Genomic DNA, 53,132 nt, shown 5'->3' with positions numbered 1-53,132 from the left:
GGCCGACTTCACATTTTCAGGCGTTACCGGTAACATGTTACCGGTAACGTGATAGATTAGAACCCATCAACAGCTGGTTTTTTGAAAAGTGGGACAGAGGTCAAATTATGGCGGGTAAGTGCATTATCGTGATGGGTGTATGTGGCAGCGGCAAATCAAGCGTTGGTATGAAAGTAGCCGAGGCGCTAAATGCCAAGTTCATTGATGGCGATGATCTGCACCCCAAAGCCAACATCCAGAAGATGGCTGGCGGCAATCCCCTCAACGATGAGGATCGTGCCCCCTGGCTGGAGCGGATCCGCGATGCCGCCTACAGTCTCGAACAGAAGAACGAGACCGGCATCATTGTCTGTTCCGCCCTCAAAAAGCAGTACCGCGACCAGATCCGTGAAGGTAACGAGTCGGTCAGCTTTATCTTCCTCGATGGCAGCCAGCCGCTGATCCTCGAGCGGATGCGGGCCCGCAAAGGCCATTTCATGCGGGAAACCATGGTACAAAGTCAGTTCGATACTCTGGAGCGCCCCGAGGGCGAAGCCGGTGTATTCCACATTGATATTGACGGCACCTTCGAACAGGTGGTTGATCGCGCCGTCACTGCATTGGAGCAAGCCCAATGATTCATCAGGTAATTTCCGACGTCACTGCTCGCATCCGCGAGCGCAGTGCCGCCCGTCGTCAGGCTTTTCTGGCCCGTATCCAGCGTCAGGCCGAGCAGGGCAAGACCCGCGCCGCGCTGGCCTGTGGCAACCTGGCTCACGCCGTAGCAGCCTGTAGCAGTGACGAGAAGGGTCGCATTCTCGACATGACCCGTGCCAACGTCGGCATCGTCACCGCCTACAACGACATGCTGAGTGCCCATCAGCCCTATCAGGGCTATCCGGACCAGATCAAGGCCGCGCTGGCCGAGCTGGGCCACAGCGCTCAGGTCGCCGGTGGTGTGCCCGCCATGTGCGATGGGGTGACTCAGGGTCAGCCGGGGATGGACATGTCCCTCTTCTCCCGCGACCTCATCGCTCAGGCGACCGCGCTGTCGCTCTCTCACAACACCTTCGACGCCACCCTGCTGCTCGGCATCTGCGACAAGATTGCGCCGGGCCAGATCATGGGGGCGCTCTCCCACGCCCACCTGCCCACCGCCTTCGTACCGGCTGGCCCGATGGCGAGCGGCATCAGCAACGATGAGAAGGTGAAGGTGCGTCAGCAGTACGCGGCCGGTGAAGTGGGTCGCGCTGCCCTGCTGGAGATGGAGTGTGGTGCCTACCATGCGGCAGGTACCTGCACCTTCTACGGCACTGCCAACACCAACCAGCTGGTGTTCGAAGCCATGGGCCTGATGTTGCCGGGCTCTGCTTTCGTGCATCCGCACAGCGAACTGCGCCGTGCCCTCACCGACGAGGCAGCCCGCCGCATCAGCGCCATGATCCCGGGATCCCCGGCGTATCGCCCGCTCAGCACAGTGCTGGACGAGCGATCGCTGGTCAACGGTCTGGTGGCCCTGCTCGCTTCCGGCGGCAGCACCAACCACAGCATTCACATGGTGGCGCTGGCCCGCGCGGCCGGTCTGGTACTGACCTGGGATGACATCAGCGATCTCTCCGATGTGGTGCCGCTGCTGGTGCGCATGTACCCAAACGGCCCAGCCGATGTGAACGCCTTCGAACAGGCGGGCGGTGTGCCCGGGATGATGCGCCGTCTGGCCGAAGATGGGCTGATCCACATGGATGCCACCCCGGTGTTTGGCGAGATGCAGGATTACCTCAGCCGCCCGGCGCTGGTCGATGGCAAGTTGCTGTGGCAGCCGGTGGGCGAAAGCAGCGACGCGAGCGTGCTCTCTCTCTCTGGCTGCGTGTTCCAGGCCACCGGTGGCACCAAGCTGCTGGCGGGCAATCTGGGCCGTGCCGTGGTCAAGGTCTCTGCTGTCGCCCCCGAATATCGGGTGATTGAAGCCCCAGCGCGGGTCTTCTCCTCCCAGCATGCGGTGGAAGCCGCCTATCAGGCGGGCGAGCTCAATCAGGACGCCGTTATCGTGGTGCGCCACAACGGCCCGGCCGCCAACGGCATGCCGGAGCTGCACAAGCTGATGCCGGTGCTCGGCAACCTGCAGAAGGCGGGTCACAAGGTGGCGCTGGTCACCGATGGCCGTCTCTCCGGCGCCTCCGGCAAGATCCCGGCTGCCATTCACATCACACCGGAAGCGCTGCACGGCGGGGCCATCGGCCTGCTGCAAGATGGCGATCTGCTGCGAGTGGATGCAGTGAGCGGTCGCCTCGACTGCCTGACCGATTTGAGTGGCCGCACCCAGGCCGAGATTGACCTCACTCTGGAACAAGAGGGGTGGGGTCGGGAACTGTTTAGCGTGATGCGTCGCGCAGTATCGAGCGCCGAGTGTGGCGCCACCATTTTTGATTAAGAGCTGACTAAGGAAGAGCTATGCAGAACTGGAAAGTGACCCCTGCCGAAGTGTTTGCCGCCTCTCCGCTGGTGCCCGTGATGGTTATCAACGAGCTGGATCAGGCCCTGCCGATGGCCAAGGCGCTGCTCGACGGCGGCATCTCCGTCTTCGAAATCACCCTGCGCACTCCGGTAGCCCTCGACGCCATCGCCCTCATCGCCAAGGCGATGCCAGATGCCATGGTCGGTGCCGGTACCGTGCTCAACTGCGCGCAGTTTGATGCTGCCGTGGCAGCCGGTGCCCGCTTCGTCATCTCCCCGGGGATGACTCCTGCGCTGCTGGCCCACGCGGCCAACAGCACAGCGCCGCTGATCCCGGGCGTTGCTACGCCGTCTGAAGTGATGCAGGCGCTGGAAGCAGGCTACGACCACCTGAAGTTCTTCCCGGCCGAAGCGAACGGCGGCACCAAGGCGCTCTCCGCCATTGCGGCCCCGCTGCCCCAGGTGAAGTTCTGCCCTACCGGCGGTATCGGTCCGCACAACGTCGCCGACTATCTGGCGCTCAAGTGCGTTGCCACCGTCGGCGGCTCTTGGATGCTGCCGGCCGATGCGGTCAAGAGCGGCAACTGGGAAGAGGTGACTCGCCTCTCCCGCGCTGCGGTTGAAATGGTTAAACGCTAAGCGTTATCCGTTCAGAAAAATCAAACAGGCCACCCTCGGGTGGCCTGTTCTGTTATCGGCTAAGGGCGGTCATACGGGGGCGCAGCGGTAGTGCGCCGTGACACCAACCGGTGCAGGAAGGGGTTAGCCCAAGCTTTCTCCCAGATAGAGGGAGAAGCCGATATCTTTGCGTGTCTCGGTCTGTGGCTGGCCGCTGAGACGGGCCAGCAGCATGGTGGCTGCCTCCATGCCGATCGCTTCCCGCGGGGTGGCAATACTGGCCAGCTTGGGGGTCATGGCATGGCCGATATCGAGGGCATTGCTACCCGCGATGGCGATTTGCTGGGGTACCGGGATCCACTTGGCCTGGCACTGCAGCAGGGCGCCGACCGCCAGATCATCGTTGGTGCAGAACAGGCCGTCGAGGTCGGGATAGCGCACCAGCGCCTGATCGAGTAGCTCGCCGCCGAGGGTAAAGGTGGAGGACTGCTCGGTCAGCAGGTGCTGGCCAGTAAGGCCGAAGTCAGTCATCGCCTGATAATACCCCTCCATCCGCAGCTGGGTTCGCACGTCGAGCCGGGCCCCAAGATAGACCACCTGACGCCTGCCTCGGCGCAGCATCTCTGATACCATGGCCCGGGCGGCGGCCCGGTGATCCATGCCGACCACCATGTCGATGGGATTGGGTGGCAGATCCATGGTTTCGACCACCGGAATGCCGGCGGTGGCGATCATCTTGCGGGTGCGCTCGGTGTGTTGGCTGTCGGAGAGGATCAGGCCATCAACATGATAGGAGAGCAGCGACGCGATCTGCTCCTCCTCCCGTTCCGGGCTGTAACTGTAGTGCGCTAGCAGGGTCTGGTAACCGGCTGGCCGGGTGACCGATTCGATGCCGTGGATCACCGCCGAGAAGACCTGGTTGGAGAGGGAGGGGATCAGGATACCGATCGCCTTGCTGGTGGCGTTGGAGAGAATATCCGGCGCCCGGTTGGGGATATAGCCCAGCTCTTCCACCACCGCCGCGATCCGCTCGCGGGTACCTTCCGCCACGGTCTGCGGGTCGCGCAGATAGCGGCTGACAGTCATCTTGGTCACGCCAGTCTGGTCGGCGATATCTTGCAGGGTGGGGCGGCGCTTGCGGGTGGTGTTCATCGGGGTGTCCAGCATGGATGTTACATGTAACATTACCGTTTTCGGCCGACAAAGTCAGCATATGAAACCGTAGTAAGAGGAGTTTTCGATGATCAGAGGCAAGCAGTTCGTGGATGTCCGGTTCGAGCAGCAGGATGTGGAGGGGGAGCAGTTCTCGGAGTGCCGCTTTATCGGCTGCAACTTCTCCTGGCTGGATCTGAGCGATAGCCGCTTCATCGATTGCAGCTTCTACGATCGGGAGAGCGAGCGGGGCTGCCTGTTGCAGGGCTGCGACCTGCGCGAGACCAGCTTTCTGCGTTGCGATCTCACCATGGCCGATTGCAGCCGCAGTCAGTGTCTGGGGCTGGAGATGCGCGACTGCCAGGCGGTCGGCATCAACTTCGGCCACGCCAGCTTTGCCAATCAGATCACCGCCAAAAGCTACTTCTGTGAGGCCCATCTGACCGGCAATAACTTCAGTTATGCCAGTTTCGAGGGTTGTCTGCTGGAGAAGTGCGAACTGACCGGTAACCGCTGGCAGGGGGCCAACCTGTTCGGTGCCTCGCTGGCGGGTTCAGACCTTAGCGGCTGCGAATTTGGCCAGATAGAGTGGACCAGCTTCAAGCTGCAGGGCTGCGATCTGCGCCAGTGCGATCTGCCGGGGCTGGATCTGCGGCGGGTCGATCTGCATGGGGTGCAGATCAACGAGGATCAGCAGCAGATGTTGCTGGAGCAGATCGGCCTGGTCGTCTTCCCCTGAGTGGAGCAAAAATAGGTAATTTTTCATCAAAGTGGCACCGAGACCAGCGGGCTGCCCCTCCTCAAACGGCAAAAAGCCTGCGTGATGCAGGCTTTTTTGATGTGCGTGTGGGTCGGGTTAACTCAACCCTTGGCCAGCCACTTGGTCGGGTTGATTGCCTCGCCCTGATGGCGAATCTCGAAGTAGAGGCCGGGTCGGTCCTGGCCACCACTGTCACCGACCAGTGCCACCGGTTCACCCTGTTCCACATTCTGACCCACTTGGCGTAGCAGCGACTGATTGTGACCATAGAGGCTCATATAGCCCTTACCGTGGTCGATCACCAGCAGCATACCGAAGCCATCCAGCCAATCGGCGTACACCACCTGACCGGCTGCCACCGCCTTGACCTGGGTTCCTTCACTGGCACCGATCAAAGTGCCCTTCCACTTGAGCTGGGCGGTGCGTGGTGAACCGTAGGAGATAAGGATCGGCCCCTGTACCGGCCAGCGCAGGCTGCCATTGGTGCTAAGGCCACCGTAGCCGCCACTGCTTGGCTTGGTGCTCCGCGCGGCGGCTTGCTGCTCAGCCACCCGACTCTGTTGCTTGGCGACTTTCTGCTGCTCAGCAGCGAGCCGTTGCTGCTCGCCGACCTTCTGCTGTTGCGCCGCGATCCGCTGTTGTTCGGCAATTCGCTTCTGTTCGGCGGCCAGACGTTGCGCCTCGAGACGGCGCTGGCGCTCTTGCTCTGCCTTTAACTTGGCCAGCCGTTCCCGCTCGGCCCGTTCACGGCGCTCCTGCTCTTCGCGCTTGCGGCGCAGCTCTTCCAGCCGGGCTTTCAGCGCTTTCTCCGCCTTGACCAGCTTGGTGAGCTTTTGCTCATCATCCTGTACCGATTGCTGCAGCTGGTTACGCACCTTGGCCCGGCTCTGCTGGCTGGCCAGCAGGGTCTGGTGGTGTTCTTGCTGCTCGCCGAGCAGAGATTGCAGCCTGGTTTCGGTCTCTTTGGTGGCCCGCTGGTTTTTCGCCAGCTTGTCGTGGGTGGCGCGCAGGGCGTCAATGGCCTCAATGCGGGCCTTGTTGAGGTAGTCGTAGTAGTCGAGGGAGCGGCTCAGTTTGGCCGGGTCCTGCTGGTTGAGCAGCAGTTTGAGGTAGTCGTGGTTGCCCGCCAGAAAGGCGCTTTCCGCCTGCTTGGCCAGCAATTGCTTCTGATGTTTGGCTTGTTGTTCCAGCCCCAGCTTGTCTTTTTGCAGGGTCGCCAGCTTCTGCTGGTTCTGCTGCAGTTGCTGCTTGGTCTGGTTGAGCTTGGCGGCGGCCGTCGAGATAGCCTGCTCGTCAGCTTTGAGTTGGGTATTGAGTTTGGCAAGCTCCTCTTTGCTGAGCTTGATGGTCTGCTGTTGCTCTTTGATCTGGGACTGCATCGCACCCAGCTGCTGATTGGCGGCAACAGCCTGACTGGCGCCAAACGACAGACAAAAAAACAGCGCGCCGGCCAACAGGCCGACGCGACTGGTTTTCTGTGAAATAACTTCGCATCCCCGCATGGGGACGGATTATTTCAGAATCATCAGGGGCTTACCAGTCATTTCCGGCGGCACCGGCAGACCCATCAGGGTCAGCATGGTGGGGGCCAGATCCGACAGTTTGCCACCTTCAGCTACCTCGGCTTTGCGGCCGACATAGATAAGCGGAACGGGCAGACTGGTGTGGGCGGTGTGGGCCTGACCGGTCTCTTCATCCTGCATCTTCTCGGCGTTGCCGTGGTCGGCGGTGATCAGGCACTCGCCACCCACTTCGCGCAGGGCTTCGGTGACGCGGCCAACACAGTGGTCAACGGCTTCACAGGCTTTGACGGCGGCATCGAACACACCGGTGTGGCCGACCATGTCGCCATTGGGGTAGTTACAGATGATGACGTCGTACTTGCCGCTCTTGATGGCTGCAACCAGCTTGTCGGTCAGCTCTTCGGAGCTCATTTCCGGCTGCAGGTCGTAGGTAGCCACTTTCGGGCTGGCGACGATCTCGCGATCTTCGCCAGTGAAGCAGGACTCTTCGCCACCGTTGAAGAAGAAGGTGACGTGAGCGTACTTCTCGGTTTCGGAGATGCGCAGCTGGGTCTTGCCCTGCTTGGCCAGCCACTCACCCAGGGTGTTGACCAGGGCAGTCGGCGGGTAAGCGCAGGCAGTTTTGATGTCGGCCGCGTATTCGGTCAGCATCACGAAGTTCAGCTTTGGCTCAACCGCACGGGCGAAACCGGTGAAGTCGGCATCCACGAAGGCGCGGGTGATTTCACGGGCGCGGTCGGCACGGAAGTTCATGAAAATCAGCGCATCGCCGTCTTCCATCGGCGCAGCTTCGCCGATACGGGTGGCTTTGACGAATTCGTCGTTCTCGTCACGGGCATAGCCGGCAGCCAGCGCTTCAGTGGCGCTGTTGGCGGTGAACTCACCCTTGCCCTGAGTCATCAGGTCATAGGCTTGCTGCACGCGATCCCAGCGGTTGTCACGATCCATGGCGAAGTAACGGCCGATCATGGAGGCGAAACGGCCCTTGCCCAGCTTGGCGAACAGGGCGTCGAACAGCTCGATGGAGGATTGGGCAGAGCGTGGCGGAACGTCACGGCCATCCAGGAAGGCGTGCAGGTAGATCTTCTCGGCGCCACGCTTGGCGGCCATTTCGATCATGCCCATGATGTGCTCTTCGTGGCTGTGTACGCCACCCGGAGACATCAGGCCCATGATGTGAACGGCTTTGCCGTTGGTCACGGCAGCGTCAACAGCCTTGGCCAGCTCGACATTCTGGAAGAAATCGCCGTCCTGAATGTCTTTGGAGATGCGGGTCAGCTCCTGATAGACGATGCGACCGGCGCCGATGTTGACGTGGCCCACTTCGGAGTTACCCATCTGGCCATCCGGCAGACCGACATCCAGGCCGGAGCCGGAGATCAGGGTGCTGGTGTAGTCACGGGCCAGACGATCGAGGTTGGGAGTCTTGGCGGCAGCGACGGCGTTGTGCTCTTGCTTGGTGCTATAGCCCCAACCGTCCATGATGACCAGAACCAAAGGTTTCTTAGCTGTTGACATAAGACTATGTCCTCTCGGATTGGAAAAAATGCGGGAAATGAAACTAGCGTAATATTACTACATCTGCCGAAATAGTCACCTGATAGCCAAGGGGCGCTCCCGAGCCCCCGTAAGCCACGCCCTTCCTGCCATGCTCACTGTCTGCTGATGATGGGAGCCTGCTCGCGCTTTGCCGCCAAGATGGCTGATCTTATCAATACCCCCATGTATACTCGGGCCCTTGTCTTGGTCCCTGGATAGTAGAAGATGCAAGAGTATTTGGATTTTGCGACCCGTAACCCGCTGCTGACCGCAGCCTGGTTGGGTCTGGCTGGCACCCTGGTTTACACCACTGTGCGTGCCCGTTTTTCTCCGGTAAAAACCGTCAATAACCACACAGCCACTCTGCTGATCAACCGTGAGAATGCCACTGTAGTGGATATTCGCAGTCAGGAAGAGTACGCCAAGGGCCATCTGGCCGGTGCCCAGCATCTGCCGCTGACCCAGATCCAGGGCAATAACCTGGGCCCGGTTGAAAAGCATAAAGATGCCCCCATCATAGTGGTGTGCGAGTCGGGCATGACTGCGGGCGGCGCGGGTCGTCAGCTGAGCAAGGCCGGTTTCAAGCAGGTATATGTGCTCAGCGGTGGTATGGCTCAATGGCGTGCAGACAATCTGCCGGTAACCAAAAAGCGCTGATTGATTTAAGGGCCTGTGCCCACTTATCCCTATATAAAGGAATCAAACGAAATGGCTGACGAGATCAACAACCAGGAAGTACAACCGGAATTCAACATCCAGCGTGTCTACACCAAGGATGTCTCTTTCGAAGCGCCGAACACCCCGCACATCTTCCAGAAAGAGTGGCAGCCGGACGTCAAGCTGGACATGGATACCAAGACCAACATCCTGGCTGACAACGTGTACGAGGTTGTCCTGACCCTGACCGTGACCTGCAAACTGGAAACTGAAACTGCCTTCCTGTGCGAAGTTCAGCAAGCCGGTATCTTCACCATCGGTAACCTGCCAGAGCCGCAGCTGGCTCACTGCCTGGCCGCTTTCTGCCCGAATATCCTGTTCCCGTACGCCCGCGAAGCCGTGGCCAACATGGTGAGCAAAGGTTCCTTCCCGCAGCTGAACCTGGCACCGGTTAACTTCGATGCTCTGTTTGCCCAGCACATGGCGCAAGCACAGGCCCAGCAGGCGACTGCGGAAGCCTGATAATGGCTGACCAGATCGCTATCTCGGTCTTGGGGGCGGGGTCTTATGGCTCCGCCCTTGCCATTTCTCTGGCGCGCAACGGTCATCCGACCCTGCTGTGGGGTCACGATCCTGCTCATGTCGCCGTGCTGGAACAAGATCGCTGCAACAAGGCATTTTTGCCTGATGTCCCTTTTCCCGCCGATCTGCAGCTGACTGCGGATCTGCAATATGCAGTGCAAGCTGCCCCTGTGCTGCTACTGGTGGTGCCGAGCCACGTGTTTGGTCAGGTATTGGCTCAGATCAAACCTTTCTTGCGTCCCGATACCCGTATCGCCTGGGCCACCAAGGGGTTGGAGCCGGACAGTGGCCGCCTGCTGCAGGATGTGGCGCGTGAGGTGCTGGGAGACGAGATGCCGCTGGCGGCGATCTCCGGTCCCACCTTCGCCAAGGAGCTGGCTGCCGGTCTGCCGACGGCTATCTCGGTTGCTTCGACTCACGACGACTTTGCCGATGACCTATCCCGACTGCTGCACTGTGGCCGTTCGTTCCGGGTCTATACCAGCCCGGACTTCGTCGGTTTGCAACTGGGTGGCGCGGTGAAGAACGTCATCGCCATCGGCGCTGGTCTCTCCGACGGGCTCGGTTTTGGCGCCAATGCCAGAACTGCGCTGATCACCCGGGGGCTGGTCGAGATGCAGCGCCTGGGGGCCGCCCTCGGTGCCGATGCCAAAACCTTTATGGGGATGGCGGGGCTCGGGGATCTGGTGCTCACCTGTACCGATAACCAGTCGCGCAACCGCCGCTTCGGGCTGGCCCTCGGGGCTGGCAAGGATGTGGATACCGCCATGACCGAGATCGGTCAGGTGGTGGAGGGGTATCGCAACACCAAGGAGGTCCACCTGTTGGCGGCCCGCTGCGGTGTGGAGATGCCCATTTGCGAGCAGATCTTCAAGGTGCTCTACGAGGGTAAGAACCCGAAAGAGGCGGCCATCGCCCTGTTGTCGCGAGACAAGAAGGACGAGTAGTCGCAGGTGTTGTGCCATACAACAGGCCCGCGCCAGAGGATGTAATGCCAGTCAGTGACGCTGACTGGCATTGTTTTTATGGGCCGCTAGCGCCATCACTCAGCGGGATTGGCGTCACGCGGCGGTGCAATTTTGTATCCCTTTAGATGGGGGGTGCGAGCCGCCACCAGGGTATCAAGATGGCGTTGCATGTTTGCGTGACAAGGTGCAAGCGGGCTGCCTGACCTGATTGTTGAGTGCGAGTTTAGCGTGCCTGCGCCAGGGTACGTACCACGGCGGCGTGGGCCTGACGGGTGCGGCTGATATGGCGCGGTGCAACCAGTACCACGTCGTTGCCGGCGACGGCGCCCATGATCTCGGGATTGGCGTTGCGATCGAGCAGGCGGGCCACCACGGTGGCGGCGCCCGGGGTGGTGAGGATCAGCACCATCTGCTGGTTGTGTACTACGTCGCGCACCATGTCGTGGATCGAGCGGGTGCTGCCTGCGGGCTCCAGTTGGTCGTCCACCAAGGTGTAGACCTTCTTGCCGTTGGCATTTTGGGCCTTGGCGACGCCGAGGCGGCGCAGCAGGCGGGAGATGGTGGACTGGCTGATGTCGGCAAAACCACGCTCTGACAGCTGGTGGCGGATCTCTTCCTGGGTGCTGTAGCAGTGCTGGCCGATGATCTGGCGACAGGCATCCAGCTGGGCCAGATCGGGCTCTTGGGCAACGGGACGACTGAGAGTTTTGACCACGACGAATTCCTTTGACGCTGATCGGAGGTAAACGCGCGATATCTGCCATAGCTGTCTGTTACCAGCCAAAAACACTGATAATCCATCTATATGCAGAGAATGAACGGGCATTACCATCTTGGGATGGCAAATTATAGCTGACTGGAAATTCGGTGATGTGACAGGGTTCAAAAATGGGCCCCGCAGGGCCCAATCAGATATCAGTAACGCTCGCTGACGATGTCCTGGGTGAAGGACTTCTCGCAATATCTGCACTTCATCCGCACTACGCCTTTCACCTCGCGTACCCGGAAGTAGCTGTCCACTGGCTCGTTGTGGGAGATGCAGTTGGAGTTGGGGCAGTGGAACACTCCGGCGATGAACTCCGGCAGCTCCAGCTGGTGCTTCTTCACCACATTGAAGTCTTCAATGATGTTGACGGTCGCTTTCGGGGCGAACAGCGCCAGCTGGTTGGCCTGTTGCTCGGTCAGGCGGGTGTTCTCGATCTTGATGAGATCCTTCTTGCCGAGCGCGCCGGATTTCAGGTTGAAGCCGACGGTGATCCGCTCCTGGGTTTCGACCAGCTGGAACAGCTTGAGGATCTTGATGCCCTGGCCAGCGGGGATGTGATCGATGACGGAGCCGTGACGGATGGCTTCGACTTGCAGTTGGTTCTTGTCAGACATGATATTCCCCTAAGCTCAGACAGTTTCGTTCAGTACCAGTGCCAGCAGCGCCTGGCGTGCATAGACCCCGTTCTCCGCCTGCTGGAAGTAGCAAGCGTGGGGGGTCTTGTCGACCGCCACATCGATCTCGTCGACGCGGGGCAGGGGATGCAGGATCTTCATGGTGGGCTTGGCCCCTTCCAGAGTGGCCAGCTCCAGCACGAACTTGGCGGCCATGTGCTTGTATTCGGTCTCGTCGAAGCGCTCTTTCTGGACGCGGGTCATGTAGAGGATGTCCAGCTCCGGCATCACCTCCTCCATGGTCTGGTGGACGCTGAACGGGATGCCCTTCTCTTCCAGCTCTTCGCAGATGTAGTCCGGCATCGCCAGCGCTTCCGGGGAGATGAAGAAGAAGCGGCAGTTGAACAGGCTGAGGGCCTGAGCCAGCGAGTGCACGGTGCGGCCATATTTCAGGTCACCGACGAAGGCGACGTTGAGGTTGTCCAGACGACCCTGGGTCTCATGGATGGTGAACAGGTCGAGCAGAGTCTGGCTCGGATGCTGGTTGGAGCCGTCACCGCCGTTGATCACCGGCACGCGGGAGAACTCGGAGGCTAGACGGGCCGCGCCCTCTTGCGGATGGCGCATCACCACCGCATCCGAGTAGGAGCCGATGATCTTGATGGAGTCAGCCAGCGTCTCGCCTTTCTTGGCACTGGTGTTGCCACCGTCGGCGAAGCCGATGATGTTGCCGCCGAGGCGCTGTACCGCGGTCTCGAACGAGAGGCGGGTGCGGGTGGAGGCTTCGAAGAAGCAGCTGGCAACCAGCTTGTCTTTCAACAGGCGGGTGTCAGGTTCAGCCTTCAACCGTTGTGCGGTTGAGACTACCAGTTCCATTTCTGACCGGGTCAGGTCCGAAATGGAGATGACATGTTTCTTATAGAGTGGATTGGTCATCGTCTGCATTCCCTTTGACATCATTGGAGGTTTTTCGGGCACAAAAAAAAGCCCCTGAAACAGGGGCTTTTTTTAAAAATAACTGGGGATCTTTGGGGTGGGAACTGGAAACAACGGGGCCGCTCTGGTGCGCACCACCCGTCTGCAAGGCTGTTTTCTGAATCAAAAACTGCATCGTCTCGTCCCGACCTTTTTTAAACCGGACAGATTATAGGGCTGCTTTTTTAATTGTCAAAATTTTATTTCTGATGCCAATTTCAGCATGAAAAACGTTTAAGTGGCGGGAACAGGACGGCAAATCCACACCATGTGCGTCTCTTGCAGCGATTCCCCATCGCGGGCCATGGCGCGCAAATAACCGAGTCTGTGGTGCCCTTCCAGCAGGCAGTAGGGTTGCGGCAGTGGTTGCCCGTTCGGGTAACTGCTCCCATCGGCTGGCGCCAGCACGATGACAGGTTCGGGCCAGCTGCCTTCGCTCAGCATCTTCTCCCCGAGCCAGGAGCGGCGCACATAGCGGTTGCTGCGCAGCATCTCGCCCCAGCGCTCGATCACCTCCATATGGCGGGAGCCCACCTGATCCACCAGTTGCGCGGTGGGCCAGCTTTCGCAGCTGAACTGATGGCTGGCGAGATCGATAAAGCTCCAGTTGGACTCAAAACCGCGCCAATGACGGTAAATCCACTGAGAGAGCACATTTTCCGGAATAAAGGGCACCAGCGGCGCGACCCGTTCAAGATAGGTGGGCAGGGACTCTGTCTTGCGCTCATCCCTGAAGTTGAGGGGCGCCAGTTGTTGGAGCAATCGGTAATTGAGCATAAGTGGCCTCCTGGTACCTGATTTCACCCTACCCCCATTTATGTCCCATTCCTACCCCGGTAGGGCTGCAAATACAGCAAGTTATCCTGGTTTGCTGCACAAATAGCCGCAGCCTGTTCGGGAATTGTTCAATCACACTAAAAGAGTAAAAAAAGCCTTTACCTTTGACCCTCACTTTGTATAATTCGCCTCGTTTGTTGCAGGGGCGTAGTTCCAATTGGTAGAACAGCGGTCTCCAAAACCGATGGTTGCGGGTTCGAGTCCTGCCGCCCCTGCCATTTTTAGAAAGGCCAGCTCATTGAGCTGGCCTTTCGCATTTCTGGCATTTCCCTCCTGCGTTGTTGCCCCTCTTTGTTATTGATCATTTTCCCTGGCCCCAGTGGTGCGCGGGTGTATTGCCTTTGCCCTTCGATCTGATTACTCCGGCACTGATTCGGCACTGAATAGCATGGAATAGTGATCTCCCTACAGCTAGTAGCGGTTCCTGTTGTTGATAGATGTAAAAATATACAGATTCACTAAAGTCTGTTCATATTGCGGCCGATAGCCTTCAATACATCAGGGTTTTCCCTGCCTGACACAACAACAAGGATTCGTCGTCATGACCCTCTCTCTGCGCGGCAAGCTGCTGGCCACCAGTCTTGGCGTGGTGCTGCTGATGGCATCACTGCTCGGCATCGTTGCCTTTCACACCCTCAAATCCCGCACCATGAGCGCCATCCAGAGCGAGGCGGTCAACTATGGTCATGCTTACTCGGTGGCAATCGGCGACTGGATGGCGGATCGCAAGAACACGGTCCACGCGCTGGTCAACCTGATCAGCGACAATCCGCAAGCCGAGCTGGTGCCACACCTGAAGCAGGCCTACACCTCCGGCAGCTTTGGTCTTACCTATTTTGGTTCCGCCCAGGGGGTGATGACCCGGCAGGACCCTTCCCTCAACACCGGCAACTATGACCCGCGGGAACGCCCCTGGTATCAGGATGCGGTGAAGGCGGGTCAGCTGATCGTCACCGCCCCCTATGTCAGCGTTACCATGCAGAAGCTGGTGGTCACCCTCTCCGAGCCGGTGCGCCATCAGGGCGAGCTGGTCGGTGCTGTGGGGGCCAATCTGGCGCTCGACAAACTGATCGACGAAGTATTGGCGATGCAGGTGCAGGGTGAGGGCTACGCCATGCTGCTCGACAGCAGCGGCCTCATCGTCGGCCATCCGCAGAAGGATCTGGCGCTCAAGCCCATCGCCGAGCTGGCACCGGGACTCTCTGCCGCCACCTTCCAGCAGTGGGGCCGCGAGAACAGCGAGCTGCACGCCGCTACCATCGACGGGCGGGATGTGCTGCTGGCGGTACAACCGGTAGCGGGCACCGACTGGCTGCTGGCCATGGTGATGTATCGCGATGTGCTGGAGGCGCCGCTCAGCAACCTGCTGTGGCAGCTGGTGGGGCTGACGCTGGTGCTGATGCTGGTGTTCAGCGCCCTGCTCACCGCCACCTTCAAATATCTGTTCGCCGATCTCGGTCGGGTGGCGCATGCCCTGCATGACATCGCCCACGGCGAGGGGGATCTCACCGTTCACATCAATACCCACAGCAAGGATGAGGTGGGTCAGCTGGCCCAGAACTTCAACCAGTTCGTGGCGCGGCTGCACGGCATCGTCAGCCGGTTGCGGGATGTGACCGTCGAACTGGCGGCCCAGTCCCGTGCCCAGGCAGCCGGGGCGCATGCCCGCAGTCAGCGGGTGCGTCAGCAGCAGGACGAGATCGTGATGGTGGCGACCGCGGTGACCGAGATGGCCTCCGCCACCCAGGAGATCGCCGGCAACGCCGAGTTTGCCGCCACCACCGCCACCGATGCGGTCGCACTGGCGGTCGCCGGTCAATCCCAGGTTGGCCAGAGTCAGCGCAGCATTACCGGTCTGGCGGACGAAGTGGCCGATGCCAGTCAGGTGATCAACGAGCTCGACAGCCATGCCCAGAAGATCAGCGGCATTCTGGCCACCATCAGCGGCATCGCCGAGCAGACCAACCTGCTGGCGCTCAACGCTGCCATCGAGGCGGCCCGGGCCGGTGAGCAGGGCCGTGGTTTTGCGGTGGTGGCGGACGAGGTGCGGGTGCTGTCGCGCCGCACTCACGACTCCACCGACGAGATCCAGCAGATGATCGAGACCCTGCAGCAGACGACCCGTCGCGCCGTGGGCGGTATGGAGACCAGCCGTCAGCTGGCGGGTACCAGCGTGGAGGATGCGGAAGCCGCCAACCAGAGCCTTGGCCGGATCAACGAGGCGATCGGTTCCATCAGCGACATGGCGACCCAGATTGCGGCGGCGGCGGAGGAGCAGACCTCGGTGACCGGCGAGATCAGCCGCAATACCGAGAATATCCGCCACGTCTCGCAAGAGCTGGCCGAACAGGCGGGCAATGAGGCGGCGCAGGCGGCCGAACTCAAGTCGCTGACCGAGCGACTGGAGCAGGAGATCGGCCGCTTCCGGCTCTGATCCTCAGCCACTCCCGCAACAGAAAGGGCAGCCCGCGGGCTGCCCTTTGTTTATTGCCGGTGGCCGTCAGGCGGCGCTCTCCAGCTGCGCCAGATGGAAGGCGCGCCAGTTGCCGTCGGGCAGGTAGTGTTTGCCCTGCAGCCACTGGGGATCGTGCTGCACCACGTAGCGGTAGTGGTAGGCCAGCTGCTGGCCGATATAGCGCCCTTGCTGCGGGTCGAAGATCTCCACCTCGACCAGTTGGCGCAGATATTCGCTCTGGGGATCATCCTCGCCGTGGCAGTTCTCCATCTCGTCGAGCGCCGCGATGGCGGCGGGGAAGTCGTCCAGCACAAACAGCTCGCCATAGACCCAGTCATCCCCCTGCAGCAGGGCCGGATAGCCTTTGTGCTGCAGGTGATAGAGGGCGCCGCGCACCCGGGCGCGCCGCGGCGGCTGGCTCACATGAGCGGCCAGATAGCGCCGGTAGTTGAAGAGCCCGTCCATCAGACTGCCGTAGACGAACAGCGGGCGTGGCTGGCCGAGGCTCATGAGATCTCGCCGCCCACGACCTTGAGGTCGCCATCCTGCTGCAGCACCACCGCCTCGATGGCCAGCGCCAGCGCACGGGTGATATCGCTCATGGCGAGGCAGGGCTGGTTCACCTTGTCCGCCACCTGTTCGGTGATGTAGGGGACGTGGATAAAGCCGCCGCGCACCGCCGGGAACTGCTGTTCAATCAGGTAGTGCAGCTGATACATGATGTGGTTGCAGACGAAGGTGCCCGCGGTGTTGGAGACCGCTGCCGGAATGCCGTTCTCCTTGATGCGCTGCACCATCCCCTTGATGGGCAGGCGGGAGAAGTAGGCCGGAGCACCATCGGCCTGAATCACTTCATCGATTGGCTGCTGCTGTTCGTTGTCGGGGATGCGGGCGTCATCGAGGTTGATGGCGACCCGCTCCGGGGTAATGGCGAAGCGGCCGCCCGCCTGACCGACGTTGATCACCACATCCGGCTGGTGCTGGTGCATCAGCTCCGCCAGCAGGGTGGCCGACTTGCCGAATACGGTGGGGATCTGGGCCTTGATCACGGTGGCGTCCAGAATGGTGTCGGGCAGGCGCTTCACCGCCTCCCACGCCGGGTTGATGGGCTCGCCGCCGAAGGGGTCAAAACCGGTAATCAGAACTTTCATCATGGTCTCCCGAATTCTCAAAATGCCCAGTAGTACATGAGGGCGATATGGATCAGCACCAGGGTCAGTGCCATCGGCACCTGCACCTTGATCACCTTGTTGAGATCTTTCATCTCCAGCAGGGCGGCGGGCAGGGCGTTGAAGTTGGCGGCCATGGGGGTCATCAGGGTGCCGCAGAAACCGGCAGTCATGGCCAGCGCACCGGCGATCACCGGATCACCCCCTTGCGCGACCACGAAGGGAATGCCGATCCCGGCGGTGATGACGGTGAAGGCGGCGTAGGCGTTGCCCATGATCATGGTGAAGACCATCATCCCGAGGCAGTAGGCCACTACCCCGATGAAGGGGCTGCCCATAGGTACCACGGTAGAGATCCCCTGCGAGATAACGTCACCGACCCCGGACTTGTTGAAGATCACTCCGAGGGCCGCCAGCAATTGCGGCAGGATGCCGGTGATGCCCACTTGCTGGATCATCCGGTCGGAGTCACCCACCACGGTGGAGGGGGTGGCGCGAGTCAGCAGTACCGTGATGACGAAGGCAATCACCGCCGCCAGGCCGATACCGACCTGACCGCCAAGGGGCGTGAACTGGGCGATCACCACCGCCAGCAGCGCCAGCAGCACGCAGGGCAGGAAGATCCGGTTGCCGATGCGGTTGGCGTGGGTTTGGGACTCTTCCTCGCTCGCTTGCTCCAGCTTGCCGATCTTCATCTGCTTGAGCAGGGTGATGACCCCCATGGCGAGGATCAGTATCCCGTTGATCATGCTGGGGATATAGCTGCCGAAGGCGAACAGCACCCCGAGGATGGTCCAGAACAGCGCGGTGCCGACTCGAGCCGGATGGTTGCCATCACGCAGGACGCGCCAGGCGCTGCTAAAGAGGATGACGCCGATCAGCACATAGAAGAATTCGAGCATATTGGGAATGAGGGTAGCCATTACTGTTGACCTCCCTTGCTGTTGCTCACGGCATATTTTTTGGCCATCTGACGGTCGTACCACATATTGGAGGCGGCGACCATAAACAGGGTGATGATGGCAATTGGCATGGAGGCCTTGGCAATATCGACGGCGGAGACGTTATATCCCAGCGAGTCGAAAGTGCCGACAATCAGCAATACCCCGGCGGAGGCGACGAAGGTATTTTGGGCAAAGAAGTTGCCGTAGTTTTCGGTGGCCGAAACCCGCGCCTTGATATATTCCTCGTCCTCTTCGCTTAATTTGCCGTGCACCTTGCTGGCGGCTGCCTGGGTCATAGGGTTAACCAGCGGACGAATAAACTGGGTGTGACCCTGCACTCGCACCGAGAAGAGACCGGCCAGCTCGCGGATAAACATATAGAGGGTCATGAACTTGCCCGGGGTGAGCTTTTTGATCCGCTCGATCAGGGTTACCGCCTGCTGCTTGAGGCCGTAGCGTTCGCAGATGCCGATCATCGGCAGGGTCAGCAGAAACAGCGTCACCATGCGGTTGGAGATAAAGGCTTCACCCAGCAGGGAGAGGCATTCAGTAAAGGAGAGGCCGGAGACCAGGGCGGTCGTGACGGCGGCGACCAGCACGACGGCCAGGGTATCGAGCCTGAAGTAAAAACCCAGCAAGATAATGAGTATGCCGCTCAGTTTAATCCATTCCAAATTGACCACCTCTCTCTATATTTGAATATTTATGTGTATTTTTTAAGTTGTTAGCTATTTATCATCGAACGAAAGTGATGGCAACAATAAATCATTAAAATCGGAGCCGTTTGGATTCTTATTTATCTGCTTGGTGGTTTGTTGTGCAGATTTAAAGGGTGAGGAGAATATAAAAGGCTCATGTTAGACCCTTTCTGCAACACCATTTGGCGGTGCGGGGAATATATTTTGGCTGGCTGTGAAAATAGTGGCTATGCCGATATCTGGTGTTGCCTTTTTATTTTCATCAATAGATATCTGTTAATAATCTGGCGATATGTTGGTGTGCTGTCATATAGAAGTTGTGAATCTGGTGATGAATCGGTGCGCGCTATCGCCATTAATCTGAGCGGGCCGAAGGGGGCGGTTTGCAGCAAGGATGGGGAAAAATCGGGGGCGGCGTTGAAAAAAGCGGGGAGCCAGCAGGGCTCCCCGTTCGGCTTCACGGGGTCTGCTTGACCCAAATCAGTTGGTCGGTGGCAAAGCCCAGCGCTTTGGCTTTGGCTACCAGCGCATCCACCTTCGCTTTGGGCGGATTGGGTGAGCGGGAGAGGATCCAGAGGTAGTCGTGGTTGTAGCTGGTCACCAGCGAGAGCTGGTAGTCAGGGCCGAGGTCGATGACGTTGTAGCCGCCGTAGAAGGGGCCGAAGAAGCTCACCTTGAGCCGCGCCTCGTCCGGGTTGCCGACGAAGTAGGCCTTGCCCTCCGCTTCGCGCCAGCTGCCATCGCTCTGCTTGCCGCGGTTGAGCACCTTGACGCCGCCATCGTCGCGCAGGCTGTAGGTGGCACTCACCTGCTCCAGCCCCCGCTCGAAGCTGTGGTCGAGGCGGGCAATTTCGTACCAGGTGCCGAGATAGCGATCGAGCTGGAAGCCGGTGACGGGGCGGATGCCGTCGGCAATCCCGGTACAGGCCGTCAGTAGCAAAACGGTGAACAGGCAAAGCAGTGAACGCATGGGTAATCCCTCTCTTGTTATCCCTCGATGATGCGCAGCTGGCCATCCCGGAAGCGGGAGGCCTGATCCGTCGGCGTGCTGCCGAAGAAGCGCTTGTACTCCCGGCTGAACTGGGAGTTGCTCTCGTAACCGACTCTGGCCGCCGCGGTGCCCGCCTTGATGCCGTCGTGCAGCATCATCATTCGCGCCTTGTGCAGCCTAAACGACTTGATGTACTGCAGTGGCGAGGTGGCGGTGACCGCCTTGAAGTGGTGGTGAAAGGCGGAGACGCTCATGTTCACCTCTCGCGCCAGCTCCTCCATGGTGAGGTTGTCGGCATAACGGGACTCTATCATACGCAGCACCCGGGCGATCTGGCCCACATGGTTGTGGCGATTGGCGAGCGCCTGCAAGGCGGGGCCACCCCCCTCGGTGAGGGCGTGAAAAAGCATTTCCCGCACCGTCTGCGGCCCCAGCACCTTGGCGTGCAGCGGGTTGTCCATCAGATCGATCAGCCGCTCGGCGGCGCAAAACATCGCCTCCGACAGGGGCACCGAGAGGACGCCGCTCTTCTGCGGGGCGGGAGCGGGCAGGGCGTCTCCCAGCTCCAGCAGCAGCTCTTGCAGGGTGACCATGTTGATCTCGATGGTAAAACCGATAAGCGGCTGCTCGGGGGAGGCAAAGCACTCGCACTCGCAGGGCAGTGGCAGGGTCATCAGCAGGTAGTGATTGGGGTCGTAGCGAAACACCTGATCCGCCAGATAACCCACCTTGTGCCCCTGCAGGATCACTATCATCCGTGGCTGGTAGAGCACCGGGGTTCGGCCGTGGTACTCGGTGGTATAGATGAAATTCACCTGCTCCACCGGGGAGGGGGTGATGCCGGGGACGGTGACGTGGCGGGTCACTCTGGCGGCGAGGTCGCTGTAACGGTTTTGCATGAGCGCTCTTTGATTCGACTGTTCCGGTTTTCGCTGCTTTGTAGAAATAGGCAAGAATCAAGCAGGATGTTGTCTTGATGGTAGGGTGGTTCTGGAGAAAAATGCAATCACGATTTCGCGGCCTGGCCGCCCTGACTATCAGAAGAAGGCAATGTCGATGAACAACTTTACGCTCCATACCCCGACCAAAATCCTGTTTGGCCAAGGGCAGATCGCCCAGTTGCGCGAGCAGCTCCCCAGCGACGCCCGCGTCATGATCACCTACGGCGGCGGCAGCGTGGTACGCAGCGGCCTGCTGGAGCAGATCCGCAGTGAACTGGCTGGCATGACCCTGTTTGAATTTGGCGGCATCGAACCCAACCCGGCCTACGAGACCCTGATGGGCGCCGTTGAGCTGGCCCGTGCCGAGCGGGTCGACTTCCTGCTCGCCGTCGGTGGTGGCTCAGTGCTCGATGGCACCAAGTTTATCGCCGCTGCCGCGCACTACGATCTGGCCAAGGAGCCCTGGCACATTCTCGAGACCGTCGGCAGCGAAGTGCGCTCCGCCATTGCGCTGGGTTCAGTGCTGACCCTGCCGGCGACCGGTTCCGAAATGAACATGGGGGCAGTCATCACCCGTCGCAGCAGTGGCGACAAGGTGCACTTCTTCTCGCCGTTCGTGATGCCGCGCTTTGCTGTGCTGGATCCGGTGCTCACCTACACCCTGCCCGAGCGTCAGGTGGCGAACGGGGTGGTGGATGCTTTCGTTCATACCGTGGAGCAGTACCTCACCTATCCGGTCAACGCCAAGGTGCAGGATCGCTTCGCCGAAGGCTTGTTGCTGACCCTGATCGAAGAGGGCCCCAAGGCGCTGGCCGAGCCACACAACTACGAGGTGCGCGCCAACATCATGTGGAGCGCCACCATGGCGCTGAACGGCCTGATCGGTGCCGGTGTGCCCCAGGATTGGGCCACCCACATGCTGGGTCACGAGCTGACCGCCCTGCATGGCCTCGACCATGCCCAGACCCTAGCGGCGGTACTGCCCGCCCTGCTGCAGGCCAAGCGCAAACAGAAGCATGCCAAGCTGCTGCAATACGCAGAGCGGGTGTGGGGTCTGCGCAGTGGCAGCGAAGCGGAGCGCATCGACGATGCCATCGCCGCGACCCGCGACTTCTTCGAGCGGATGGGGGTCAAGACCCGCTTGCGTGACTACGGTCTCAACGATCTGGGTATCGATACCCTGATTGGCAAGCTGGGGGAGCACGGCATGACCCGTCTGGGCGAGCACAGTGATATCGATCTGGTGCAGAGTCAGCATATTTATCAAGCGGCCTGGTAAGGGCCGCCAATCGGCGCCACACGGGCGAAACGATTGAATTGTCGGGGCTGTTTCCCGCCATCTGGCGGTGAGATGGTCCCGTTTTTGTTGATAAAATGTTACTTCTGGCCGTTTCGATGCGATTAGTGAGACAAAAGCGAATTTCGTAAGAACAAAAAACGCTAAGATAGAGGGCCGGTAAAACATTTTTTTTGACTGGTTGGATCACTTTTTTCAGCCGTTTTTACTGGTATAAGCCTCTAATTTGGTTTGTTTTTTTTAATCGTAGCCAGGGATGGGCTGAATTCTGTACCAGTGCCGTCAGGACTGCGGTTGTAATAAAACTCCAAAATTTGATACTAATCACCTTCGCGCCTGAAAAGCGGGGGGCCTGACCATGACAGGAGGTTGAGGTAAAGCCTACTGATTTTCATAACAAAGAGCCCTGGACCTGCACTTTGGTCATGTCTTGTTTCATCAGAAGTGAGACACTGGGAAGCGATTGTTTATTAACCATCAGGGAATAGTCATGCAGATTGGAATACCGAGAGAGAGTCTCGCCGGTGAGACCCGGGTCGCAGCGACCCCGGCTACCGTCGAGCAGCTGAAAAAGCTCGGCTTCGAGGTCGCCATCGAGTCCGGCGCAGGCCAGTTGGCCAGCTTCGATGATGCCGCCTTCGAGGCTGCCGGTGCCAGCGTGGTGCCGAGCGTCTGGCAAGCCGACCTTATCTTCAAGGTCAATGCTCCGACCGATGCCGAGATCGCACAAATTAAAGATGGTGCCACTCTGGTGAGCTTCATCTGGCCTGCCCAGAACCCTGAGCTGGTCAAGAAGCTGTCCGAGCGCAACATCAATGTGATGGCGATGGATATGGTGCCGCGGATCTCCCGTGCCCAGTCCCTCGATGCCCTCTCCTCCATGGCCAACATCGGTGGCTATCGCGCCGTGGTGGAAGCTGCGCACCAGTTCGGTCGCTTCTTCACCGGTCAAATCACCGCAGCCGGTAAAGTACCGCCTGCCAAGGTACTGGTGATCGGTGCCGGTGTCGCCGGTCTGGCCGCCATCGGTACTGCCGGTTCCCTCGGCGCCATCGTGCGTGCGTTTGATACCCGTCTGGAAGTGGCCGAGCAGATCGAATCCATGGGTGGGGAGTTCCTCAAGCTGGACTTCGGTGGTGAAGACGGCGCATCCAGCGATGGTTATGCCAAGGTGATGTCCGATGAGTTCATCGCAGCCGAGATGGCGCTGTTTGCCCAGCAGGCCAAAGAGGTGGACATCATCATCACTACCGCCCTGATCCCTGGTCGTCCAGCTCCCAAGCTGATCACCAAGGAGATGGTCGATAGCATGAAGCCGGGTTCCGTCATCGTGGATCTGGCTGCAGCAACCGGCGGCAACTGTGAATACACCAAGCCGACCGAGCTGTTCGTCACCCCCAACGGCGTCAAGGTGATCGGTTACACCGATCTGCCGGGTCGTCTGCCAGCCCAATCCTCCCAGCTCTACGGTACCAACCTGGTCAACCTGATGAAGCTGATGTGCAAGGAGAAGGACGGCAACGTAGCCATCGACTTCGAAGACGTGGTTCAGCGCAACATGACGGTGATCCAGGCCGGTGAAGTGACCTTCCCGCCGCCCGCCATCTCCGTCTCTGCCGCACCGCAGAAACCTGTGGCAGCCCCGATCAAGAAGGCCGAAGCGAAGCAATCCTCCAACAAGAAGTTTGTGTTTGGCGCCCTCGGCATCGCGGCCTTTGGCTGGATCGCCTCGGTGGCACCTGCCGCGTTCCTCTCTCACTTCACCGTATTTATCCTGGCCTGTGTGGTCGGTTACTACGTGGTGTGGAACGTCTCCCACTCCCTGCATACGCCGCTGATGTCGGTCACCAATGCCATCTCCGGCATTATCGTGGTCGGTGCCCTGTTGCAAATTGGTCAGGGTTCTACGCTCGTCACTGCGCTCTCGTTTGTCGCTGTGCTGATTGCCAGTATCAACATCTTTGGTGGCTTTACCGTCACCCAGCGCATGCTGAAGATGTTCCGTAAGGATTAAGGGGGTTTAACGTGTCTCAAGGACTGGTAACAGCATCCTATATCGTTGCCGCCGTGCTCTTCATCCTCAGTCTCGCGGGACTGTCGAAGCAAGAAACGGCCAAGCATGGCAACTTGTTCGGTATCGCGGGTATGGCTATCGCCCTGCTCGCCACCGTATTCAACCCGGAGACCAGTGGCGTGCACTGGATCATCCTGGCCATGGTGATCGGCGGTGCCATCGGCGTGCGTCTGGCACTCAAGGTCGAAATGACCGAGATGCCCGAGCTGGTGGCCGTGCTGCACAGCTTCGTCGGTATGGCGGCAGTGCTGGTGGGCGTCAACAGCTTCATCGATCTGCACCCCTCTGCCCCTGCTGAAGTGGTGGTTTCCGTCGGTTCCAATCTGGATGCGACACTGGCAGCTGCCCGTGCGGCGTTCGAGCAGGCGGCCAGCGTCGCCCAGGTCGAGCACCTTACCGGCGCCATGCTGAACATCCACCTGGTCGAGATCTTCCTGGGCGTCTTCATCGGTGCCGTGACCTTCACCGGTTCCGTAGTGGCCTTTGGCAAACTGCGCGGTCTGATCTCCTCCAAGCCGCTGATGCTGCCGCACCGCCACAAGCTGAACCTGCTGGCGGTAGTCGCCTCTCTGGCGCTGATGGTCTACTTCGTCAACGCAGGCGGTTCTACCTTCGCCCTGCTGGTGATGACCCTGATCGCCTTCGCCTTCGGCTGGCATCTGGTTGCTTCCATCGGTGGCGCCGACATGCCGGTGGTGGTCTCCATGCTCAACTCCTACTCCGGTTGGGCGGCGGCGGCGGCAGGCTTCATGCTCTCCAACGACCTGCTGATTGTGGTAGGTGCGCTGGTAGGTTCCTCCGGTGCCATCCTCTCTTACATCATGTGTAAGGCGATGAACCGCTCCTTTATCTCCGTGATCGCCGGTGGCTTCGGCTCCGATGGTGTGGCCTCCACGGCTGATCAGGAGATGGGCGAATACCGCGAAACCAGCGCCGAGGAAGTGGCTGACCTGCTGAAGAACTCCAGCACAGTCATCATCACCCCGGGCTACGGCATGGCGGTGGCGCAGGCTCAGTATCCGGTGGCTGAAATCACCCAGAAGCTGCGTGATCGCGGCATCAAGGTGCGTTTCGGTATCCATCCGGTTGCCGGTCGTCTGCCCGGCCACATGAACGTGCTGCTGGCGGAAGCGAAAGTCCCGTATGACATCGTGCTGGAAATGGACGAGATCAACGACGACTTCGTCGATACCGATACCGTGCTGGTGATCGGTGCCAACGACACAGTTAACCCGGCTGCGATGGAAGATCCGGGCAGCCCGATCGCCGGCATGCCGGTGCTGGAAGTGTGGAAAGCGCAGAACGTCATCGGCTTCAAGCGCTCCATGAACACTGGCTATGCCGGGGTCCAGAACCCGCTGTTCTTCAAGGAGAACACCCAGATGCTGTTTGGCGATGCCAAGGCCAGTGTCGAGGCGATCCTCAAGGCGCTGTAAGCACCCGTCAGGTTCGCACCTCAAACAGGCTTCGGCCTTGATGCCAGTCAGTTAACGCTGACTGGCATTTTTTATGGGCCCTTGGTTAACTGGTGTGGTGATCTGCCAGCTTCATGGCTTGGTGAGAAGCGTATTCAGGGGGGAACGAATTAGTAGGGGGCTAATATCGAGCACCAGTAGCGCTCATAACGTCGTCTCAGGCGGGCGCAATGGGCATTAAAAAATCCGGCACCAATTGATTGGTGCCGGATTTTTTACAGCAAACAAACGTTGCTCATATGCCCGTTGGCCTCAGCCTCTGGATGGTGGGGCCGAGCAAACGGGGCTGATCAATAGTAGGAGTGGTCGCCGCGTTGATGCTCGGTCGCGTCTTTTACGCCGTTGAGCTCGCCCGGGAATTTTTCCAGCAGCTGCTTCTCGATCCCTTCTTTGAGGGTGTAATCGACCATGGAGCAACCGTTGCAGCCGCCGCCAAACTGCAGAATAGCCAGTTTGTCATCGGTCAGTTCGACCAGGGTGACCTTGCCACCGTGACCGGCCAACATGGGGTTGACCTCGGACATCAGCACATATTCGATACGCTCGATCAGTGGTGCATCATCGGCCACTTTACGCATCTTGGCGTTGGGGGCTTTCAGGGTCAGCTGGGAGCCCATCTGATCGGTGACGAAGTCGATGGTGGCATCGATCAAATAGGGGGCGCTCAAGGTATCGACCATGCAGTCGAAACCGCTGAAGGGCAGGGTTTGATCTTCCGGATCCATTGCATCGGGTGGGCAATAAGATACGCCACACTCGGCATTCTGGGTTCCCGGATTGACCACAAACACCCGGATGTTGGTGCCATCAGGCTGTTTTTCCAGAAGTTTACGGAAATGGGCCTGGGCGGCGTCGGAAATGCTGATCATCACTATCCTCATAAACCTGAGTGTACGACTAGGGTATTCATAATAACGCGGTTATGAATGCTTGGGTAGCCATGGCGATGGCTAGTTGCGGTGCCTGAGCGTGCGGCAAATGGCCCACACTTCTACCGTTGTGATGCCGCTCTCATGGAGCACGCGGGTAAGCTGGCCTGCGGTGGCTCCAGTGGTCACCACATCATCGAGCAGCGCGACGTGGCGGTACTGGTGAGGCTGGATACTGAATGCCCCGCGCAGATTGCGCCGCCGTTGCCCGGCGCTGAGAGTTGTTTGCTGCGGGGTCGCCTTGATGCGCTGCAGCAGGGTGTTGTCGCAGGGGATGCCGGTGAGCTCGCCAAGGGTTTGCGCGATCTCCTCCGCTTGATTGAAACCCCGTCGCCATTTTCGCCACCAGTGCAGGGGAACAGGAACGATCGCCTCCGGCGGATTGCTGCTATCCAGATGATCGGCCAGCAGGCGGGCAAGCAATGGCGCCAGCAGGATCTGGCCAGAATATTTGAGCCGGGGGATCAGCATGGGATAGGGGGTCTGGTAGTCGCCGATCACTTGCAACCGCTCCCAAGGGGGAGGCCTGCGCTGGCAGCGGCCACAGACAGATATGCTCTCTTCTATATAGTCAGCCAGCGGTGCGGCGCAGAGGCGGCATTTGGGTTGGGGCTGGCGCAACGCCTGCTGACACCAGCTGCAGAGCAAGGGCTCGCGGTCGCAAGCTTGATGGCAAAGCAGACAGCTCCCTTGCCAGTCGCCATGGTTGCCGAGCAGCGGGCTTGCTTTAGCGAGCAGTCGCTTTAACATGCTGACCCCAAGAGTATGAACAGGGATCTTGAGTCTAGATGAGCATATCGGTAGAGCAGTTTGGCCAGGGGCCCGATCTGGTGTTGTTGCACGGATGGGGCATGAACGGCGCGGTGTGGCATGGAATTGCCCAACAGTTGGCGGCTCACTATCGGGTTCATCTGGTGGACTTGCCCGGCTTTGGCAACAGCCCGCTGGCAGACGAGGTGGATTACAGCCTGCCCTGGCTTGCCGAGCAGGTGGCCGCGATCTTGCCGGATAAGTGCCATCTGCTTGGCTGGTCCCTCGGTGGCTTGGTGGCAAGCCAGCTGGCGCTGACCCATCCCGAACGGCTGCACTCCCTGATCACCCTGGCCAGCTCCCCCTGTTTCATGGCTCGCGACGAGTGGCCGGGGATTGCCCCCAAGGTGCTGACCGGCTTTAACCAGATGCTGGCGGGGGATTTTCGCCAGACCATAGAGCGTTTTCTGGCGATCCAGGCGATGGGTAGTGAGCATGCCAGGGATGATATCCGCCAGTTGCGCCACTGGCTGGCCGAACGTCCGGCCCCGCAGTTTGCTGCCCTCGACGCCGGGCTGAGACTGCTGGCCGACATTGACCTGCGGCAACCGTTACAAGGTCTGGATCTGCCCTGGTTGCGGATCTATGGCCGACTGGATTCATTGGTACCCAAGGCAGCGATTCCCCTGCTGGACGATCTCTACCCTGCCAGCCACAGCGTGACCCTCAACAAAGCCTCACACGCGCCCTTTATTTCCCACCCTGACAAATTCATTGAAATCGTTAGAGATTTTGTTGGCTAAAAAATAGCCTGCAGGCTTCATAAATCCTCTGGTCTGGCGGATAATTAAGCTGTGACCAGAGGAGTAACATCATGCGTATTGATTCAGCCTTCAACAGTGGGGTACAGGGATTTCAGCGAGCCGAGCAGATTGCCGACAAGGCATCCAATCAGATCGCCCGCCTCAACACCCCCAGCGGGGATCAGGTGCAAGTGACCGATGAGCTCGTCAATCTCAAGGTGGCCGAGCAGCAGGCGGGGGCTTCCGCCAAAGTAGTGCAGACTGCCAGCGATGTGATGGGAACCCTGATCGACATCCGGGTGTGAGATGAACATCAATGTCAGCCTGCCCCCCCTTATCCCTACGCAGCTGCAACCCCAGGTGGAAGCGGCCAGGACGGATAATCGCCGGGCAGAGCTGATCCCGCAGGCCCGTTCGGGTCAAGCATCCAGTGCCGAATCTGAAGTCGGCTCCCAGAAAGAGAAATCCAAAGCCAGTCAGGCGGCCAACAGTAATCCGGCGACCCAAGGTAGCCGTGATGGCAACCAGCCTGCGGTGCAAAACCCCCTGGATTACCGTTTTGTCGAGGCGACCGGCGAAGAGGGGCAGCGCAAGCAGCAAGATCCCAAACAGCAGGAACAGCAACAGCGGCAAGAGCAGCAGGTTCAGGATCTGGTTGATCGGGACAAGGAGGTGCGCACTCACGAGCAGGCTCACCAGTCGGCAGGCGGCGAGCATGCCAGCTCTCCAACCTACCAGTTTACTCAAGGCCCGGATGGCAAGCGTTACGCGACTGGCGGTGAAGTTCAGATCGATACCAGTGCCGTGCCCGGTGACCCCGCCGCTACCATCGCCAAGATGCAGCAGATCCGCGCTGCGGCGCTGGCGCCTGCCGAGCCCTCCGCTCAAGACCTGTCGGTCGCGCGCAGTGCCGCTGCGAGTGAAGCCAAGGCGCGCAAAGAGTTGATGGCCGAGCAGAGCGCGAAATCGGGTGGCGTGTTGAGTGCCTATATGGACAAGCGCAACAGCGTCATCGCGGGCCACTATCAACAGGCCGTCAGTCCGGCCGCTACCAAGTCCCTCAGCCTGCATATCTGAGTCTGTCTCGCCAAACTTTCATCGAGTGGTAAGTGTTTTGCAACTAACCTGAAGATCAGGCCCATCACTATTTCACAGGAGCTGTCATGCATTTCGATGAAGTCAAAGCGGAAGATTTCACCACCTTCTCCCGTGTGCCGCCACCTCACCTGCAGATGGAGCAATTTCTGATGCAGCTTGGAGGAGGGGGAACCGAAGGAACCCATTTCAAGAAAAAAGTGATGCTGGCGGCTGGTTGGAGCCACACCGGCGTCGTCTCTTATGGCAAGTATCCGCAGGAGGCCTGCAAGGCATTCAATCGGCTGCGGGGAGTGTTGGCACAGCATGGCGAGCCCGAGAGCATTCTTGCTGCCCTTGCGCAATGAGCCGGATTTTTGCGGTTAAAAAAGCCCCTCGCGGGGCTTTTTCATTGCAGGGGGGTTATTTCCTGGTCTTGGAAAGGGCAGCGGCGAAGGCGTCGCCCATGGCGCCGCCGACGGGTGAGCTTGGGCGCGATTCAGGCTTGGGTCTGTTGTTGGAGGCATCCGACGTGCGCGATTGCGCCGGTTTGCGAGCAGGCTGCCCCGCTTTTTCGTCGAGCCGCATGGTCAGGCTGATCCGCTTGCGCGGGGCATCCACCTCCAGCACCTTGACCCGCACTATGTCGCCCGCCTTGACCACCTCGCGGGGATCCTTGATGAAACGGTCGGTCAGGGATGAGATGTGCACCAGCCCATCCTGATGGACACCGATATCGACGAAGGCGCCGAAGTTGGTGACGTTGGTGACCACCCCTTCCAGCACCATTTCGGGCACCAGGTCGCTGATCTTCTCCACCCCTTCCTTGAAGGTAGCGGTTTTGAACTCGGGACGGGGATCGCGCCCCGGCTTGTCCAGCTCGCCGATGATATCGGTCACTGTGGGTATGCCGAACTGCGCATCTGTGTAGTCGGCAGGCTTGAGACTGCGCAGCAAACCGCTATTGCCGAGCAAGCTGTCCACGGTTTGTGCCAGCTTGGCGAGGATCCGCTCCACCACCGGATAGGACTCCGGGTGAACCGCCGAGCTGTCGAGGGGGTTGCTGCCGTCGCGGATCCGCATAAAACCAGCGCACTGCTCGAATGCCTTGGGGCCGAGCCGGCTCACTTTGAGTAACTGCTGACGACTCTTGAAGGCGCCGTGTTCATCCCGATAGGCGACGATGTTCTGGGCGAGAGTCTGGGAGAGGCCGGAAACCCGGTTGAGCAGGGCGACCGAGGCAGTGTTCACATCCACACCGACCGCGTTTACGCAATCTTCGACTACCGCATCCAGTCGGCGGGCCAGCTGGCTCTGGCCGACGTCGTGCTGATACTGGCCGACCCCGATACTTTTGGGGTCGATTTTGACCAGCTCGGCCAGCGGGTCCTGCAGGCGGCGGGCGATAGAGACGGCACCGCGGATCGACACGTCGAGATCCGGGAACTCCTGAGAGGCAAGCTCCGAGGCGGAGTAGACCGAGGCCCCCGCTTCGCTCACCACTATCTTCTGCGCCTTGGCGGCGGGGTAGCGTTCAAACAGATCGCTGACCAGTCGGTCGGTCTCCCGCGAGGCGGTGCCGTTGCCGATGCTGATCAGCTCGACCTTGTGTTTCTGGCACAGCTCGCTCAGGGTCTTGAGGCTCTGATCAATCTGGCGTTTCGGTTCGAACGGATAGATGGTTGCGTGATCGACCAGTTTGCCGGTGGCATCCACCACCGCCACCTTGACCCCGGTGCGGATGCCCGGATCCAGTCCCATGGTACAGCGCATGCCGGCCGGGGCGGCCATCAGCAGATCCTTGAGGTTCATGGCAAACACCTTGATTGCCTCATCCTCTGCCGATTCGCGGATGCGGCCGACCAGTTCGGTCTCCATCTGCAGGGAGAGCTTGATCTTCCATGTCCAGCTAACCACCCCTTGCAGCCACTTGTCGGCCGGGCGATTGTGCAGATTGAGCTTGAGGTGGTGGGCGATGATCCCTTCGCAGGGGCTGGCGCTTGTCTCCTCGCCCGTCACCAGCGCCAGATTGAGGATCCCCTCGTTACGTCCGCGCAGCATGGCCAGTACCCGGTGAGAGGGCGCCTTGTGCAGCGGCTCGTCATGTTCGAAGTAGTCTTTGAATTTGGCCCCTTCCTGCTCCTTGCCGGTCACCACACGGGCCCGCAGGGTGGCGTGCTGCCACAGGTAGTCGCGCAGCTTTTCCAGCAGATCGGCCTGCTCGGCGAAGCGTTCCATCAGGATGTAGCGGGCGCCGTCGAGAGCGGCCTTGCTGTCGTTAATCCCCTGTTCGGCATTGATGAAGCCAATGGCAGCTTGCTCGGGATCCTGCATTGGGTCGGTGAACAGCAGGTTGGCCAGCGGCTCCAGCCCGGCCTCAATGGCCATTTGCCCCTTGGTGCGGCGCTTGGGCTTGTAGGGGAGGTAGAGATCTTCCAGCCGGGTCTTGCTGTCGGCACCGTTCAATTCGCGGGCCAGCTCGGGGGTCAGCTTGCCCTGCTCCTCGATGGAGCGAATGATCACCTTGCGGCGATCTTCCAGTTCACGCAGATAGCCGAGGCGGCTTTCCAGAGTGCGCAGCTGGCTGTCGTCCAGACCGCCGGTCACCTCTTTACGGTAACGGGCGATAAAAGGCACGGTCGAGCCTTCATCCAGCAGGCGCACAGCGGCCTGCACCTGCTCCGGACGAGCATTGAGCTCACCGGCAATCTGATGTTCTATTACGTGGCTTTGCATCGAAGATCTCTTGGTCGGGTCCTGGTCAACGGATTGGCGCGGGGCGATATCGCCGTACAGGGGGTCTGTCCTGGCGGAACTCAAGGTACCACCAGGCCACTGCCGCGCGTGCCGGTTGGCGCCACAAGGCGCCGAGTGTGAGCACTATATGGGGTCGGGCTGCGGGATGCCAGTCCCGACAGAGGGTGCTGTTTCCATCCCGAATCGGCGGCTCGGCTTGTAGGTCGCCCGCCAGCAGGGGAGTGTGCGGTGGCGTGAAGGTGCCTTATTTGGGGTAGCTGATCTCGTTGATATACCAGCAGGCGTCACCAACTGGCGTAGGCACCACGGCCTCATCTCCGACCTCTTTCTTGAGCAGGGCGCGGGCCATAGGGGAGTCGATGGAGATGTAATCCTTGCGCTCGAAGATCTCGTCATAGCCAACGATGCGAAAGCGCTTGGTCTCACCTTCGTCGTTCTCCACCTCGACCCAGGCACCGAAGAACACCTTGCCCTCCTGGGCAGGGGCATAGTCGACGATCCCCAGCTCTTCGAGGCATTTGCGCAGGTAGCGCACCCGCCGGTCGATCTCCCGCAGCCGTTTCTTGTTGTACTGGTAGTCGGCATTTTCGCTGCGATCTCCCAGGCTGGCGGCCCATGCCACCTTCTTGGTGACCTCGGGGCGCTCCTGACGCCACAGAAAATCGAGTTCATCTTTGAGCTTGTTGTAGCCTTCGCGGGTGATCAGCTTTGTCTTCATGGGATCTGTGACCTGGTCAAAGGGGGAGGGGGAGCTAACTGCCCGAGAATATTAGCTTTTGCACTCTTGCTGTCGAGGTAAATCGTGGGGGCTTGGCTGGCTCCATCCTGGGGTGGGCTGGCAAGGGGGCGACTTGATACCCGTCACGCTCTCGGGATGGGTAATAACCGGTAACATATTTATGCTTTGCTCCGGCTATATCCCCCCCTAGTATTGGGGGCAGCGAAAGAATTCAAGAGGCAAAGCAATGAGTCAGCAGCAATACAAGGTCCTGGTGGTGGACGATGACCTGAAATTACGTTCCCTGTTGGAGCGCTATCTCACCGAGCAGGGCTTCGTGGTGCGCGGAGTGGCCAATGGCGAACAGGCTGACCGCTTGCTGACCCGAGAAAACTTCAGTCTGATGGTGCTCGACCTGATGCTGCCGGGAGAGGATGGGCTCTCCATCTGCCGCCGTCTGCGGGAAGCGGGCAACCAGATCCCGGTGCTGATGCTCACCGCCAAGGGGGATGAAGTAGATCGCATCGTCGGGCTTGAGATGGGGGCTGACGACTATCTGCCCAAGCCGTTCAATCCCCGCGAACTGCTGGCGCGGATCCGTGCCGTGTTGCGTCGCCATACCGTCGAGCTGCCGGGGGCCCCCTCTGCTGCAGAGAAGGTGGTCAACTTCGGTGCCTTTCAGCTCAATCTGGCGACCCGCGAGTTAAGCCGGGATGGTGAGCCAATGGCGCTGACCAGTGGCGAGTTTGCGGTGCTGAAAGTGCTGGTTAGCCATCCGCGCGAGCCCCTCTCTCGCGACAAGCTGATGAATCTGGCTCGTGGCCGCGAGTACACCGCCACCGAACGCAGTATTGATGTGCAAGTATCCCGCTTGCGCCGCTTGCTGGAACAAGATCCCACCCAGCCTCGTTATTTGCAGACTGTCTGGGGTTTGGGCTATGTGTTTGTCCCAGACGGTGACAGGACATGAAAAAAATCGGCAGCATGTTTTCGCGCATGCTCTGGTTTCTGGCCGCCGTGCTGGTGGTCTATCAGGCCGTCTCCTACGTCACATTTTACAATTATCTACTGGCCCCGACAGTCAAACAGATCAGTCATCTGCTGGCCAATCAGGTCAAGCTGATCTTGCCGCTCAACAGTGAGCAGTTGGCGTTGAGTGAAGATGCCGAGGCGCTGGTCTATGTGACGACCGGTACCGACATCTATACCCAGAGCGAAGCAATCCAGCATGGATTCAACAATGCCAAGCCTTACCCCTATCTGGAAGAGAATATCAGCCGTGAACTGGGGGGCGACGCCAAGGTACGGGTCGAGATCCAGGATCACTACATCATCTGGATCCAGCCGCCCCAGGCCAGCAAAATCTGGGTGCGGATCCCGCTGACCGAGATTGAAGATGACGATATCGAACCTCTCATCATCTATCTGAGCGTGTTGCTGGTGATCACCCTGTTTGCGGCCTGGCGTTTTGCCCGGCAACTGGTGCGCCCGCTTGAGGATCTCGAGGCGGGTGCGGTTGCGGTGGCCAAAGGACATTTCCCGGATGCGCTGGGTGAACTGGGTTCGCGGGAAGTGCGTCGCCTGACCCGCACCTTCAACCATATGTCGCACTCCATCAAGAGCCTGATCGAAGAGCGTAACCTGATGATGGCCGGGGTATCTCACGATTTGCGTACGCCGCTGACCCGCATTCGGTTAGCGATCGAGATGATGTCGTCCGGTGACGAGTACCTCAAAGAGAGCATTAACTCCGATATCGATGAGTCCAACGCCATTATCGATCAGTTTATCGACTACATCCGTCCGGATGAAGGGCAGGATTTGCTGCCGATCGACCTGACTCAGTTGATCCACGATACCCTGTTGATCCACTCAGAGCAGGGGCTGGAGGTTGACTTGATGTTGCCGCAAGATGCTGTGCTGGTTGCCTGCAATCCGGTCAGTATGCGGCGGGTATTGAGTAACCTTGCCAGCAACTCACTGCGCTATGGGGCGAGCCGTTTGCATGCCGAGTTGAAAGATGATGGGCACTGGGTTCGTTTGCGATTGTCCGATGATGGCCCCGGTATTCCGGAGCAGGACTATTCCCGAGTGCTCAAGCCTTTCACTCAGGGGAATGTGGCGCGCACCGAGGGGGGCAGTGGTCTGGGATTGGCCATCGTGGCCAAGATAGTCGCTCAGCACCACGGCACCATCAGGTTGGGCAATGCTGAACTTGGGGGCTTGCTGGTAGATATACGGTTGCCGAAAAATCAGCCGCAGGAGTGGATGGATTAATGGATTAACAGAAGGGCGTATCGGTGGATACGCCCTTCTGCATTATCAGACCACTTTCTCCGGTGTGGCGGTGGCAGCCTTGCGATAGCGCTTGCCATATCTCAGCTGCTGGATCAGCAGTGCTGCCACAATCAATCCCAGCCCAATGGGGGTGGCGGGATCGATTGCCTCGCCAACCAGCAGGTTGAGCAGTACCAGTGAGGCGAATGGTGAAATGAAGATAAGGTTGCTGATAGGGGCGGTGTTGGTGGCATGGCGCATCGCCATCAGCCACAGCACAAAGCCAAATCCCATCTCGATGATCCCGACATAAATGGCCCCCAACCATCCTTGCCAGGCGGTCAGCTGGAAGTCAGCCAGTAGCCAGGTGGCGAGCACGATAAAGGGGAGGCTAATAATGAAACCGAGCAGCAGGCTGACGATGGGATCTCCCTGATTGCGGGTGTTGAGGATCCAGTAGCTGGCCCAGATCAGGGTCGAGAGCAACACCAGCGCCACCCCCAATGGATTGTCAAAATGCAGGCCAAAGACGTCACCCTTGGTGGCGATCACCAACGCGCCGAAATAGCCCAGCACGATGGCAACGCCATCGCGGCGGCGCAGGGTCTGGCCGAGGAACGGCACCGATAGCAGGGTGAGGGTGATGGCCCAGGTGTAGCTAAGGGTCTGCGCCTGCTGGGCAGGCAGCAGATCATAGGCTTTGAACAGCAGCAGGTAATAGAGGAAGGGGTTCATCACCCCCAGCATCAGATAATAGAACGGGCGGCTGCGCAGATAACTGCACAGCAGCGGCAGTTTACCCTGCTTGAGCACGATTCCCCCCAGCAGCAGGGTGGAGGTCAGCGCCGCAACCAGTAGCAGTTGCACCGGCGCAAAATAGGTGAGGGAAATTTTGAAGGCGGTGGCCACCGTTGACCACAGGGCCACCGCGCAGAGCGCGTACTGGTAGGCTTTCTTTTGATCTTTGATCATCGTTGTTATGTCATAAACGGAAGAAAGTCGCAGTCTATCAGTCTGGCGATGAGCTTGTCGTGACGCCGGACATGCCTTGATGGGATTACCTTGATGTGAAGGTAATGGCAGGCACCCTGACAGAGATCCATCTGCCACATAAAATTGTGCACAATATGTGCGCGCTCCCTTGCGTAAATTTGAAAAATCCGTATACTATCCCCCGCTTACCCATGAGGTAAGCCAGACGATATGTCTGCTGCTGAGCTCCTCGTTTACGAGAGCCAGCCATACAGTCCTCCCGATATGGGAGGAAACGTGAAAAATCACACCTCTGGCGAGAGTAATCTCGGTCGGGCGGTGCTGGTTTATGTTCTTTTATCTATTGGAGCTCTGTCAATGCAGAACCAAAGAATCCGTATTCGCCTGAAGGCTTTTGATCATCGCCTGATTGATCAATCTACAGCGGAAATCGTTGAAACTGCAAAGCGCACTGGCGCGCAGGTTCGCGGTCCTATCCCGCTGCCGACTCGCAAAGAGCGCTTCACCATTCTGACTTCCCCGCACGTCAACAAAGACGCGCGTGATCAGTATGAGATCCGCACTCACAAGCGTCTGGTAGACATCGTTGAGCCGACTGACAAGACCGTAGATGCTCTGATGCGTCTGGATCTGGCAGCTGGTGTAGACGTCCAGATCAGCCTGGGTTAATTACGGAAAGAGGTTGATAACAATGACAATCGGTCTTGTAGGTCGCAAAGTGGGTATGACTCGCATCTTCACTGAAGATGGCGTTTCTATCCCGGTGACTGTTATCGAAGTTGAAGCTAACCGTGTAACTCAGGTCAAATCTGTAGAAACCGACGGCTACAACGCTATTCAGGTTACCACTGGCGCCAAAAAAGCCAGCCGTGTAACCAAGCCTGAAGCTGGCCACTTCGCCAAAGCTGGTGTAGAAGCCGGTCGCGGCCTGTGGGAATTCCGCTTGAACAACGGTGAAACTTTCACTGTTGGTAACGAGCTGAAAGTAGATCTTCTCGCTGACGTTAAGCTGGTAGACGTTACTGGCACATCCAAAGGTAAAGGTTTTGCTGGTTGCGTTAAGCGCCACAACTTCCGCACCCAGGATATGACCCACGGTAACTCCTTGTCTCACCGCGCTCCGGGTTCTATCGGTCAGAACCAGACTCCGGGCCGTGTATTCAAGGGCAAAAAGATGGCTGGTCACATGGGTGCTGAGCGTGTAACTACTCAGAACCTGGAACTGGTTCGTGTTGACGCTGAACGTAACCTGCTGCTCATTAAAGGTGCAGTTCCGGGTGCGACCAACGGCAACGTGATCGTTAAACCTGCCGTCAAAGCGTAACGTCTGAGGAGATAGTAATGGAATTGGTAATGAAAGACGCCAAGAGCGCTCTTGAAGTTTCCGAGACTACCTTCGGGCGCGAATTCAACGAAGCTCTGGTTCACCAGGTCGTCGTTGCATATGCCGCAGGTGCCCGTCAGGGTACTCGTGCGCAGCTGACTCGCTCTGAAGTGTCTGGTGGCGGCAAAAAGCCGTGGCGTCAGAAGGGTACTGGTCGTGCCCGTGCTGGCTCCATCCGTTCGCCCATTTGGCGTTCCGGTGGTGTGACTTTTGCAGCTAAGCCGCAAGATCACAGCCAGAAAGTAAACAAGAAGATGTACCGCGGCGCTATCCGTAGCATCCTGTCCGAGCTGGTACGTCAAGAGCGCCTGATCGTTGTCGAGAAATTCGGTATCGATGCGCCTAAGACCAAAGAACTGATCGCCAAGCTGAAAGAGATGGAACTGAAAGACGTTCTGATCGTGACAGCTGAAGTCGATGAGAACCTGTTCCTGGCTGCTCGCAACCTGTACAAAGTTGACGTGCGTGATGTTGCCGGTATCGACCCGGTCAGCCTGATCGCTTTCGACAAGGTTCTGATGACTGCTGATGCAGTTAAGCAAATCGAGGAGATGCTGGCATGATCCGCGAAGAGCGTCTGTTGAAAGTTCTGAAGGCTCCGCATATCTCTGAAAAGAGCACTATGGTCGCAGAAAAGCAGAACACTATCGTGTTCAAAATTGCTGTTGATGCTACCAAAGCGGAAGTCAAAGCAGCAGTTGCGAAACTGTTCGAGGTTGAAGTTGAGACCGTCCGTACCCTGAACATGAAGGGTAAAACCAAGCGCGCAGGTGCACGCGTAGGCCGTCGTTCCGATTGGAAAAAGGCTTATGTGACCCTGAAAGCTGGTCAGGACATCGACTTCATGGGCGCAGCCGAGTAAGAGGAGTTCTCAAAAATGGCAATCGTTAAGTGCAAGCCTACCTCTCCGGGCCGCCGTCACGTCGTCAAGATCGTCAATCAAGAGCTGTACAAGGGCAAGCCCTTCGCCGCTCTGCTGGACAGCAAAAGCAAGTCCGGTGGTCGTAACAACAACGGCCGTATCACTACCCGTCATATCGGTGGTGGTCACAAGCAGCACTATCGTCTGGTCGACTTCAAGCGCGACAAAGACGGTATCCCGGCTAAAGTAGAGCGCCTGGAATACGATCCTAACCGTACCGCTAACATCGCTCTGGTGTTGTATGCAGACGGTGAGCGTCGTTACATCCTGGCTCCGAAAGGCCTGAAAGCTGGTGACGCGATCGCATCTGGTGCTGATGCTGCCATCAAGGTAGGTAACACCCTGCCGATGCGCAACATCCCGGTTGGTTCTACTGTTCACGCAGTTGAGATGAAGCCTGGTAAAGGTGCACAGCTGGCTCGTTCCGCTGGTACTTTCATCCAGATCCTGGCTCGTGATGGTAACTATGTAACTCTGCGTCTGCGTTCCGGCGAAGTACGTAAAGTTCTGGCCGAGTGCCGCGCCACCATCGGTGAAGTCGGTAACTCCGAGCACATGTTGCGTCAACTGGGTAAAGCCGGTGCCAACCGCTGGCGTGGTATTCGTCCGACCGTTCGCGGTATGGCGATGAACCCGGTCGACCACCCGCACGGTGGTGGTGAGGGTCGTAACAAAGGCATGCAGCCTGTGTCCCCATGGGGCCAGAAGGCTAAAGGCTTCAAGACCCGTAAGAACAAGCGTACCGACAAGTACATCGTACGTCGTCGTAACAAGTAATTGTTAACATAGAGGAATCACCATGCCACGTTCTCTCAAGAAGGGTCCATTTATTGACCTGCACTTGCTGAAGAAGGTAGAGAAAGCGGTGGAAAGCGGGGATAAAAAGCCGGTTAAAACCTGGTCCCGTCGTTCAATGATCATCCCGAACATGATCGGTTTGACCATCGCTGTCCATAATGGTCGTCAGCACGTTCCGGTTTTTGTTACCGAAGAAATGATCGGTCACAAACTGGGTGAATTCGCACCGACTCGTACTTATCGCGGCCATGCTGCTGATAAGAAGGCTAAGAAGCGCTAAGGGATAAATGATGGAAGCTATCGCTAAACACCGTTATGCCCGTACTTCTGCCCAGAAAGCTCGTCTGGTAGCCGATCAAGTACGTGGTCTGTCTGTAGACAAGGCTCTGACTCTCCTGACCTTCAGCCCGAAAAAGGCTGCAGTGCTGGTTAAGAAAGTGCTGGAATCTGCCATTGCAAACGCTGAGCACAACGAAGGCGCCGATATCGACGCGCTGCGTGTTGCTACTATCATGGTCGACGAAGGTCCCTCCATGAAGCGCATCCGTCCGCGTGCCAAAGGTCGTGCGGATCGTATCCTCAAGCGTACCGCTCACATCACTGTAGTGGTATCCGACGCTAAGGCTGGGAGATAAGCAATGGGTCAGAAAGTACATCCTAATGGCATTCGCCTGGGTATTACCAAGCCTTGGAATTCTACCTGGTTCGCGAACACCAAAGATTTCGCTGACAACTTGTTCAGCGATTTTCAAGTGCGCCAGTTCCTGACCAAGGAACTGAAAAACGCGTCCTTGTCCAAGATCACCATCGAGCGTCCGGCCAAGAGCATCCGTGTGACTATTCACACCGCTCGTCCAGGCATCGTGATTGGTAAGAAAGGCGAAGACGTTGAGAAACTGCGCAAAGCTGTAGCCGTTATTGCTGGCGTGCCTGCTCAGATCAACATTTCCGAAGTCCGCAAGCCGGAGCTGGACAGCAAACTTGTTGCTGACAGCATTACTTCCCAGCTGGAACGTCGCGTAATGTTCCGTCGTGCTATGAAGCGCGCCGTACAGAACGCAATGCGCCTGGGTGCCAAGGGCATCAAAGTGGAAGTTTCCGGTCGTCTGGGCGGCGCTGAAATCGCGCGTACCGAATGGTACCGTGAAGGTCGTGTGCCTTTGCACACCCTGCGTGCCGACATCGACTACGCAACTTCTGAAGCCCACACCACTTACGGTGTGATCGGCGTTAAAGTTTGGATCTTCAAGGGTGAAGTTCTGGGCGGTCTGGCTGCTGTTGCTGCCGCTGCTGCTCAAGAGCAAGCTCCTGCAAAGCCCAAGCGTGACAACAAGCGCCGCGCTGCTAAGTAAGGAGATTCGGTAAATGTTGCAACCTAAGCGTACCAAATTCCGCAAGACCCATAAGGGTCGTAACCGCGGTCTGGCCAACACTGGTAACGAAGTATCCTTCGGTACCTTTGGCCTGAAGGCGACATCCCGTGGTCAACTGACTGCTCGTCAAATCGAAGCAGCCCGTCGTGCCATGACCCGTCACGTTAAGCGTCAAGGTAAGATCTGGATCCGTGTGTTCCCGGACAAGCCCATCACCGAAAAGCCCCTCGAAGTACGTATGGGTAAAGGTAAGGGTAACGTGGAATACTGGGTTTGCCCGATCCAGCCTGGCAAGGTTCTGTACGAGATGGATGGTGTACCTGAGGCTCTGGCGCGTGAAGCGTTTGCCTTGGCTGCTGCTAAGCTGTCCGTTCAGACCACTTTCGTAATTAAGACGGTGATGTGATGAAAGCTCAAGATCTGCGTCAAAAGAGCGTCGAAGAACTGAACCAGGAGCTGCTGGGCCTGCTGCGTGAGCAATTCAACATGCGCATGCAAGCATCCACCGGCCAACTGGCTCAGACTCACACTCTGAAACAAGTGCGTCGTGACGCCGCACGTATCAAGACTGTACTGACTGAGAAGGCAGGTGCGTAATGACTGACAAAATCCGTACTCTGCAAGGTCGTGTAATCAGCGACAAGATGGAGAAATCCATCACTGTTGCTATCGAGCGCAAGGTAAAGCACCCGATCTACGGTAAGATCATCAAGCGCACTACCAAGCTGCACGTGCACGATGAGAACAACGAGTGTAAAGCTGGCGATCTCGTGGAAATCCGCGAGTGCCGTCCGCTGTCCAAGACCAAGTCCTGGACCCTGGTTGGTATCTTAGAAAAGGCCTAATCGGTACTTTGTACTTCAAACGGCCCCCATTGCGGGGCCGTTTGTTTTTTAGGCTACCTTTTCTGAAAAAGCTGTGTTATAGTTTCGCGCCTTTTGAGGGCAGCCAGATCCCGAAAGGGATAAGAAGTAAACAAAGCGGAGCACTAAAATGATCCAGATGCAAAGTATGCTGGGCGTAGCCGACAACTCCGGCGCTCGCAGTGTAATGTGTATTAAGGTTCTGGGTGGCTCGCACCGCCGTTACGCCGGCATCGGCGACATCATCAAAGTTTCCATCAAGGAAGCCATTCCTCGCGGTAAAGTGAAGAAAGGTGATGTATATAACGCGGTGGTCGTACGCACCCGTAAAGGCGTTCGTCGTCCGGACGGCTCAGTCATCCGTTTCGACAACAATGCGGCTGTTTTGCTTAACGGCAACCAACAGCCAATCGGTACTCGTATTTTTGGCCCGGTGACCCGTGAACTGCGTAATGAGAAGTTCATGAAGATTGTGTCCCTGGCACCCGAAGTACTGTAAGGAGTCGAACGATGGCAGCTAAAATCCGTCGCGAAGACGAAGTGATCGTACTTACCGGCAAAGACAAGGGCAAGCGTGGCAAAGTCACTCAAGTCCTGATTGCAAAAGGTAAGGTATTCGTCGAAGGCATCAACCAGGTGAAGAAGCACCAGAAGCCGGTACCCGCATTGGGTCAGGCTGGCGGTATCATCACCAAAGAAGCCCCGATCGATGTATCAAACGTAGCGCTGTTCAACTCTGCCACTGGCAAAGCTGACCGCGTTGGTTTCCGGATTGAAGACGGCAAAAAAGTTCGTTTCTTCAAATCCACCGGCGAACTTGTGAAGTAATTGGAGTTTAACGATGGCGAAACTGCATGATTACTACAAATCAGATGTAGTAAATGAACTGGCCAAACAGTTCGGTTACAAGACTATCATGCAAGTCCCTCGGATCGAGAAAATCACCCTGAACATGGGTGTTGGTGAAGCGATCTCTGACAAGAAGTTGCTGGAAAATGCTGCTGCCGATATGGCTGCCATTTCCGGTCAGAAGCCGCTGATCACCAAAGCTCGCAAATCTGTTGCGGGCTTCAAGATTCGTGAAGGCTACCCGATAGGTTGTAAAGTAACCCTGCGTGGCGAGCGTATGTGGGAGTTCCTGGAACGGCTGATTTGCATCTCCGTACCGCGTATCCGTGACTTCCGTGGCCTGAACGCTAAAGCGTTCGACGGTCGTGGTAACTACTCCATGGGCGTGCGTGAGCAAATCATCTTCCCGGAAATCGACTATGACAAAGTCGATCGCGTCCGTGGTCTGGATATCACCATCACCACTTCCGCGAATACCGATGAAGAAGGCCGTGCTCTGCTGGCTGCCTTTAACTTCCCATTCCGCAAGTAAGGTTAGGGTTATGGCTAAAACATCCATGAAAGCGCGCGAAGCAAAGCGTGCGAAGCTGGTAGCCAAGTACGCCACCAAGCGTACCGAGCTGAAAGCTATCATCGTTGATATGAACGCTTCTGAAGAAGCGCGTTGGGATGCTGTACTGCAACTGCAACAGCTGCCCCGTGATTCCAGTCCGTCCCGCCAGCGTAACCGTTGCAATATTACTGGTCGTCCGCACGGTTTCCTGCGCAAGTTTGGTTTGTCTCGCATCAAGGTGCGTGAGCATGCCATGAAGGGCGAAATTCCGGGCCTGAAGAAGGCTTCTTGGTAACGAATCTCGGGAGTTAGACTTATGAGCATGCAAGATCCGATCGCGGATATGCTGACCCGCATCCGTAACGGTCAGGCGGCGAGCAAAGTTGCGGTTTCCATGCCTTCTTCCAAGCTGAAAGTGGCGATTGCCAACGTGCTGAAAGAAGAAGGTTACATCGCTGGCTACTCCGTAGCTGGTGATGTGAAGCCGGAACTGGAAATTGAACTGAAATATTTCCAGGGCAAGCCAGTTGTAGAACTGATCCAACGCGTGAGCCGTCCCGGCCTGCGTATTTACAAGCGCACTACTGATCTGCCGAAAGTTATGGGCGGTCTCGGTGTTGCTATCGTGTCCACGTCTAAAGGTGTGATGACTGACCGTGCTGCTCGCAAAGCAAGCATGGGCGGTGAGATCATCTGCTACGTCGCTTAATAGGAGGTAGGAAATGTCTCGTGTTGCTAAGGCACCCGTCACTATTCCTGCTGGCGTAGAGGTGACTCTGAACGGCCAGGAACTGACCATCAAAGGTGGTAAAGGTTCTCTGGTTCGCTCTATTCACGCCGGTGTAGAAGTGACCAAAGAAGACAATGTACTGAAGTTCGCCCCGCGCGACAGCATCGCTGGTGCTGACGCTCAGGCCGGTACTGCACGTGCATTGGTCAACAACATGGTAATCGGTGTTACCCAAGGCTTCGAGCGCAAGCTGCAGCTGGTTGGTGTAGGTTACAAAGCCTCCATCAAGGGCAATGCTGTAGCGCTGGCTCTGGGCTTCTCTCACCCGGTAGAGCATGCGCTGCCGGCTGGTGTGACCGCTGAGTGTCCGACTGCCACAGAAATCGTTCTGCGTGGTGTCGACAAGCAGATGGTTGGCCAAGTCGCCGCCGATATCCGTTCTTACCGCGCTCCGGAGCCCTACAAGGGCAAGGGTGTACGCTATGCCAATGAGCAAGTGCGTACTAAAGAAGCTAAGAAGAAGTAAGGTAACACTATGGACAAGAAAGCAGCTCGTCTCCGTCGTGCTACTCGTGCTCGGAAGAAGATGCAGGAACTGGGAGCTACCCGTCTGGTTGTTCACCGTACCCCGCGTCATATCTACGCGCAGGTAATCGCAGCCAACGGTTCCGAAGTTCTGGCCTCTGCTTCCACAGTAGAGAAAGCCATCAGTGAAGGGCTCAAACACTCCGGTAATGCTGATGCAGCTACCGCAGTGGGTAAAGCAATCGCTGAGCGTGCTATTGCCAAAGGCGTTCAGAACGTATCTTTCGATCGTTCCGGTTTCAAGTATCATGGTCGCATTGCCGCTCTGGCAACTGCTGCACGTGACGCTGGTCTTCAGTTCTAAGCTAGGAGTCGAAGATGGCTAAAGTCGAATCTCAAGCCGGCGAACTGCAAGAAAAGCTGATTGCAGTCAACCGTGTTTCGAAAACTGTTAAAGGTGGTCGTATCATGTCCTTCACCGCGTTGACCGTGGTGGGTGATGGTAACGGCCGTGTAGGTTACGGTTACGGTAAAGCCCGTGAAGTTCCAGCTGCTATTCAAAAAGCAATGGAACAGGCTAAGCGTAACCTGAGCAAGGTTGAGCTGAACAATGGCACTCTGCACCACCCGGTGCGTGGTGTTCACTCAGGTTCTTCCGTGTTCATGAAGCCGGCCTCACAAGGTACTGGTATCATTGCAGGCGGCGCCATGCGTGCTGTTCTGGAAGTTGCTGGTATCCACAACGTGCTGGCCAAGACCTACGGTTCCACCAACCCAATCAACGTTGTTCGCGCAACTGTAGACGCTCTGGTACAGGGTCAATCCCCGGCCCAGATCGCTGCCAAGCGTGGTCTGCGCGTTGAAGAAATTCTGGGGTAATGCGACATGGCTAACACTGTAAAAGTAACTCAAACTCGCAGCTCTATCGGCCGTCTGCCAAAGCACAAGGCGACTCTGCGTGGTCTGGGTCTGCGTCGCATTGGTCACACTGTTGAGCTGGAAGATACTCCTTGCGTACGCGGTATGATCAACCAGGTTTATTACATGGTTAAGGTGGAGGGCTAAGCATGCGTCTGAACACTCTGTCTCCGGCCGCTGGTTCCAAGCCTGAAAAACAACGTCGTGGTCGTGGTATCGGCTCCGGCTTAGGCAAGACCGGTGGTCGTGGTGTTAAAGGCCAAACCTCTCGTTCCGGTGGCGGTAAAGTCCGCAACGGTTTCGAAGGTGGTCAGATGCCTTTGAAAATCCGTCTGCCGAAGTTCGGTTTCTTCTCTCGCAAATCGCTGATTTCAGCTGAAGTGCGTCTGAACGAAATCGCCATGGTAGAAGGTGATGTGGTCGATCTGAGCACTCTGAAGCAAGCCGGTGTTGTTACTAAGAACATCGTTTTCGCTAAAGTTGTTCTGTCTGGCAACATTGACCGTGCTGTGACCGTTCGTGGTGTGTCCGTCACCAAAGGTGCACGTGCAGCCATCGAGGCCGCTGGCGGTAAAATCGAGGAATAATCAGTACAATGGCTAAGAAACCAGGATTGGATGTTAAAGCACAGGGTGGTCTGAGTGAATTGAAGAGCCGTCTGCTCTTCGTTCTCGGGGCGATTATCGTTTTCCGTGCAGGCTCTTATGTGCCGATTCCTGGTATTGACGCCGCCGTACTGGCCGAGTTGTTCCAACAACAGAAGGGCACCATCATTGAGATGTTTAACATGTTCAGTGGTGGTGCACTATCGCGTGCTTCTATTCTTGCGCTGGGGATCATGCCGTATATTTCGGCGTCGATCATCATCCAGCTGCTGACAGTGGTTCACCCCGCTCTTGCTGAACTCAAGAAAGAAGGTGAATCCGGCCGTCGCAAGATTAACCAATATACTCGTTGGGGCACGCTGGTTTTGGGAACTTTCCAGGCCATTGGTATTGCAACAGGTCTGCCGAATATGATGCAAGGGCTCGTGTCTCACCCGGGTCTTGGTTTCTACTTCACAGCTGTTGTAAGTCTGGTCACCGGTACCATGTTTTTGATGTGGTTGGGTGAACAGATTACCGAGCGTGGGATTGGTAATGGTATCTCGTTGATTATTTTCACGGGTATCGTTGCTGGTCTGCCGCATGCCATTGGCGCTACGGCCGAACAGGCACGTCAAGGGGAATTACACATCCTGCTGTTGTTGTTGCTGGGCTTGATTGTTTTCGCAGTGACTTACTTTGTGGTGTTCGTGGAGCGTGGTCAGCGTCGTATCGTTGTTAACTATGCAAAGCGTCAACAAGGCCGCCAGGTATTCGCCGCGCAAAGCACACACCTGCCATTGAAAGTAAATATGGCCGGTGTGATTCCTGCGATTTTCGCATCTAGTATCATCCTGTTCCCAGGGACCATTACCTCTTGGTTTGGTCAGGGAGAGGGTAAAGTTGCTGATATTTTGCAGCAGGTCTCTATGGTCCTGCAGCCTGGTCAACCGCTTTACGAGATGCTGTATGCAGCAGCCATTATCTTCTTCTGTTTCTTCTATACCGCGTTGGTGTTTAATCCCCGCGAGACAGCTGATAACTTGAAGAAGAGTGGAGCCTTTATCCCGGGGATCCGCCCGGGCGAGCAGACAGCACGTTACATCGATAAGGTTATGACTCGCCTGACATTGGCAGGTGCGCTCTATATAACCTTTATCTGTCTGGTACCCCAGTTCTTGATGACTGCCTGGAACGTACAGTTCTACTTCGGTGGCACTTCGCTGCTGATTATTGTGGTAGTTATCATGGACTTCATGGCTCAGGTACAAACCCATATGATGTCTCATCAATATGGTGATGTTCTGAGGAAGGCCAACCTGAAGGGCTACGGCCGCTAAAGGTCGGCGTAGTTACGGAGTTAAGCAATGAAAGTTCGTGCTTCCGTTAAGGCAATCTGCCGTAACTGCAAAATCATCAAGCGTCACGGTGTGGTGCGTGTGATTTGCAGCGAGCCAAAGCATAAACAGCGCCAAGGCTAATTTTTTACGGTTAGTACTTGCAACAAATAGTTGTGCTGGCTAATATAGCCAGCCAACTTTTGTTGTGTATTGGTTGACCGCCACGTATCCGCTCACGGGCTTTGTGGTGGTCGTAATCTACTATATGTAGGAGTGAATAGTGGCCCGTATCGCTGGCATTAACATTCCTGACCATAAGCATGCAGTCATTGCGTTGACTGCGATTTATGGCGTCGGTCGTACCCGCTCCAAGGCCATCTGTGCCGCAGCCGGTATCGCTGAGAATGTGAAAATTAAAGACCTGGACGAAGCTCAGATCGAGAGTCTGCGTGAACAAGTAGGTAAATTCACCGTTGAAGGTGACCTGCGTCGTCAGATTTCCATGAACATCAAGCGATTGATGGATCTGGGTTGCTACCGTGGTTTGCGTCACCGTCGTAGCCTGCCTGTTCGTGGTCAACGTACCAAGACCAACGCTCGTACCCGTAAGGGTCCGCGCAAGGCTATCAAGAAGTAACGGGAAGGTAGAAAATGGCTAAAACTCCGACTCGTGCTCGCAAGCGCGTTAAAAAGCAAGTGAGCGACGGTATTGCGCACGTTCATGCATCTTTCAACAACACAATCGTGACCATTACTGACCGTCAGGGCAATGCTCTGTCATGGGCTACCTCTGGTGGTTCAGGTTTCCGTGGTTCCCGTAAGTCCACTCCGTTTGCTGCCCAGGTAGCTGCTGAGCGTGCTGGTGAGATCGCCAAAGAATACGGCGTGAAGAACCTGGAAGTCATGGTCAAAGGTCCGGGTCCCGGTCGTGAGTCATCCATCCGCGCTCTGAACGCGGCTGGTTTCCGCATCACTAATATTACTGATGTGACTCCGATCCCGCACAACGGTTGTCGTCCTCCCAAGAAGCGCCGCGTATAACGCTGTTGCAACTTGGTCTAGGATTGTTGGAGAAAGAAGATGGCAAGATATATCGGTCCTAAGCTTAAGCTTAGCCGTCGCGAGGGTACAGACCTCTTCCTGAAGTCTGGCGTTCGCGCGATTGACTCTAAGTGCAAGATTGACACCGCTCCTGGTCAGCACGGTGCGCGTAAAGCGCGTCTGTCCGACTACGGTGTTCAGCTGCGCGAAAAGCAAAAAGTTCGTCGTATTTACGGCGTATTGGAAAAACAGTTCCGCAACTACTATCGCGATGCTGCCCGTCAAAAAGGTAACACCGGTGAAAACCTGTTGCAGCTGCTGGAAGGTCGTTTGGACAACGTTGTTTACCGTATGGGCTTCGGCGCTACTCGTGCTGAATCTCGCCAGCTGGTGAGCCACAAGGCCATCATGGTAAACGGTCGCGTTGTGAACATTCCTTCTTTCCAGGTTTCCCCTGAGGACGTGATCTGCGTTCGTGAGAAGGCTAAGAAGCAAGCGCGTATCAAAGCATCCCTTGAGGTTGCTGGTCAGCGTGAGAAGCCGACTTGGGTAGAGGTTGACGCCGCTAAAATGGAAGGTGCTTACAAGCGTCTGCCAGAGCGTTCCGACCTGTCTGCCGACATTAACGAACAGCTGATCGTCGAGCTTTACTCCAAGTAAAGCTAGCTTCTAAAGAGAGGACACAATGCTGGGTTCTGTAACAGATTTTCTTAAACCGCGGCTAGTTGACATCGAGCAAGTTAGCCCGACTCATGCGAAAGTGACTCTTGAGCCACTTGAGCGTGGCTTTGGCCACACGCTGGGCAATGCTCTGCGTCGTATTTTGCTGTCATCTATGCCCGGTTGTGCAGTTACTGAAGTCGAAATTGACGGGGTACTGCATGAGTACAGCAGCAAAGAAGGTGTGCAGGAAGACATTCTTGAAATTCTGCTTAACCTGAAAGGTATCGCTGTGAAGCTGGAAGGCAAGGACGAGGTAACTCTGTCCCTGACCAAGTCTGGAACAGGCCCCGTTACCGCTGGTGATATCACTCACGGTGATGAAGTCGAGATCGTAAACCCGGAGCACGTAATCTGCCACCTGACCGGTGCTAATGCTGACATCAGCATGCGCCTGAAAGTTCAGCGCGGTCGTGGTTATGTGCCTGCTTCTGCTCGTGTTCACAACGATGATGAAGAGCGTCCGATAGGTCGCCTGCTGCTGGACTCTGCGTTCAGCCCCATCGTTCGTATTGCCTACAATGTTGAGGCAGCACGTGTGGAACAGCGTACCGACTTGGACAAGCTCGTCATCGACATGGAGACCAATGGTACTCTGGATCCTGAAGAAGCTATCCGTCGCTCTGCCACTATTTTGGCTGAGCAGCTGGAAGCCTTCGTGGATCTGCGCGATGTCAGCGTGCCCGAGAAGAAAGAAGAGAAACCCGAGTTTGATCCGATTCTGCTGCGTCCTGTCGATGATTTGGAGCTGACAGTTCGTTCTGCGAACTGTCTGAAGGCAGAAGCTATCCACTATATTGGTGATCTGGTACAGCGTACCGAAGTTGAGTTGCTTAAAACTCCTAACCTCGGTAAGAAGTCCCTGACTGAGATCAAGGATGTGTTGGCCTCCCGTGGTCTGTCTCTTGGCATGCGCCTTGAGAATTGGCCGCCCGCCAGCATCGCTGACGAGTAATCCAGATTACGGGTTTCACAGATTTAGTTAGAAGGATAAGGTCATGCGCCATCGTTTGAGTGGTCGTCAACTGAACCGGAACAGCAGCCATCGTCAGGCTATGTTCCGCAACATGGCCAGCTCACTGGTTCGTCATGAGATCATCAAGACGACTGTGCCTAAGGCAAAAGAGCTGCGCCGTGTAGTTGAACCGCTGATCACCCTTGCCAAGACTGATAGCGTTGCTAATCGTCGCCTGGCATTTGCCCGTACTCGCGATAACGCGATCGTGGCTAAGCTGTTCAATGAACTGGGCCCGCGCTACCTGGAGCGCGCCGGCGGTTATACTCGCATTCTGAAATGCGGTTTCCGTGCAGGCGATAACGCCCCTATGGCTTATATTGAGCTGGTAGACCGCCCGGCTGCTGCTGAAGCAGCTGCTGAGTGATATAAAGAAAAAGCCGGGCTTGTCCCGGCTTTTCTTTTAATAGATTCTGATACTGCCTCAACTGCCTCAACTGCCTCAACTGCCTCAACTGCCTCAACTGCCTCAACTGCCTCAACTGCCTCAACTGCCTCAACTGCCTCAACTGCCTCAACTGCCTCAACTGCCTCAACTGCCTCAACTGCCTCAACTGCCTCAACTGCCTCAACTGCCTCAACTGCCTCAACTGCCTCAACTGCCTCAACTGCCTCAACTGCCTCAACTGCCTCAACTGCCTCAACTGCCTCAACTGTCCTAAATGAATCATCTCGCTTGCCTCGACACCTCAAGCGCCTTAAACCGATGTTATTTAGGTGAAATGATGATTAAGCCGCAACGTTATACAGACGAATTCAAATTAGCCGCTGTCAAGCTGGTGACAGAGCGCCATTACCTGTGGCGTAGGTTGCCGAGCGACGCGGTGTTTCCTGACTCGGTATGTACACCTGGATCAAACGCTACAGTCAGCCGAGCAGCGGTGCCTATAGGCTGAGCTGCCCCGCGTGATTGATAGGCGAGATAATTTTAAAAGGCCGCCTACTTTGCCTGGTTGTCAGGGTAAGGCCTCCTCATCTAGGTGCACAACTTCACGCATTCCATCCACAGGCTGTGCCGCATGATGAATCTCCACACTTGTTGTGGTGCGCTTGGTTGCGACAGTCTTTATCTGCTTGGGCACAGGAGGATAAATATCAGAGCAAGCCATGCAGACCAGAAAGCGGAAGCGATTCACCTACTACGTCTTTGGATATCTGAGGGTGCTGGCCTGACGATTTGCGTTCTCCTATATATGGACTTGGCGCCACCTTGTCAACGCCGACCGAAAACTGATCCACTCTGGCTAATTTCGCCGATTGAAAAGTGATCCACCCGGACATGGGGTTAATTGGTTTTGGGTGTGGCCCCCGCTTTGCGTTTCTCTTTCAAACGATAGCTTTCACCGCTGATCTGAACGATGTGTGCATGATGTAACAGTCTATCGAGCATAGCTGCCGTCAGTGTCTGATCATCGGCAAAGGTGCTGGCCCACTGGCTAAAGGGCAGATTGCTCGTCAAGATCAGGCTCCCTTTCTCATAACGTTTGGCGATCACATTGAAAAACAGGTTTGCTTCCTCACGCCCAAACGGCAAGTAGCCTATCTCATCGATCACCAGTAAACGCGGCCCCATCACGACACGGCTGAAGTAGGCATTAAGCCGCTCCTGTCGTTGAGCTGCTTGAAGCTGCAACATCAGGTCTGCTGCGCTGATAAATCTGGTCTTGATGCCAGCCATCAGAGCCCGATAGGCCAGTGCGATGGCAAGATGCGTCTTGCCCACTCCGCTTGGGCCCAGCAGCACTATGTTTTCGCTCCGCTCGATAAAGGCCAGACTGGCCAACTCCTGCAACTGGCTGCGAGGTGCGCCACTGGCAAAGCCGAAGTCGTACTGCTCCAGCGTTTTGACCACGGGTAAAGTGGCCAGTTTGAGCAAGGTCTGGCGGGTGCGCTCGGTCCTCAAGGTCTGCTCTGCGTGCAGCAACCACTCCAGATAATCGGCGAAGCTCGCCTCCTCGTTGGCCGCCTTCTGAGCTAGTGCTGACCACTGGGCAGCAATCCCTTCCAAGCGCAGCGCCTGACTCAGGGCCATCAGGCGTTCATGCTGCAAGTTCATACGTTCACCTCCAGCAGGTCTTGGTATACCGATAGCGGATGCTGCAAGCTCTCCAGCGGCATGGGGCGCGCAGTGGCCGTGGTGCCGGGACTAACGGGTAGCGTCTGTGGCAGGGGTAGAAAATGAGGCAGCTCTTGTTGCAATCGGATAGCCGGGACTTCACCGGTAGTACCATGGCTACGCTGGTTGGCGATGTCTTCCAACCAGGGGCCGATATGGGCATTGGCGGTTGACACATCTAGCGCCAGTCCTGCCTGCTTGAGGGTGGCTGCCAGTGGTGTGACAAAACTGCGTTTGAGGTAGCCGTTGAAGCGCTCGACCTTGCCTTTGGTCTGGGCCCGGTAGGGACGGCAGACGCGGGGGCGAAAACCGAACTCTTCGGCCAAGGCGAGCAGGGCCGGGTGCCAACGATGGTCACCTTCACCGTAAGCATCCCGTTCGCGGATGATGGTGCTGGCATTATCAAATAGCACCTCCTGCGGGACCCCACCGAAGAAATGACAAGCCTCACGCAGTCCGGTCAACCAGGCATCATTACGTTCGTGATCGAAGAAACGGACATAGCTGGCGCGGCTAAATCCCAGGGTAGCAACAAAGGCCTTTAGAGGCCGATTGCCGCGGCGGATAATGGTGAAATCGACCTGCATCTGTTTACCGGGGGCCGTTTCAAAACGGACGATGGTGCCAGAGGCGTCATGGCGCAGAGGCGATAACCAGGTCTTGAGCTGGGAGAGCCCGCCAGTGTAACCATGCTCTCGCAGTTCCCTGAGCAGAACCGTCGCCGGGATCCAGTGTGGCTTCGCTGCCTGGATACGCGCTTGCAGATAGGGTTTAAAAGGATCGAGCTTGGTTGGTCGGGCTGCTCGGCTGGGATAGATTGGCAGGCCCGGGTTGCGCAGATACTTGCGAACCGTGTTACGGGACACCCGCAATTGCTGGGCGATAGCCCGGATGCTCATGCCCTGACGGCCAACACTCTGATTTCCACTGATAACTCCTGGGTCAACATGGGCGTGGCTCAAAAGCCACGATCTTGGCCCAGGTGGGTCAACTTTACTCCGGCGTTAGTGGGTCATTTTTACATCGGCGGTGACACCACCTCGGCAGCAAGACATTTTAGTTGTTGCTGTAGTGCAGGATTAAAGGGGGTGTTGTTTCCCAAATCAGCCAGCAAGTCATGACTTCCCCAGCCCCGGGTGACCGCTACACTCGGGGCTTTCTGACAGGCAGACCCAGGGTATTGAGTTTGTTTATAGCGCTGACATACGCCATCACTTCCCCTACCTGACCGTTGTATGTTCGCAGACTGATTTTGCCCGCCAGCAACTGCTTGAACCGATACATCGCCGTTTCCGCCAGCGAGCGCCGGTGATACCCAGACTGCTGCTTCCAGTGCGCCAGCCCCTCCTTGCGCATCACCAGCACCGCCTCATTTCTCGGATGTCCCTTTTCCCATAACCCAGCGTTCTTGCGAGGCGGGATACAGGCTGTCGCCCCTTTGCGCGAGATAAGCTGATGGCTGGCTTTACTGTCATAGGCGCCATCTGCATAAACACGTCCCAGCTTGCGCCGCAGTGGGTTGAGCAAGGTCGGCAGCACCTCGGCATCATGGACATTTTCCAGCGAGACTTCCGCTGCCACGATATCGTGAGTGGCCGGGTCCACAGCCAGATGCAACTTGCGCCAGACTCG

Annotated in this window: 67 protein-coding genes, 1 tRNA gene and 1 pseudogene (1 of these 69 only partly in view); 46 read left to right on the top strand and 23 right to left on the bottom strand. The window is 57.5% G+C overall.

What is annotated here, in order from left to right:
- Positions 1-107 precede the first annotated feature (107 nt).
- From ACY8FN_RS02390 to ACY8FN_RS02380, 3 genes are read left to right on the top strand one after another with little or no spacing between them, the layout of a single operon-like run.
- Entirely contained in the window at positions 108-617 is a 510-nt protein-coding gene (locus ACY8FN_RS02390) for a gluconokinase (RefSeq protein WP_068978188.1), read from the top strand.
- Complete coding sequence (edd, locus tag ACY8FN_RS02385; RefSeq protein ID WP_463099129.1) at positions 614-2,410, top strand: phosphogluconate dehydratase; 1,797 nt, start codon at positions 614-616, stop codon at positions 2,408-2,410. The genes ACY8FN_RS02390 and edd overlap by 4 nt, the downstream gene beginning before the upstream one ends.
- A 20-nt stretch (positions 2,411-2,430) precedes the next feature.
- Entirely contained in the window at positions 2,431-3,072 is a 642-nt protein-coding gene (locus ACY8FN_RS02380) for a bifunctional 4-hydroxy-2-oxoglutarate aldolase/2-dehydro-3-deoxy-phosphogluconate aldolase (RefSeq protein WP_042018289.1), read from the top strand.
- A gap of 123 nt (positions 3,073-3,195) precedes the next feature.
- On the opposite strand, the gene ACY8FN_RS02375 is transcribed toward ACY8FN_RS02380, so the two are convergent.
- Positions 3,196-4,203: a substrate-binding domain-containing protein gene (locus ACY8FN_RS02375; protein ID WP_463101120.1), complete on the bottom strand. Its 1,008-nt coding sequence runs from the start codon at positions 4,201-4,203 to the stop codon at positions 3,196-3,198.
- Positions 4,204-4,291: 88 nt separating this feature from the next.
- On the opposite strand from ACY8FN_RS02375, the gene ACY8FN_RS02370 reads away from it, so the two are divergent.
- Positions 4,292-4,942: a Qnr family pentapeptide repeat protein gene (locus tag ACY8FN_RS02370; RefSeq protein WP_463099128.1), complete on the top strand. Its 651-nt coding sequence runs from the start codon at positions 4,292-4,294 to the stop codon at positions 4,940-4,942.
- Positions 4,943-5,064: 122 nt separating this feature from the next.
- On the opposite strand, the gene ACY8FN_RS02365 is transcribed toward ACY8FN_RS02370, so the two are convergent.
- Both ACY8FN_RS02365 and gpmM read right to left on the bottom strand, forming a co-directional pair.
- Positions 5,065-6,465 (bottom strand): peptidoglycan DD-metalloendopeptidase family protein, encoded by a 1,401-nt coding sequence (locus tag ACY8FN_RS02365; RefSeq protein WP_139691212.1) that lies wholly within the window; start codon positions 6,463-6,465, stop codon positions 5,065-5,067.
- 9 nt (positions 6,466-6,474) lie between these two features.
- Positions 6,475-8,004 carry a 2,3-bisphosphoglycerate-independent phosphoglycerate mutase gene (gene gpmM / locus ACY8FN_RS02360; RefSeq protein WP_068978191.1) on the bottom strand — a complete coding sequence of 510 codons (1,530 nt, stop codon included), beginning with the start codon at positions 8,002-8,004 and terminating at the stop codon, positions 6,475-6,477.
- A gap of 246 nt (positions 8,005-8,250) precedes the next feature.
- Here gpmM and ACY8FN_RS02355 point away from each other — a divergent pair, with 246 nt between their 5' ends.
- From ACY8FN_RS02355 to gpsA, 3 genes are read left to right on the top strand one after another with little or no spacing between them, the layout of a single operon-like run.
- Positions 8,251-8,682, top strand: a complete 432-nt coding sequence (locus tag ACY8FN_RS02355; protein ID WP_463099127.1) for a rhodanese-like domain-containing protein — start codon at positions 8,251-8,253, stop codon at positions 8,680-8,682.
- A gap of 51 nt (positions 8,683-8,733) precedes the next feature.
- Complete coding sequence (gene secB / locus ACY8FN_RS02350; RefSeq protein WP_042018281.1) at positions 8,734-9,204, top strand: protein-export chaperone SecB; 471 nt, start codon at positions 8,734-8,736, stop codon at positions 9,202-9,204.
- Positions 9,205-9,206: 2 nt separating this feature from the next.
- On the top strand, positions 9,207-10,211 hold the full coding sequence (gene gpsA / locus ACY8FN_RS02345) for an NAD(P)H-dependent glycerol-3-phosphate dehydrogenase (RefSeq protein ID WP_463099126.1): 1,005 nt from the start codon (positions 9,207-9,209) through the stop codon (positions 10,209-10,211).
- Between the two features lie 244 nt (positions 10,212-10,455).
- Here the strand turns inward: gpsA and ACY8FN_RS02340 are convergent, their stop codons facing one another.
- The 5 genes from ACY8FN_RS02340 to ACY8FN_RS02320 form a co-directional block, all read right to left on the bottom strand.
- Positions 10,456-10,947, bottom strand: coding sequence for an arginine repressor (locus ACY8FN_RS02340; protein ID WP_042018278.1), 492 nt, complete (start codon positions 10,945-10,947; stop codon positions 10,456-10,458).
- Between the two features lie 200 nt (positions 10,948-11,147).
- Positions 11,148-11,612: an aspartate carbamoyltransferase regulatory subunit gene (gene pyrI / locus ACY8FN_RS02335; RefSeq protein WP_101319065.1), complete on the bottom strand. Its 465-nt coding sequence runs from the start codon at positions 11,610-11,612 to the stop codon at positions 11,148-11,150.
- A gap of 15 nt (positions 11,613-11,627) precedes the next feature.
- Positions 11,628-12,548, bottom strand: coding sequence for an aspartate carbamoyltransferase (pyrB, locus tag ACY8FN_RS02330; RefSeq protein ID WP_162515517.1), 921 nt, complete (start codon positions 12,546-12,548; stop codon positions 11,628-11,630).
- A complete protein-coding gene (locus ACY8FN_RS02325) occupies positions 12,529-12,723 on the bottom strand; it encodes a hypothetical protein (RefSeq protein ID WP_139730017.1) in 195 nt (64 codons plus the stop codon). The genes pyrB and ACY8FN_RS02325 overlap by 20 nt, the downstream gene beginning before the upstream one ends.
- A 98-nt stretch (positions 12,724-12,821) precedes the next feature.
- Positions 12,822-13,364, bottom strand: a complete 543-nt coding sequence (locus tag ACY8FN_RS02320; RefSeq protein WP_463099125.1) for a hypothetical protein — start codon at positions 13,362-13,364, stop codon at positions 12,822-12,824.
- Between the two features lie 201 nt (positions 13,365-13,565).
- On the opposite strand from ACY8FN_RS02320, the gene ACY8FN_RS02315 reads away from it, so the two are divergent.
- Together ACY8FN_RS02315 and ACY8FN_RS02310 are read left to right on the top strand one after the other, a co-directional pair.
- A tRNA-Trp gene (locus tag ACY8FN_RS02315) sits at positions 13,566-13,642 on the top strand.
- A gap of 323 nt (positions 13,643-13,965) precedes the next feature.
- Positions 13,966-15,858: a methyl-accepting chemotaxis protein gene (locus tag ACY8FN_RS02310; protein WP_463099124.1), complete on the top strand. Its 1,893-nt coding sequence runs from the start codon at positions 13,966-13,968 to the stop codon at positions 15,856-15,858.
- A 66-nt stretch (positions 15,859-15,924) separates the two neighbouring features.
- Here ACY8FN_RS02310 and ACY8FN_RS02305 read toward each other — a convergent pair whose 3' ends face one another.
- The 6 genes from ACY8FN_RS02305 to ACY8FN_RS02280 form a co-directional block, all read right to left on the bottom strand.
- The gene (locus ACY8FN_RS02305) at positions 15,925-16,389 is read right to left on the bottom strand and encodes a gamma-glutamylcyclotransferase family protein (RefSeq protein ID WP_463099123.1); all 465 of its coding nucleotides are present in this window, start codon (positions 16,387-16,389) and stop codon (positions 15,925-15,927) included.
- Positions 16,386-17,033: a pyroglutamyl-peptidase I gene (gene pcp / locus ACY8FN_RS02300; RefSeq protein WP_274518919.1), complete on the bottom strand. Its 648-nt coding sequence runs from the start codon at positions 17,031-17,033 to the stop codon at positions 16,386-16,388. Before pcp ends, ACY8FN_RS02305 begins: the two co-directional genes overlap by 4 nt.
- Positions 17,034-17,047: 14 nt before the next feature.
- Entirely contained in the window at positions 17,048-17,971 is a 924-nt protein-coding gene (locus ACY8FN_RS02295; RefSeq protein ID WP_463099122.1) for a DUF979 domain-containing protein, read from the bottom strand.
- Entirely contained in the window at positions 17,971-18,675 is a 705-nt protein-coding gene (locus tag ACY8FN_RS02290; protein ID WP_240037905.1) for a DUF969 domain-containing protein, read from the bottom strand. Before ACY8FN_RS02290 ends, ACY8FN_RS02295 begins: the two co-directional genes overlap by 1 nt.
- Before the next feature lie 472 nt (positions 18,676-19,147).
- Complete coding sequence (locus ACY8FN_RS02285) at positions 19,148-19,660, bottom strand: lipocalin family protein (RefSeq protein WP_463099121.1); 513 nt, start codon at positions 19,658-19,660, stop codon at positions 19,148-19,150.
- A 17-nt stretch (positions 19,661-19,677) separates the two neighbouring features.
- The gene (locus ACY8FN_RS02280) at positions 19,678-20,580 is read right to left on the bottom strand and encodes an AraC family transcriptional regulator (RefSeq protein ID WP_463099120.1); all 903 of its coding nucleotides are present in this window, start codon (positions 20,578-20,580) and stop codon (positions 19,678-19,680) included.
- A gap of 157 nt (positions 20,581-20,737) precedes the next feature.
- On the opposite strand from ACY8FN_RS02280, the gene yqhD reads away from it, so the two are divergent.
- The 3 genes from yqhD (at position 20,738) to pntB (ending at position 25,429) form a co-directional block, all read left to right on the top strand.
- A complete protein-coding gene (gene yqhD / locus ACY8FN_RS02275) occupies positions 20,738-21,901 on the top strand; it encodes an alcohol dehydrogenase (RefSeq protein WP_463099119.1) in 1,164 nt (387 codons plus the stop codon).
- 508 nt (positions 21,902-22,409) lie between these two features.
- Positions 22,410-23,933: a Re/Si-specific NAD(P)(+) transhydrogenase subunit alpha gene (gene pntA, locus ACY8FN_RS02270; RefSeq protein ID WP_463099118.1), complete on the top strand. Its 1,524-nt coding sequence runs from the start codon at positions 22,410-22,412 to the stop codon at positions 23,931-23,933.
- Between the two features lie 11 nt (positions 23,934-23,944).
- Positions 23,945-25,429 carry a Re/Si-specific NAD(P)(+) transhydrogenase subunit beta gene (gene pntB, locus ACY8FN_RS02265; RefSeq protein ID WP_101319087.1) on the top strand — a complete coding sequence of 495 codons (1,485 nt, stop codon included), beginning with the start codon at positions 23,945-23,947 and terminating at the stop codon, positions 25,427-25,429.
- Between the two features lie 329 nt (positions 25,430-25,758).
- On the opposite strand, the gene nfuA is transcribed toward pntB, so the two are convergent.
- Together nfuA and ACY8FN_RS02255 are read right to left on the bottom strand one after the other, a co-directional pair.
- Positions 25,759-26,337: a Fe-S biogenesis protein NfuA gene (gene nfuA, locus ACY8FN_RS02260; protein WP_042019334.1), complete on the bottom strand. Its 579-nt coding sequence runs from the start codon at positions 26,335-26,337 to the stop codon at positions 25,759-25,761.
- A gap of 81 nt (positions 26,338-26,418) precedes the next feature.
- The gene (locus tag ACY8FN_RS02255) at positions 26,419-27,147 is read right to left on the bottom strand and encodes a ComF family protein (protein ID WP_463099117.1); all 729 of its coding nucleotides are present in this window, start codon (positions 27,145-27,147) and stop codon (positions 26,419-26,421) included.
- 38 nt (positions 27,148-27,185) lie between these two features.
- Here ACY8FN_RS02255 and bioH point away from each other — a divergent pair, with 38 nt between their 5' ends.
- The 4 genes from bioH to ACY8FN_RS02235 all read left to right on the top strand — a co-directional run bounded on the left by bioH (position 27,186) and on the right by ACY8FN_RS02235 (position 29,392).
- Entirely contained in the window at positions 27,186-27,950 is a 765-nt protein-coding gene (bioH, locus tag ACY8FN_RS02250; protein WP_463099116.1) for a pimeloyl-ACP methyl ester esterase BioH, read from the top strand.
- A gap of 71 nt (positions 27,951-28,021) precedes the next feature.
- Entirely contained in the window at positions 28,022-28,255 is a 234-nt protein-coding gene (locus ACY8FN_RS02245; protein WP_042019342.1) for a flagellar hook protein FlgE, read from the top strand.
- 1 nt (position 28,256) lies between these two features.
- Positions 28,257-29,027 (top strand): putative metalloprotease CJM1_0395 family protein, encoded by a 771-nt coding sequence (locus ACY8FN_RS02240; protein ID WP_139718879.1) that lies wholly within the window; start codon positions 28,257-28,259, stop codon positions 29,025-29,027.
- Between the two features lie 86 nt (positions 29,028-29,113).
- Positions 29,114-29,392, top strand: coding sequence for a hypothetical protein (locus ACY8FN_RS02235; protein WP_068978207.1), 279 nt, complete (start codon positions 29,114-29,116; stop codon positions 29,390-29,392).
- A 55-nt stretch (positions 29,393-29,447) separates the two neighbouring features.
- On the opposite strand, the gene ACY8FN_RS02230 is transcribed toward ACY8FN_RS02235, so the two are convergent.
- Positions 29,448-31,760, bottom strand: a complete 2,313-nt coding sequence (locus tag ACY8FN_RS02230; RefSeq protein ID WP_463099115.1) for a Tex family protein — start codon at positions 31,758-31,760, stop codon at positions 29,448-29,450.
- Positions 31,761-32,025: 265 nt separating this feature from the next.
- Positions 32,026-32,499 (bottom strand): transcription elongation factor GreB, encoded by a 474-nt coding sequence (greB, locus tag ACY8FN_RS02225; protein WP_068978209.1) that lies wholly within the window; start codon positions 32,497-32,499, stop codon positions 32,026-32,028.
- 247 nt (positions 32,500-32,746) lie between these two features.
- On the opposite strand from greB, the gene ompR reads away from it, so the two are divergent.
- Both ompR and envZ read left to right on the top strand, forming a co-directional pair.
- Positions 32,747-33,469 carry an osmolarity response regulator transcription factor OmpR gene (gene ompR, locus ACY8FN_RS02220; RefSeq protein ID WP_042019348.1) on the top strand — a complete coding sequence of 241 codons (723 nt, stop codon included), beginning with the start codon at positions 32,747-32,749 and terminating at the stop codon, positions 33,467-33,469.
- Positions 33,466-34,776 carry a two-component system sensor histidine kinase EnvZ gene (gene envZ / locus ACY8FN_RS02215; protein WP_162517331.1) on the top strand — a complete coding sequence of 437 codons (1,311 nt, stop codon included), beginning with the start codon at positions 33,466-33,468 and terminating at the stop codon, positions 34,774-34,776. Before ompR ends, envZ begins: the two co-directional genes overlap by 4 nt.
- Positions 34,777-34,821: 45 nt before the next feature.
- Here envZ and ACY8FN_RS02210 read toward each other — a convergent pair whose 3' ends face one another.
- Positions 34,822-35,748, bottom strand: coding sequence for a DMT family transporter (locus ACY8FN_RS02210; protein ID WP_463099114.1), 927 nt, complete (start codon positions 35,746-35,748; stop codon positions 34,822-34,824).
- A gap of 378 nt (positions 35,749-36,126) precedes the next feature.
- On the opposite strand from ACY8FN_RS02210, the gene rpsJ reads away from it, so the two are divergent.
- The 28 genes from rpsJ (at position 36,127) to rplQ (ending at position 49,751) form a co-directional block, all read left to right on the top strand.
- The gene (gene rpsJ, locus ACY8FN_RS02205; protein ID WP_042019353.1) at positions 36,127-36,438 is read left to right on the top strand and encodes a 30S ribosomal protein S10; all 312 of its coding nucleotides are present in this window, start codon (positions 36,127-36,129) and stop codon (positions 36,436-36,438) included.
- A gap of 22 nt (positions 36,439-36,460) precedes the next feature.
- Positions 36,461-37,093, top strand: coding sequence for a 50S ribosomal protein L3 (gene rplC / locus ACY8FN_RS02200; protein ID WP_042019356.1), 633 nt, complete (start codon positions 36,461-36,463; stop codon positions 37,091-37,093).
- Between the two features lie 17 nt (positions 37,094-37,110).
- Complete coding sequence (rplD, locus tag ACY8FN_RS02195) at positions 37,111-37,716, top strand: 50S ribosomal protein L4 (RefSeq protein ID WP_042019358.1); 606 nt, start codon at positions 37,111-37,113, stop codon at positions 37,714-37,716.
- Positions 37,713-38,015: a 50S ribosomal protein L23 gene (rplW, locus tag ACY8FN_RS02190; protein ID WP_042019359.1), complete on the top strand. Its 303-nt coding sequence runs from the start codon at positions 37,713-37,715 to the stop codon at positions 38,013-38,015. The genes rplD and rplW overlap by 4 nt, the downstream gene beginning before the upstream one ends.
- Before the next feature lie 15 nt (positions 38,016-38,030).
- A complete protein-coding gene (gene rplB / locus ACY8FN_RS02185) occupies positions 38,031-38,852 on the top strand; it encodes a 50S ribosomal protein L2 (RefSeq protein ID WP_033130006.1) in 822 nt (273 codons plus the stop codon).
- A 22-nt stretch (positions 38,853-38,874) separates the two neighbouring features.
- Positions 38,875-39,153, top strand: a complete 279-nt coding sequence (gene rpsS, locus ACY8FN_RS02180) for a 30S ribosomal protein S19 (RefSeq protein WP_005307960.1) — start codon at positions 38,875-38,877, stop codon at positions 39,151-39,153.
- Between the two features lie 10 nt (positions 39,154-39,163).
- Positions 39,164-39,508 carry a 50S ribosomal protein L22 gene (gene rplV, locus ACY8FN_RS02175; RefSeq protein ID WP_005890899.1) on the top strand — a complete coding sequence of 115 codons (345 nt, stop codon included), beginning with the start codon at positions 39,164-39,166 and terminating at the stop codon, positions 39,506-39,508.
- Positions 39,509-39,511: 3 nt separating this feature from the next.
- A complete protein-coding gene (rpsC, locus tag ACY8FN_RS02170; RefSeq protein ID WP_042019362.1) occupies positions 39,512-40,225 on the top strand; it encodes a 30S ribosomal protein S3 in 714 nt (237 codons plus the stop codon).
- Between the two features lie 13 nt (positions 40,226-40,238).
- Complete coding sequence (gene rplP, locus ACY8FN_RS02165) at positions 40,239-40,652, top strand: 50S ribosomal protein L16 (protein WP_005319737.1); 414 nt, start codon at positions 40,239-40,241, stop codon at positions 40,650-40,652.
- A complete protein-coding gene (gene rpmC / locus ACY8FN_RS02160) occupies positions 40,652-40,843 on the top strand; it encodes a 50S ribosomal protein L29 (RefSeq protein WP_042019365.1) in 192 nt (63 codons plus the stop codon). The genes rplP and rpmC overlap by 1 nt, the downstream gene beginning before the upstream one ends.
- Positions 40,843-41,091, top strand: a complete 249-nt coding sequence (rpsQ, locus tag ACY8FN_RS02155; RefSeq protein ID WP_042019367.1) for a 30S ribosomal protein S17 — start codon at positions 40,843-40,845, stop codon at positions 41,089-41,091. The genes rpmC and rpsQ overlap by 1 nt, the downstream gene beginning before the upstream one ends.
- A 148-nt stretch (positions 41,092-41,239) precedes the next feature.
- Complete coding sequence (rplN, locus tag ACY8FN_RS02150) at positions 41,240-41,608, top strand: 50S ribosomal protein L14 (RefSeq protein ID WP_005890908.1); 369 nt, start codon at positions 41,240-41,242, stop codon at positions 41,606-41,608.
- An 11-nt stretch (positions 41,609-41,619) separates the two neighbouring features.
- A complete protein-coding gene (gene rplX / locus ACY8FN_RS02145; protein WP_042019369.1) occupies positions 41,620-41,937 on the top strand; it encodes a 50S ribosomal protein L24 in 318 nt (105 codons plus the stop codon).
- Positions 41,938-41,950: 13 nt separating this feature from the next.
- On the top strand, positions 41,951-42,490 hold the full coding sequence (gene rplE, locus ACY8FN_RS02140; protein ID WP_005319725.1) for a 50S ribosomal protein L5: 540 nt from the start codon (positions 41,951-41,953) through the stop codon (positions 42,488-42,490).
- Between the two features lie 10 nt (positions 42,491-42,500).
- Positions 42,501-42,806: a 30S ribosomal protein S14 gene (rpsN, locus tag ACY8FN_RS02135; protein ID WP_042010205.1), complete on the top strand. Its 306-nt coding sequence runs from the start codon at positions 42,501-42,503 to the stop codon at positions 42,804-42,806.
- A gap of 21 nt (positions 42,807-42,827) precedes the next feature.
- Positions 42,828-43,220 carry a 30S ribosomal protein S8 gene (gene rpsH / locus ACY8FN_RS02130; RefSeq protein ID WP_042019371.1) on the top strand — a complete coding sequence of 131 codons (393 nt, stop codon included), beginning with the start codon at positions 42,828-42,830 and terminating at the stop codon, positions 43,218-43,220.
- Positions 43,221-43,233: 13 nt separating this feature from the next.
- A complete protein-coding gene (gene rplF / locus ACY8FN_RS02125) occupies positions 43,234-43,767 on the top strand; it encodes a 50S ribosomal protein L6 (RefSeq protein ID WP_042019373.1) in 534 nt (177 codons plus the stop codon).
- Between the two features lie 9 nt (positions 43,768-43,776).
- Positions 43,777-44,130: a 50S ribosomal protein L18 gene (gene rplR / locus ACY8FN_RS02120; RefSeq protein ID WP_042019374.1), complete on the top strand. Its 354-nt coding sequence runs from the start codon at positions 43,777-43,779 to the stop codon at positions 44,128-44,130.
- 14 nt (positions 44,131-44,144) lie between these two features.
- Positions 44,145-44,645 carry a 30S ribosomal protein S5 gene (rpsE, locus tag ACY8FN_RS02115; protein ID WP_005319713.1) on the top strand — a complete coding sequence of 167 codons (501 nt, stop codon included), beginning with the start codon at positions 44,145-44,147 and terminating at the stop codon, positions 44,643-44,645.
- Between the two features lie 6 nt (positions 44,646-44,651).
- Positions 44,652-44,831 carry a 50S ribosomal protein L30 gene (gene rpmD / locus ACY8FN_RS02110; RefSeq protein ID WP_005307985.1) on the top strand — a complete coding sequence of 60 codons (180 nt, stop codon included), beginning with the start codon at positions 44,652-44,654 and terminating at the stop codon, positions 44,829-44,831.
- A gap of 2 nt (positions 44,832-44,833) precedes the next feature.
- The gene (gene rplO, locus ACY8FN_RS02105) at positions 44,834-45,271 is read left to right on the top strand and encodes a 50S ribosomal protein L15 (protein WP_042019377.1); all 438 of its coding nucleotides are present in this window, start codon (positions 44,834-44,836) and stop codon (positions 45,269-45,271) included.
- Positions 45,272-45,279: 8 nt separating this feature from the next.
- Positions 45,280-46,608, top strand: a complete 1,329-nt coding sequence (secY, locus tag ACY8FN_RS02100) for a preprotein translocase subunit SecY (protein ID WP_042019379.1) — start codon at positions 45,280-45,282, stop codon at positions 46,606-46,608.
- A gap of 27 nt (positions 46,609-46,635) precedes the next feature.
- The gene (rpmJ, locus tag ACY8FN_RS02095) at positions 46,636-46,749 is read left to right on the top strand and encodes a 50S ribosomal protein L36 (protein WP_005319705.1); all 114 of its coding nucleotides are present in this window, start codon (positions 46,636-46,638) and stop codon (positions 46,747-46,749) included.
- Between the two features lie 139 nt (positions 46,750-46,888).
- Positions 46,889-47,245: a 30S ribosomal protein S13 gene (gene rpsM, locus ACY8FN_RS02090; protein WP_005307991.1), complete on the top strand. Its 357-nt coding sequence runs from the start codon at positions 46,889-46,891 to the stop codon at positions 47,243-47,245.
- Between the two features lie 14 nt (positions 47,246-47,259).
- On the top strand, positions 47,260-47,649 hold the full coding sequence (gene rpsK, locus ACY8FN_RS02085; RefSeq protein WP_005319702.1) for a 30S ribosomal protein S11: 390 nt from the start codon (positions 47,260-47,262) through the stop codon (positions 47,647-47,649).
- Positions 47,650-47,688: 39 nt separating this feature from the next.
- The gene (gene rpsD / locus ACY8FN_RS02080) at positions 47,689-48,309 is read left to right on the top strand and encodes a 30S ribosomal protein S4 (RefSeq protein ID WP_042019380.1); all 621 of its coding nucleotides are present in this window, start codon (positions 47,689-47,691) and stop codon (positions 48,307-48,309) included.
- Between the two features lie 25 nt (positions 48,310-48,334).
- A complete protein-coding gene (locus ACY8FN_RS02075) occupies positions 48,335-49,324 on the top strand; it encodes a DNA-directed RNA polymerase subunit alpha (protein ID WP_042019383.1) in 990 nt (329 codons plus the stop codon).
- A gap of 43 nt (positions 49,325-49,367) precedes the next feature.
- Positions 49,368-49,751: a 50S ribosomal protein L17 gene (gene rplQ, locus ACY8FN_RS02070; protein WP_042019386.1), complete on the top strand. Its 384-nt coding sequence runs from the start codon at positions 49,368-49,370 to the stop codon at positions 49,749-49,751.
- On the opposite strand, the gene ACY8FN_RS02065 is transcribed toward rplQ, so the two are convergent.
- From ACY8FN_RS02065 to ACY8FN_RS02050, 4 genes and pseudogenes are all read right to left on the bottom strand, one after another.
- The gene (locus tag ACY8FN_RS02065; RefSeq protein WP_463099113.1) at positions 49,700-50,077 is read right to left on the bottom strand and encodes a hypothetical protein; all 378 of its coding nucleotides are present in this window, start codon (positions 50,075-50,077) and stop codon (positions 49,700-49,702) included. The two genes, rplQ and ACY8FN_RS02065, sit on opposite strands and share 52 nt — an antisense overlap.
- A gap of 592 nt (positions 50,078-50,669) precedes the next feature.
- On the bottom strand, positions 50,670-51,440 hold the full coding sequence (istB, locus tag ACY8FN_RS02060; protein WP_099994263.1) for an IS21-like element ISAeme17 family helper ATPase IstB: 771 nt from the start codon (positions 51,438-51,440) through the stop codon (positions 50,670-50,672).
- Positions 51,437-52,449, bottom strand: a pseudogene (gene istA, locus ACY8FN_RS02055) (IS21-like element ISAeme17 family transposase). The gene istB and the pseudogene istA overlap by 4 nt, the downstream one beginning before the upstream one ends.
- Positions 52,450-52,643: 194 nt before the next feature.
- Positions 52,644-53,132, bottom strand: the 3' portion of a protein-coding gene (locus ACY8FN_RS02050; protein WP_463099112.1) for an IS5 family transposase. The gene runs 429 nt beyond the window's last position; the window shows 489 of its 918 coding nt (coding positions 430-918); the start codon falls outside the window, past its right edge; it ends in the stop codon at positions 52,644-52,646.

It is taken from the genome of Aeromonas sp. 160P, assembly GCF_055193095.1.
The sequence above is the reverse complement of the archived record's forward strand: the minus strand, read 5'-3'. Positions and strand labels throughout refer to the sequence as shown.

Coding starts and splice junctions, on each gene's coding strand:
- secB (WP_042018281.1), top strand. CDS start 8,734: ATGGCTGACGAGATCAACAACCAGGAAGTACAACCGGAATTCAACATC.
- ACY8FN_RS02245 (WP_042019342.1), top strand. CDS start 28,022: ATGCGTATTGATTCAGCCTTCAACAGTGGGGTACAGGGATTTCAGCGA.
- rpsH (WP_042019371.1), top strand. CDS start 42,828: ATGAGCATGCAAGATCCGATCGCGGATATGCTGACCCGCATCCGTAAC.
- rplQ (WP_042019386.1), top strand. CDS start 49,368: ATGCGCCATCGTTTGAGTGGTCGTCAACTGAACCGGAACAGCAGCCAT.
- bioH (WP_463099116.1), top strand. CDS start 27,186: ATGAGCATATCGGTAGAGCAGTTTGGCCAGGGGCCCGATCTGGTGTTG.
- ACY8FN_RS02280 (WP_463099120.1), bottom strand. CDS start 20,580: ATGCAAAACCGTTACAGCGACCTCGCCGCCAGAGTGACCCGCCACGTC.
- ACY8FN_RS02365 (WP_139691212.1), bottom strand. CDS start 6,465: ATGCGGGGATGCGAAGTTATTTCACAGAAAACCAGTCGCGTCGGCCTG.
- rpmD (WP_005307985.1), top strand. CDS start 44,652: ATGGCTAACACTGTAAAAGTAACTCAAACTCGCAGCTCTATCGGCCGT.
- ACY8FN_RS02230 (WP_463099115.1), bottom strand. CDS start 31,760: ATGCAAAGCCACGTAATAGAACATCAGATTGCCGGTGAGCTCAATGCT.
- ACY8FN_RS02380 (WP_042018289.1), top strand. CDS start 2,431: ATGCAGAACTGGAAAGTGACCCCTGCCGAAGTGTTTGCCGCCTCTCCG.
- ACY8FN_RS02240 (WP_139718879.1), top strand. CDS start 28,257: ATGAACATCAATGTCAGCCTGCCCCCCCTTATCCCTACGCAGCTGCAA.
- ACY8FN_RS02325 (WP_139730017.1), bottom strand. CDS start 12,723: ATGCAGTTTTTGATTCAGAAAACAGCCTTGCAGACGGGTGGTGCGCAC.
- rpmC (WP_042019365.1), top strand. CDS start 40,652: ATGAAAGCTCAAGATCTGCGTCAAAAGAGCGTCGAAGAACTGAACCAG.
- ACY8FN_RS02355 (WP_463099127.1), top strand. CDS start 8,251: ATGCAAGAGTATTTGGATTTTGCGACCCGTAACCCGCTGCTGACCGCA.
- yqhD (WP_463099119.1), top strand. CDS start 20,738: ATGAACAACTTTACGCTCCATACCCCGACCAAAATCCTGTTTGGCCAA.
- rplD (WP_042019358.1), top strand. CDS start 37,111: ATGGAATTGGTAATGAAAGACGCCAAGAGCGCTCTTGAAGTTTCCGAG.
- rplW (WP_042019359.1), top strand. CDS start 37,713: ATGATCCGCGAAGAGCGTCTGTTGAAAGTTCTGAAGGCTCCGCATATC.
- secY (WP_042019379.1), top strand. CDS start 45,280: ATGGCTAAGAAACCAGGATTGGATGTTAAAGCACAGGGTGGTCTGAGT.
- istB (WP_099994263.1), bottom strand. CDS start 51,440: ATGAACTTGCAGCATGAACGCCTGATGGCCCTGAGTCAGGCGCTGCGC.
- rpsS (WP_005307960.1), top strand. CDS start 38,875: ATGCCACGTTCTCTCAAGAAGGGTCCATTTATTGACCTGCACTTGCTG.
- ACY8FN_RS02370 (WP_463099128.1), top strand. CDS start 4,292: ATGATCAGAGGCAAGCAGTTCGTGGATGTCCGGTTCGAGCAGCAGGAT.
- rplF (WP_042019373.1), top strand. CDS start 43,234: ATGTCTCGTGTTGCTAAGGCACCCGTCACTATTCCTGCTGGCGTAGAG.
- rpsN (WP_042010205.1), top strand. CDS start 42,501: ATGGCTAAAACATCCATGAAAGCGCGCGAAGCAAAGCGTGCGAAGCTG.
- ACY8FN_RS02285 (WP_463099121.1), bottom strand. CDS start 19,660: ATGCGTTCACTGCTTTGCCTGTTCACCGTTTTGCTACTGACGGCCTGT.
- ACY8FN_RS02210 (WP_463099114.1), bottom strand. CDS start 35,748: ATGATCAAAGATCAAAAGAAAGCCTACCAGTACGCGCTCTGCGCGGTG.
- gpmM (WP_068978191.1), bottom strand. CDS start 8,004: ATGTCAACAGCTAAGAAACCTTTGGTTCTGGTCATCATGGACGGTTGG.
- pyrB (WP_162515517.1), bottom strand. CDS start 12,548: ATGACCAATCCACTCTATAAGAAACATGTCATCTCCATTTCGGACCTG.
- gpsA (WP_463099126.1), top strand. CDS start 9,207: ATGGCTGACCAGATCGCTATCTCGGTCTTGGGGGCGGGGTCTTATGGC.
- ompR (WP_042019348.1), top strand. CDS start 32,747: ATGAGTCAGCAGCAATACAAGGTCCTGGTGGTGGACGATGACCTGAAA.
- pyrI (WP_101319065.1), bottom strand. CDS start 11,612: ATGTCTGACAAGAACCAACTGCAAGTCGAAGCCATCCGTCACGGCTCC.
- rplC (WP_042019356.1), top strand. CDS start 36,461: ATGACAATCGGTCTTGTAGGTCGCAAAGTGGGTATGACTCGCATCTTC.
- rpsC (WP_042019362.1), top strand. CDS start 39,512: ATGGGTCAGAAAGTACATCCTAATGGCATTCGCCTGGGTATTACCAAG.
- pcp (WP_274518919.1), bottom strand. CDS start 17,033: ATGATGAAAGTTCTGATTACCGGTTTTGACCCCTTCGGCGGCGAGCCC.
- envZ (WP_162517331.1), top strand. CDS start 33,466: ATGAAAAAAATCGGCAGCATGTTTTCGCGCATGCTCTGGTTTCTGGCC.
- rplE (WP_005319725.1), top strand. CDS start 41,951: ATGGCGAAACTGCATGATTACTACAAATCAGATGTAGTAAATGAACTG.
- ACY8FN_RS02310 (WP_463099124.1), top strand. CDS start 13,966: ATGACCCTCTCTCTGCGCGGCAAGCTGCTGGCCACCAGTCTTGGCGTG.
- rplV (WP_005890899.1), top strand. CDS start 39,164: ATGGAAGCTATCGCTAAACACCGTTATGCCCGTACTTCTGCCCAGAAA.
- ACY8FN_RS02305 (WP_463099123.1), bottom strand. CDS start 16,389: ATGAGCCTCGGCCAGCCACGCCCGCTGTTCGTCTACGGCAGTCTGATG.
- ACY8FN_RS02075 (WP_042019383.1), top strand. CDS start 48,335: ATGCTGGGTTCTGTAACAGATTTTCTTAAACCGCGGCTAGTTGACATC.
- rpsD (WP_042019380.1), top strand. CDS start 47,689: ATGGCAAGATATATCGGTCCTAAGCTTAAGCTTAGCCGTCGCGAGGGT.
- rplN (WP_005890908.1), top strand. CDS start 41,240: ATGATCCAGATGCAAAGTATGCTGGGCGTAGCCGACAACTCCGGCGCT.
- rplX (WP_042019369.1), top strand. CDS start 41,620: ATGGCAGCTAAAATCCGTCGCGAAGACGAAGTGATCGTACTTACCGGC.
- ACY8FN_RS02255 (WP_463099117.1), bottom strand. CDS start 27,147: ATGTTAAAGCGACTGCTCGCTAAAGCAAGCCCGCTGCTCGGCAACCAT.
- ACY8FN_RS02375 (WP_463101120.1), bottom strand. CDS start 4,203: ATGAACACCACCCGCAAGCGCCGCCCCACCCTGCAAGATATCGCCGAC.
- nfuA (WP_042019334.1), bottom strand. CDS start 26,337: ATGATCAGCATTTCCGACGCCGCCCAGGCCCATTTCCGTAAACTTCTG.
- pntA (WP_463099118.1), top strand. CDS start 22,410: ATGCAGATTGGAATACCGAGAGAGAGTCTCGCCGGTGAGACCCGGGTC.
- rpmJ (WP_005319705.1), top strand. CDS start 46,636: ATGAAAGTTCGTGCTTCCGTTAAGGCAATCTGCCGTAACTGCAAAATC.
- ACY8FN_RS02295 (WP_463099122.1), bottom strand. CDS start 17,971: ATGGCTACCCTCATTCCCAATATGCTCGAATTCTTCTATGTGCTGATC.
- rplO (WP_042019377.1), top strand. CDS start 44,834: ATGCGTCTGAACACTCTGTCTCCGGCCGCTGGTTCCAAGCCTGAAAAA.
- greB (WP_068978209.1), bottom strand. CDS start 32,499: ATGAAGACAAAGCTGATCACCCGCGAAGGCTACAACAAGCTCAAAGAT.
- rpsE (WP_005319713.1), top strand. CDS start 44,145: ATGGCTAAAGTCGAATCTCAAGCCGGCGAACTGCAAGAAAAGCTGATT.
- rpsQ (WP_042019367.1), top strand. CDS start 40,843: ATGACTGACAAAATCCGTACTCTGCAAGGTCGTGTAATCAGCGACAAG.
- rpsJ (WP_042019353.1), top strand. CDS start 36,127: ATGCAGAACCAAAGAATCCGTATTCGCCTGAAGGCTTTTGATCATCGC.
- ACY8FN_RS02235 (WP_068978207.1), top strand. CDS start 29,114: ATGCATTTCGATGAAGTCAAAGCGGAAGATTTCACCACCTTCTCCCGT.
- edd (WP_463099129.1), top strand. CDS start 614: ATGATTCATCAGGTAATTTCCGACGTCACTGCTCGCATCCGCGAGCGC.
- rpsK (WP_005319702.1), top strand. CDS start 47,260: ATGGCTAAAACTCCGACTCGTGCTCGCAAGCGCGTTAAAAAGCAAGTG.
- ACY8FN_RS02390 (WP_068978188.1), top strand. CDS start 108: ATGGCGGGTAAGTGCATTATCGTGATGGGTGTATGTGGCAGCGGCAAA.
- rplR (WP_042019374.1), top strand. CDS start 43,777: ATGGACAAGAAAGCAGCTCGTCTCCGTCGTGCTACTCGTGCTCGGAAG.
- rplP (WP_005319737.1), top strand. CDS start 40,239: ATGTTGCAACCTAAGCGTACCAAATTCCGCAAGACCCATAAGGGTCGT.
- rplB (WP_033130006.1), top strand. CDS start 38,031: ATGGCAATCGTTAAGTGCAAGCCTACCTCTCCGGGCCGCCGTCACGTC.
- ACY8FN_RS02320 (WP_463099125.1), bottom strand. CDS start 13,364: ATGCTCAATTACCGATTGCTCCAACAACTGGCGCCCCTCAACTTCAGG.